Source organism: Rheinheimera nanhaiensis E407-8 (genome assembly GCF_000296695.1).
Lineage (GTDB): Bacteria > Pseudomonadota > Gammaproteobacteria > Enterobacterales > Alteromonadaceae > Alishewanella > Alishewanella nanhaiensis.
Genome location: NZ_BAFK01000024.1, coordinates 1 through 55326, shown reverse-complemented (window position 1 = coordinate 55326; position 55326 = coordinate 1). Strand labels below are relative to the sequence as shown.

At 51.1% G+C, this 55326-nt stretch carries 53 protein-coding genes and 3 tRNA genes; 30 read left to right on the top strand and 26 right to left on the bottom strand.

Annotation, left to right across the window (positions count from 1 at the left end; all coding sequences use genetic code 11):
- Nucleotides 1-199: Ada metal-binding domain-containing protein (locus RNAN_RS16050; RefSeq protein WP_040552354.1), on the bottom strand; the 199-nt coding region annotated here is incomplete at its 3' end.
- A gap of 204 nt (nt 200-403) precedes the next feature.
- Here RNAN_RS16050 and RNAN_RS16045 point away from each other — a divergent pair.
- The 3 genes from RNAN_RS16045 to RNAN_RS16035 all read left to right on the top strand — a co-directional run bounded on the left by RNAN_RS16045 (nt 404) and on the right by RNAN_RS16035 (nt 3222).
- Nucleotides 404-751 carry a HopJ type III effector protein gene (locus RNAN_RS16045; protein ID WP_008223705.1) on the top strand — a complete coding sequence of 116 codons (348 nt, stop codon included), beginning with the start codon at nt 404-406 and terminating at the stop codon, nt 749-751.
- A 125-nt stretch (nt 752-876) separates the two neighbouring features.
- Nucleotides 877-2115, top strand: coding sequence for a DUF819 family protein (locus RNAN_RS16040; RefSeq protein WP_008223703.1), 1239 nt, complete (start codon nt 877-879; stop codon nt 2113-2115).
- Nucleotides 2116-2139: 24 nt separating this feature from the next.
- Complete coding sequence (locus RNAN_RS16035) at nt 2140-3222, top strand: AI-2E family transporter (RefSeq protein WP_008223702.1); 1083 nt, start codon at nt 2140-2142, stop codon at nt 3220-3222.
- A gap of 18 nt (nt 3223-3240) precedes the next feature.
- Here RNAN_RS16035 and RNAN_RS16030 read toward each other — a convergent pair whose 3' ends face one another.
- The 4 genes from RNAN_RS16030 to RNAN_RS16015 form a co-directional block, all read right to left on the bottom strand.
- Nucleotides 3241-4326: an SPM autocatalytic domain-containing protein gene (locus RNAN_RS16030; RefSeq protein WP_040552352.1), complete on the bottom strand. Its 1086-nt coding sequence runs from the start codon at nt 4324-4326 to the stop codon at nt 3241-3243.
- Nucleotides 4327-4439: 113 nt separating this feature from the next.
- Nucleotides 4440-5336, bottom strand: coding sequence for a metallophosphoesterase family protein (locus tag RNAN_RS16025; RefSeq protein ID WP_008223696.1), 897 nt, complete (start codon nt 5334-5336; stop codon nt 4440-4442).
- Nucleotides 5337-5361: 25 nt separating this feature from the next.
- Entirely contained in the window at nt 5362-6384 is a 1023-nt protein-coding gene (locus RNAN_RS16020) for a helix-turn-helix domain-containing protein (RefSeq protein WP_008223694.1), read from the bottom strand.
- Complete coding sequence (locus RNAN_RS16015) at nt 6381-7280, bottom strand: GGDEF domain-containing protein (RefSeq protein ID WP_008223691.1); 900 nt, start codon at nt 7278-7280, stop codon at nt 6381-6383. The genes RNAN_RS16020 and RNAN_RS16015 overlap by 4 nt, the downstream gene beginning before the upstream one ends.
- A gap of 202 nt (nt 7281-7482) precedes the next feature.
- On the opposite strand from RNAN_RS16015, the gene RNAN_RS16010 reads away from it, so the two are divergent.
- A complete protein-coding gene (locus RNAN_RS16010) occupies nt 7483-10248 on the top strand; it encodes a TonB-dependent receptor (RefSeq protein ID WP_008223689.1) in 2766 nt (921 codons plus the stop codon).
- A gap of 14 nt (nt 10249-10262) precedes the next feature.
- Complete coding sequence (locus tag RNAN_RS16005; RefSeq protein WP_008223687.1) at nt 10263-12185, top strand: phytase; 1923 nt, start codon at nt 10263-10265, stop codon at nt 12183-12185.
- Nucleotides 12186-12249: 64 nt separating this feature from the next.
- Here RNAN_RS16005 and RNAN_RS16000 read toward each other — a convergent pair whose 3' ends face one another.
- Nucleotides 12250-12633 carry a response regulator gene (locus tag RNAN_RS16000; RefSeq protein WP_008223685.1) on the bottom strand — a complete coding sequence of 128 codons (384 nt, stop codon included), beginning with the start codon at nt 12631-12633 and terminating at the stop codon, nt 12250-12252.
- A gap of 226 nt (nt 12634-12859) precedes the next feature.
- Here RNAN_RS16000 and RNAN_RS15995 point away from each other — a divergent pair, with 226 nt between their 5' ends.
- Nucleotides 12860-14413, top strand: coding sequence for a methyl-accepting chemotaxis protein (locus RNAN_RS15995; protein WP_008223681.1), 1554 nt, complete (start codon nt 12860-12862; stop codon nt 14411-14413).
- Nucleotides 14414-14477: 64 nt separating this feature from the next.
- Here RNAN_RS15995 and RNAN_RS15990 read toward each other — a convergent pair whose 3' ends face one another.
- The 3 genes from RNAN_RS15990 to RNAN_RS15980 form a co-directional block, all read right to left on the bottom strand.
- Nucleotides 14478-16025, bottom strand: coding sequence for a methyl-accepting chemotaxis protein (locus tag RNAN_RS15990; protein WP_237739940.1), 1548 nt, complete (start codon nt 16023-16025; stop codon nt 14478-14480).
- A gap of 217 nt (nt 16026-16242) precedes the next feature.
- On the bottom strand, nt 16243-16437 hold the full coding sequence (locus RNAN_RS15985) for a hypothetical protein (RefSeq protein ID WP_008223676.1): 195 nt from the start codon (nt 16435-16437) through the stop codon (nt 16243-16245).
- Between the two features lie 153 nt (nt 16438-16590).
- Nucleotides 16591-17244: a DUF2726 domain-containing protein gene (locus RNAN_RS15980; protein WP_008223675.1), complete on the bottom strand. Its 654-nt coding sequence runs from the start codon at nt 17242-17244 to the stop codon at nt 16591-16593.
- 248 nt (nt 17245-17492) lie between these two features.
- Here RNAN_RS15980 and aceB point away from each other — a divergent pair, with 248 nt between their 5' ends.
- Nucleotides 17493-19097 carry a malate synthase A gene (gene aceB, locus RNAN_RS15975; protein ID WP_008223673.1) on the top strand — a complete coding sequence of 535 codons (1605 nt, stop codon included), beginning with the start codon at nt 17493-17495 and terminating at the stop codon, nt 19095-19097.
- Nucleotides 19098-19296: 199 nt separating this feature from the next.
- Here aceB and RNAN_RS15970 read toward each other — a convergent pair whose 3' ends face one another.
- Nucleotides 19297-20235: a LysR family transcriptional regulator gene (locus RNAN_RS15970; protein ID WP_008223671.1), complete on the bottom strand. Its 939-nt coding sequence runs from the start codon at nt 20233-20235 to the stop codon at nt 19297-19299.
- Nucleotides 20236-20463: 228 nt separating this feature from the next.
- Here RNAN_RS15970 and RNAN_RS15965 point away from each other — a divergent pair, with 228 nt between their 5' ends.
- Both RNAN_RS15965 and RNAN_RS15960 read left to right on the top strand, forming a co-directional pair.
- Nucleotides 20464-22059 carry an isocitrate lyase gene (locus tag RNAN_RS15965; protein ID WP_008223669.1) on the top strand — a complete coding sequence of 532 codons (1596 nt, stop codon included), beginning with the start codon at nt 20464-20466 and terminating at the stop codon, nt 22057-22059.
- 163 nt (nt 22060-22222) lie between these two features.
- The gene (locus RNAN_RS15960; RefSeq protein WP_008223667.1) at nt 22223-23851 is read left to right on the top strand and encodes an HNH endonuclease signature motif containing protein; all 1629 of its coding nucleotides are present in this window, start codon (nt 22223-22225) and stop codon (nt 23849-23851) included.
- Nucleotides 23852-23901: 50 nt separating this feature from the next.
- On the opposite strand, the gene RNAN_RS15955 is transcribed toward RNAN_RS15960, so the two are convergent.
- Entirely contained in the window at nt 23902-26664 is a 2763-nt protein-coding gene (locus tag RNAN_RS15955) for a hybrid sensor histidine kinase/response regulator (protein WP_008223665.1), read from the bottom strand.
- 229 nt (nt 26665-26893) lie between these two features.
- Here RNAN_RS15955 and RNAN_RS15950 point away from each other — a divergent pair.
- From RNAN_RS15950 to RNAN_RS15915, 8 genes are all read left to right on the top strand, one after another.
- Nucleotides 26894-26969: transfer RNA gene (locus RNAN_RS15950), tRNA-Phe, on the top strand.
- Nucleotides 26970-27032: 63 nt separating this feature from the next.
- Nucleotides 27033-27108: transfer RNA gene (locus tag RNAN_RS15945), tRNA-Thr, on the top strand.
- Nucleotides 27109-27127: 19 nt separating this feature from the next.
- Nucleotides 27128-27203: transfer RNA gene (locus tag RNAN_RS15940), tRNA-Phe, on the top strand.
- A gap of 159 nt (nt 27204-27362) precedes the next feature.
- Nucleotides 27363-29531, top strand: coding sequence for a prolyl oligopeptidase family serine peptidase (locus RNAN_RS15935; protein WP_008223663.1), 2169 nt, complete (start codon nt 27363-27365; stop codon nt 29529-29531).
- Nucleotides 29532-29733: 202 nt separating this feature from the next.
- Nucleotides 29734-30948: a phosphopentomutase gene (locus tag RNAN_RS15930; protein WP_008223662.1), complete on the top strand. Its 1215-nt coding sequence runs from the start codon at nt 29734-29736 to the stop codon at nt 30946-30948.
- A 41-nt stretch (nt 30949-30989) separates the two neighbouring features.
- Nucleotides 30990-31691, top strand: a complete 702-nt coding sequence (gene deoD / locus RNAN_RS15925; RefSeq protein ID WP_008223661.1) for a purine-nucleoside phosphorylase — start codon at nt 30990-30992, stop codon at nt 31689-31691.
- A gap of 63 nt (nt 31692-31754) precedes the next feature.
- Nucleotides 31755-32225: a xanthine phosphoribosyltransferase gene (gene gpt, locus RNAN_RS15920; protein WP_008223659.1), complete on the top strand. Its 471-nt coding sequence runs from the start codon at nt 31755-31757 to the stop codon at nt 32223-32225.
- 49 nt (nt 32226-32274) lie between these two features.
- Nucleotides 32275-32841, top strand: coding sequence for a nucleoside deaminase (locus RNAN_RS15915; protein WP_008223658.1), 567 nt, complete (start codon nt 32275-32277; stop codon nt 32839-32841).
- A 104-nt stretch (nt 32842-32945) separates the two neighbouring features.
- Here RNAN_RS15915 and RNAN_RS15910 read toward each other — a convergent pair whose 3' ends face one another.
- From RNAN_RS15910 to queF, 7 genes are all read right to left on the bottom strand, one after another.
- On the bottom strand, nt 32946-33164 hold the full coding sequence (locus RNAN_RS15910; protein ID WP_008223657.1) for a VF530 family protein: 219 nt from the start codon (nt 33162-33164) through the stop codon (nt 32946-32948).
- Between the two features lie 82 nt (nt 33165-33246).
- On the bottom strand, nt 33247-34254 hold the full coding sequence (locus tag RNAN_RS15905; protein ID WP_008223656.1) for an isocitrate dehydrogenase: 1008 nt from the start codon (nt 34252-34254) through the stop codon (nt 33247-33249).
- Between the two features lie 189 nt (nt 34255-34443).
- Nucleotides 34444-34884 (bottom strand): DUF3192 domain-containing protein, encoded by a 441-nt coding sequence (locus tag RNAN_RS15900; RefSeq protein WP_008223655.1) that lies wholly within the window; start codon nt 34882-34884, stop codon nt 34444-34446.
- Complete coding sequence (gene xni, locus RNAN_RS15895) at nt 34871-35680, bottom strand: flap endonuclease Xni (protein WP_008223654.1); 810 nt, start codon at nt 35678-35680, stop codon at nt 34871-34873. The genes RNAN_RS15900 and xni overlap by 14 nt, the downstream gene beginning before the upstream one ends.
- Nucleotides 35680-37038, bottom strand: a complete 1359-nt coding sequence (ppnN, locus tag RNAN_RS15890) for a nucleotide 5'-monophosphate nucleosidase PpnN (protein ID WP_008223653.1) — start codon at nt 37036-37038, stop codon at nt 35680-35682. The genes xni and ppnN overlap by 1 nt, the downstream gene beginning before the upstream one ends.
- Before the next feature lie 33 nt (nt 37039-37071).
- Nucleotides 37072-38631 (bottom strand): GGDEF domain-containing protein, encoded by a 1560-nt coding sequence (locus RNAN_RS15885; RefSeq protein WP_148275766.1) that lies wholly within the window; start codon nt 38629-38631, stop codon nt 37072-37074.
- A 477-nt stretch (nt 38632-39108) separates the two neighbouring features.
- On the bottom strand, nt 39109-39966 hold the full coding sequence (queF, locus tag RNAN_RS15880; RefSeq protein WP_008223646.1) for an NADPH-dependent 7-cyano-7-deazaguanine reductase QueF: 858 nt from the start codon (nt 39964-39966) through the stop codon (nt 39109-39111).
- A gap of 58 nt (nt 39967-40024) precedes the next feature.
- On the opposite strand from queF, the gene syd reads away from it, so the two are divergent.
- Nucleotides 40025-40576: a SecY-interacting protein gene (gene syd / locus RNAN_RS15875; RefSeq protein ID WP_008223643.1), complete on the top strand. Its 552-nt coding sequence runs from the start codon at nt 40025-40027 to the stop codon at nt 40574-40576.
- Here syd and RNAN_RS15870 read toward each other — a convergent pair.
- Both RNAN_RS15870 and RNAN_RS15865 read right to left on the bottom strand, forming a co-directional pair.
- Nucleotides 40543-41340: a DUF2310 family Zn-ribbon-containing protein gene (locus RNAN_RS15870; protein ID WP_008223641.1), complete on the bottom strand. Its 798-nt coding sequence runs from the start codon at nt 41338-41340 to the stop codon at nt 40543-40545. The genes syd and RNAN_RS15870 overlap by 34 nt on opposite strands.
- A gap of 2 nt (nt 41341-41342) precedes the next feature.
- Entirely contained in the window at nt 41343-41633 is a 291-nt protein-coding gene (locus tag RNAN_RS15865) for a hypothetical protein (protein WP_008223639.1), read from the bottom strand.
- 175 nt (nt 41634-41808) lie between these two features.
- On the opposite strand from RNAN_RS15865, the gene RNAN_RS15860 reads away from it, so the two are divergent.
- A complete protein-coding gene (locus RNAN_RS15860) occupies nt 41809-42168 on the top strand; it encodes a DUF3192 domain-containing protein (protein ID WP_040552357.1) in 360 nt (119 codons plus the stop codon).
- Nucleotides 42169-42208: 40 nt separating this feature from the next.
- On the opposite strand, the gene RNAN_RS15855 is transcribed toward RNAN_RS15860, so the two are convergent.
- On the bottom strand, nt 42209-42436 hold the full coding sequence (locus RNAN_RS15855) for a DUF2789 domain-containing protein (RefSeq protein ID WP_008223635.1): 228 nt from the start codon (nt 42434-42436) through the stop codon (nt 42209-42211).
- Between the two features lie 139 nt (nt 42437-42575).
- Here RNAN_RS15855 and RNAN_RS15850 point away from each other — a divergent pair, with 139 nt between their 5' ends.
- Together RNAN_RS15850 and RNAN_RS15845 are read left to right on the top strand one after the other, a co-directional pair.
- Nucleotides 42576-43223, top strand: coding sequence for a hypothetical protein (locus RNAN_RS15850; RefSeq protein WP_008223633.1), 648 nt, complete (start codon nt 42576-42578; stop codon nt 43221-43223).
- A 41-nt stretch (nt 43224-43264) separates the two neighbouring features.
- Nucleotides 43265-43582, top strand: coding sequence for an Mpo1-like protein (locus tag RNAN_RS15845; protein ID WP_008223632.1), 318 nt, complete (start codon nt 43265-43267; stop codon nt 43580-43582).
- On the opposite strand, the gene RNAN_RS15840 is transcribed toward RNAN_RS15845, so the two are convergent.
- Nucleotides 43575-43874 carry a DUF3301 domain-containing protein gene (locus tag RNAN_RS15840; protein ID WP_008223628.1) on the bottom strand — a complete coding sequence of 100 codons (300 nt, stop codon included), beginning with the start codon at nt 43872-43874 and terminating at the stop codon, nt 43575-43577. The genes RNAN_RS15845 and RNAN_RS15840 overlap by 8 nt on opposite strands.
- Before the next feature lie 111 nt (nt 43875-43985).
- Between RNAN_RS15840 and RNAN_RS15835 the strand changes: the two genes are divergently transcribed.
- From RNAN_RS15835 to RNAN_RS15825, 3 genes are read left to right on the top strand one after another with little or no spacing between them, the layout of a single operon-like run.
- Nucleotides 43986-44306: a YqcC family protein gene (locus RNAN_RS15835; protein WP_008223626.1), complete on the top strand. Its 321-nt coding sequence runs from the start codon at nt 43986-43988 to the stop codon at nt 44304-44306.
- Nucleotides 44303-45115 (top strand): tRNA pseudouridine(65) synthase TruC, encoded by an 813-nt coding sequence (gene truC / locus RNAN_RS15830; RefSeq protein WP_008223624.1) that lies wholly within the window; start codon nt 44303-44305, stop codon nt 45113-45115. Before RNAN_RS15835 ends, truC begins: the two co-directional genes overlap by 4 nt.
- Complete coding sequence (locus tag RNAN_RS15825; RefSeq protein ID WP_008223623.1) at nt 45097-45546, top strand: flavodoxin; 450 nt, start codon at nt 45097-45099, stop codon at nt 45544-45546. Before truC ends, RNAN_RS15825 begins: the two co-directional genes overlap by 19 nt.
- Here the strand turns inward: RNAN_RS15825 and cysZ are convergent.
- Nucleotides 45543-46304 carry a sulfate transporter CysZ gene (cysZ, locus tag RNAN_RS15820; RefSeq protein WP_008223621.1) on the bottom strand — a complete coding sequence of 254 codons (762 nt, stop codon included), beginning with the start codon at nt 46302-46304 and terminating at the stop codon, nt 45543-45545. The two genes, RNAN_RS15825 and cysZ, sit on opposite strands and share 4 nt — an antisense overlap.
- Nucleotides 46305-46509: 205 nt before the next feature.
- Here cysZ and RNAN_RS15815 point away from each other — a divergent pair, with 205 nt between their 5' ends.
- A complete protein-coding gene (locus RNAN_RS15815) occupies nt 46510-46704 on the top strand; it encodes a hypothetical protein (protein ID WP_008223619.1) in 195 nt (64 codons plus the stop codon).
- A gap of 64 nt (nt 46705-46768) precedes the next feature.
- Here RNAN_RS15815 and dapD read toward each other — a convergent pair whose 3' ends face one another.
- From dapD to map, 3 genes are read right to left on the bottom strand one after another with little or no spacing between them, the layout of a single operon-like run.
- Nucleotides 46769-47593: a 2,3,4,5-tetrahydropyridine-2,6-dicarboxylate N-succinyltransferase gene (dapD, locus tag RNAN_RS15810; protein WP_008223617.1), complete on the bottom strand. Its 825-nt coding sequence runs from the start codon at nt 47591-47593 to the stop codon at nt 46769-46771.
- An 8-nt stretch (nt 47594-47601) separates the two neighbouring features.
- Entirely contained in the window at nt 47602-50226 is a 2625-nt protein-coding gene (glnD, locus tag RNAN_RS15805) for a bifunctional uridylyltransferase/uridylyl-removing protein GlnD (protein WP_008223616.1), read from the bottom strand.
- Between the two features lie 17 nt (nt 50227-50243).
- Nucleotides 50244-51032 (bottom strand): type I methionyl aminopeptidase, encoded by a 789-nt coding sequence (map, locus tag RNAN_RS15800; protein WP_008223615.1) that lies wholly within the window; start codon nt 51030-51032, stop codon nt 50244-50246.
- Nucleotides 51033-51335: 303 nt separating this feature from the next.
- Here map and rpsB point away from each other — a divergent pair, with 303 nt between their 5' ends.
- The 5 genes from rpsB to uppS form a co-directional block, all read left to right on the top strand.
- A complete protein-coding gene (gene rpsB, locus RNAN_RS15795) occupies nt 51336-52064 on the top strand; it encodes a 30S ribosomal protein S2 (RefSeq protein ID WP_008223614.1) in 729 nt (242 codons plus the stop codon).
- 108 nt (nt 52065-52172) lie between these two features.
- Nucleotides 52173-53045, top strand: coding sequence for a translation elongation factor Ts (gene tsf, locus RNAN_RS15790; protein WP_008223613.1), 873 nt, complete (start codon nt 52173-52175; stop codon nt 53043-53045).
- 120 nt (nt 53046-53165) lie between these two features.
- Nucleotides 53166-53906: a UMP kinase gene (gene pyrH / locus RNAN_RS15785; RefSeq protein WP_008223612.1), complete on the top strand. Its 741-nt coding sequence runs from the start codon at nt 53166-53168 to the stop codon at nt 53904-53906.
- A 59-nt stretch (nt 53907-53965) separates the two neighbouring features.
- Nucleotides 53966-54523 (top strand): ribosome recycling factor, encoded by a 558-nt coding sequence (frr, locus tag RNAN_RS15780; protein ID WP_008223610.1) that lies wholly within the window; start codon nt 53966-53968, stop codon nt 54521-54523.
- 133 nt (nt 54524-54656) lie between these two features.
- The coding region (gene uppS / locus RNAN_RS15775; protein WP_052027308.1) for a polyprenyl diphosphate synthase at nt 54657-55326 on the top strand (670 nt) is incomplete at its 3' end.

Genomic DNA, 55326 nt, shown 5'->3' with positions numbered 1-55326 from the left:
AGCGCAGGCAGGGCCGAAAGCCGGCTGCACTGGCCGCACCCGCTGAGGCAAAGTAGCTGACATGCCGCTCGGCCGGCGGACGGGCCGGACAAATGGGCCGGCAGTAAATGCCAGTGCTGTGCACAGCGGTAAAAAACACGCCATCGTAACGGGCATCGCGTGCCAGGCGGGCCTGATGGCAAAGATCGGCGGCTAACATCAACATACCTTGTGGTAACGGGGATAGGCAGAAGTATAACAGCCTGCTTAAATGACAATAGCCGGATCCGGTACTGAATGCAGGATTGATACTGCGGGTTTATTTTGTGTTCCACAATATTGCGGCTTTTGTCGTATTGCGAAGCAGCAAGTTAACGCTTAGGATCGATAAGCCAGTGAGGCAACCGGGTAACAAGGAATCACCATGTTAGAAGCATTTTTTATTCAATTAAGTATTGAGCCGCAAAGTATCAGTTTTGAGCAGAGCATTGCCTTAATAGATACGTTGTATCAGTTTAACCCAACCGCCTTCACCAACGGTGAGCTGCACAATGCTGCCGGTGAAAACAATGGTTCTTGTAAAATTCTGGCCTTTGGCTTACTGCACCAGTTATCGGCCGCGCAAACGCTGTTTTTATTCGGCGACTACTACCGTAAGGTGCTCGACACGCCCAAAGGCACTGATCATCAGAATATCCGCAACTTTATCCGCACTGGCTGGGACGGTGTGGCTTTTAGCCAGCAGCCACTGACTGCCAGGCCTGTGCCCTAAGCTGGCGCGCTGAGTTGCCCGTCTAGCTTGACGCGCTTAGCGTAGCCGGCTTTGCTCTGCCGCTGTGCTGTGGTATTTTGCTGTGGCGATAACACCATAACAATAACCACAGTTTAAGGTTCCCTATGCAACAAAGCAGTGTACTTATCACCAATGATGCGGTGGTATTGGGCTTAATGGCCGTTATTTTGGGCGCAGTGTTTTATACCAGCCACAGTGATCATCCGTTTTTCAAAAAGTTTTATACCTATGTGCCAGCCTTGTTGCTGTGTTACTTCATCCCGTCGTTATTTAATACTTTTGGCATTATTGATGGTGAGGGCTCGTCACTGTACAAAATGGCGTCGCGCTATTTACTGCCGGCCAGTTTAGTGCTTTTAACGCTTAGTGTTGATTTTAAAGCTATTTTAGGCCTTGGCCCTAAGGCGCTGATTATGTTTTTAACCGGTACCGCCGGCATTATTATCGGTGGACCAATAGCGCTGTTAACGATGGGGTATATTTTTCCGGAGCAGCTTGGCGGCGATATCTGGCGCGGCATGACCACCATTGCCGGCAGCTGGATTGGCGGCGGTGCTAATCAGGCGGCGATGAAAGAAGTATTTGCCGTTGACGGCAGTATTTTCTCGGTGATGATCACGGTGGATGTGCTGGTAGCGAATGTCTGGATGGCGGTGCTGCTGTTTATTGCCAGCCGGGCGGAGTTTTTCGACCGTAAAAACGGCGCCGATACCAGCGGTATTGTTAACCTGAGGCAGAAAATTGAGCAATATGAAGCCGAAAACGCCCGTATCCCTAAATTAAACGACATTATGCTGATTGTCGCTGTGGCCTTTGGTGTTACGGGCTTATCACACCTGCTGGCCGACATTATTGCACCCTGGATTGAACGGGTGGCTCCCGGACTTGCCATGTACAGCTTAACCAGCACCTTTTTCTGGCTGGTGGTAATTGCTACCACCATCGGCTTACTGATGTCGGCCACTAAAGTGCGTAAGCTTGAAGCGGTAGGTGCCTCTAAAGTCGGTTCAGCGTTTTTGTACATTCTGGTGGCGACCATTGGCATGCATATGGATGTCACTGCTATTTTAGATTATCCGCTGATGTTTTTAGTCGGTATTGTCTGGATGCTGGTGCATGCAGCACTGCTGTTAATTGTGGCCAAACTGATTAAAGCGCCAATGTTTTATATGGCGGTGGGCAGCCAGGCTAATGTCGGCGGCGCCGCGTCAGCGCCTGTGGTGGCAGCAGCGTTTCACCCGTCACTGGCGCCGGTTGGCGTACTGCTGGCGGTACTAGGCTATGGCCTGGGTACTTATGGCGCCTATATTTGTGGGTTAATTTTACAGCAGGTTGCGCCCTAAGCGGGCTGACAAGGAGTGAATAAGATGCAGGGATTTAAGACCGAGTCACGCCATTATGTGTTAATTGCTGCGCTGCTGTTGGCGCTCTATGCCAGTTACATGCTGGTAGCGCCTTATATCGGCGCTATCGTATTAGCTTTTGTGCTATCGCTGCTGTGCTTTCCGGTACATCAGTATATTGAACAGAAGCTGCCCGGCCGGCCGAATCTGGTCGCCACCATCTCCTGCTTATTGCTGGTGGTGGTGATATTAGTACCAGCTTCCTTGGTATTTATGGCGATAGTGCAGCAAGGTATTGCTTTTACCAAGCAAAGCTACAGCTGGCTGAATGACGGTGGTGCCGCGCAGCTGTTGCAGCATCCGTTGCTGCAAAGCGCGCTGGAGAAATTAAACAGGATTTTGCCCACCGAGCAAATCAGTGGCGAGAGCATCGTCAAGCAGTTAACCGAATTTGCTTCGGGTTTTGGTAAAGAGCTGCTGAACCTCAGCACCAAGCTGGTGGGCGATGTTACCGGCTTGCTGTTCAGCTTCCTGCTGATGCTGTTTATTCTGTTTTTCTTACTACGCGATCACGACAAAGTGGTGAATACCCTGCACTGGATCTTGCCGCTGTCACGCTCACAGGAAGAAGCCTTGTTAGATGAGGCAAAAAAAGTGGCGCGCTCGGCGGTGATGGGCTCGTTTTTAACTGCTATTGCGCAGGGCATTGTCGGTGGTATTGCCATGGCAATTGTCGGCTTACCCGGCTTGTTTTGGGGCACCATGATGGCGTTCGCCTCTTTTATTCCGGTAGTTGGCACGGCGCTCATTTGGGTGCCGGCCAGTTTGTATTTACTGCTGACAGGTGACTGGCCCTGGGCTTTGTTTATGGCACTGTGGGGCGCGATAGTGGTGGGCTCTATAGATAACTTTTTACGGCCTTTGCTGATGCAGGGCAGCGCCGGCATGAATACGCTGCTGATTTTCCTGTCGTTAATTGGTGGTATTCAGTTATTTGGCTTAATCGGTGTTATTTACGGCCCGATTATTTTTGCCCTGACACTGGTGCTGTTAAAGCTCTATACCATAGAGTTTCAGGATTTTCTGGAAAAGCAGGATAAAAGTTAGCTTTTATCCTGCTTGAGCTTACACCACCAAATCAATCTGTTGCACTAACACCGGTTTGGCGTCTGCTGTAAAGGCCAGGCCGCTGCGCTGAATTTCACCGGTTTTATGCTGCTGTTTATCCAACAGTGGCATAGGTGTAGCCGCCGAGCTTATAGAAAACGCTCCCAGTTTAGTGTCATTCATGCTTAGCAGCTGTTCATTGGGCCGCCATAAGTACAGGTACTGCCAGATGTCGTCGCCCGGATCGATAAAGCCATTGCCGTTATCATCAAACTTAGCCAGCTCAGCAAAGCCCTGGCCAGTTTGCGGGCCAAACAGTTCTGCGCCATTGTTAATCTGCTGGTCTTGGTTGCGATCTGCCGCCAGATAGTACTGCTGCGCCGCCAATTGCGGCAGTTTTACTTTGTTGCCGTTACTGTTCAAATCGAACAACATATTTTGTTCGGTTAACTGCACCGGGCTGCCGGTCAGGCTGACGACCAAAGGGTCTTGCAGCGGTTGCTCGGTGTAACTGTAACGGGCCCAGCTTACTGCCATGCTAAAGTCGAAGGCAAAGCTGATGCTGCTGCCATCAGTAAGTTGCAACTCGCCACTAAAGCTGGCTTGTACCGCCTGGTAGCCAAACTCCCACTGTTCAGTTGCCAGGCGCTGCTGCTCATTTTGCTGTGCTGTGCCGGTACTTAGCCAAATAGACTGCTGTGACATTGAGGCAGAAAAACTGGCGCTGGTGATGTCCTTAGCAGAAAATTCAGCGACCAGTGGCTTGTCGAGCCAGTCACCCGTGTGGCTGCTTAGCTGTGCCAAAATACGCTTAACCATGCCGACGGTTTGATAGGCATTAAAGATCTGATCATCGTCGTTTGGCTGCCCGCTCTGCTCGTCTGTTGCAGGTTGGACAGCAGGCAGAACAGCTGGCGGCGCAGCAGTTAACAGCGGGCTTGCCGGTTTACCTGCAGCTGCGGTTGTCTCAGCTGTTGCCGTCCGGGCAGGCCTGAGTAAAGCGGGTTCAGTAGGGCGATTGCTTAGTAACTGCTGTTTGCGACTATAAGCAAGCTGTTTTTGTTCGGCAACCGCAAACTGTTGCGAAGCAGATGTAATATTCATCTTCGGCTCCACAAAGGTATTTCAGTTAAACGGTTATCGGTAAAAGTTGGTTAAAACTTAAGCAATATTCTCAGCCTGAACATTAAGCCGCTGATCAGGCTGAAATTTAAGTTTTACTGATGCTCGCCGCTGAGGCTGAACTGATAACGGTGGCGTGTCAGTGGCGTTAGTACACCGGTTTGGTAGGTATCGACCTGCATCAGGTTGTCATTATGCAGCGTAAATAGCCGGAACATGGCGGTATGTTGCGTGTCATCGGGTATTTTAGTGCGCTCCAGTGCCGGTATATGCAGGTAATGCACCTTGCCCAGTTGTTTAGAATGGTTACTGCGGTCCATATCCATGTGTAAGTCGCCGGAAATTACCGCCGCTAAATTAGGTTGGGCAATTACTTCAGCAAAACCGGGGTGATGAATGCCTTTGTCGGCGTTTTCCGGGTACACACCGGCTTGGGCACCATGCACTACCAGCAACACAGGTTTATGGGCCAGTTGTTGTAGCTGGCTTAACATCCAGGCGATGCCGCTATCATTAAAATCACGGCCGTGATCAGGCGAGGCCAATACCAGTGCTACGCGGTCAAACTCCAGTACATAGCTGGGCGCATCCAGCGTGATTTTGCCTTGGTTCCACAGATTGGCAAACTGCATAAAACGCTCAACGCTGCTGCCGTGCTCTTCATTACCCATAATCGGATAAAACGGCAGGCTAAGCTGTTGTAGCACCGGCGTGGCATTTTCGTATTGCACTAAAGTGCCTTTATGGGCAATGTCACCAACGCCAATCACAAAGTCTAATCGCTGCTGCATTGCCAGCTGGTTAATATCAGCAACTGCTGCCGCCATATTGGGAAACTGCGGCTCAGGTTTAGGTTCAGCATCACCCAGTACGGCAAAGCTCAGCAGTACGTCATCTGCATCATGCTGCGCTGTTGCAGCATCGTGTGGCGAGCAGGCAGGCAATATCATGCTAAACAGCAGGATCAGGCTAAAACGGTAGAGACGTTGCATTTAAAGTCCTTGTAAAAATTTAAGGTTAGTGGGTATTAAACAGGTCTTTAAAGCTGCTGGGGATCACACCTGTCCAGCGTTTAAAAGCCCGACGAAAATTGTGCTCGTCCGAGTACCCCAGTCTGGATGCCAACTGGCGGTTGGAATATTGGCCTTGCTGCAGCAAGTGTCTGGCGGCATCCCGGCGCACACTGTCGACTAAGGCAGCAAAATGTGTCTGGTGCTGACTAAGCTGGCGTTTCAGGCTGCTACTGCTTAGCCCCAGCATAGCGGCCACCTGCTCCTGGCTGAGCAGTTGTGGTAAGGCGCGTTGCTGCAGCCGGCAGATAAGCTCCGGCAGCGCCCGTTGCTTATCAAGCATACGATTGAGCTGGCGGCAACTACGAATTTTGGCACTGAGTTGCTCGACATTAGCGTCTGCAAAGGGCTGCTGCCACAGCGAAAATGGGATGCAAAGACTGTCAGCAGCCTGATTAAAACTGACCTCTACGCCAAAAAATTGTTGCTGCATGGCGGACGCATCATGCTGCAATTGCAAGCTAATACCGTTAACCGTCCCCAGTTGCTGTTTTATCAGGTTTAAAATTAACGCGAACAGCAGGCCTAACATAAAGCCATCTTGGTTTGCCAGCCCCATTGCCGGCTTTATCTCAATAACTATTCCGTGTTGTTGCCGGTAAAGCCTGGCATAGAAACAGGGAAACAGCTGGTGACGAAAATAGTAAAGCTGCGACAGTGCCTGGCGCAGGTTTTGCGCATAGTGCAGGCTCTGGCACAGGGAAATATAGCGGCTGTTAAGCAGCGCATTACCCAGCAGATAAGGCAGTTCCGGGCTGTTTAACTGCTGCTGGCAGTTTTTCAGCAGGGTTAGCCAATCGCTGTAGTGCAACCTGCCAAGTGGTTTATGTAAGTCTTGCTCAAAAATGCCGGTGCCACTTAGCAGCTTATGCAGCAGTGCACCGCGCCGCTGTGCCAGCGCCAGCAGCTCGCTGCAGCCATGCTGCAATAGCAGAATTTTATCCTGATAACCAAAATGGCGCTGGCTCATAACTCAGGCCGCAACTTCAATGCACTGCCGGCTTTGGCCTGTTTGATGGCAATATCAGTCTGTTGCAGTGCCGCTTGAGCGCTGTGTTGCTGCACCGTCATGCCGGCTACCGTGAGCTGCGGCGCGTCACCCGCTGATACCAACTGCGTTATTTGCTGGCGTAAATGCTGCGCCATGATTTGAGCCTGCTGCGGCGTGGTGTTTGGTAACACTGCAACAAAGCGATCGCCAGCGTAGCGGCAGATCACATCACTGTGTCTAAGCTGGCTGCTGAGTAATTCACTTAACCGGCTAAGGTAGGTATCTCCCGCGGCAATGCCATGATGGCGGTTAAACCCGGCAAAATCATCAATATCCAATACCAGCAAACACAGCGTTCTGTGTTGGCTTAAGTGCAATTCAATTTCACGTTGTAGCACCGCATGTAAATAGTCGGCACCATACAATTGGGTGAGCGGATCGATCAATTGATGATCGCGCAAAAACAGCTCGCGGCCACGCAACTGACGGTTAATCGCCCGTTGTTCCCGATGCCAGCCCACCAGGCCATAAGTCAGTACTAACATACCGACCGGCGCCGGTAGCGATTCCAGCCAGCTCATCAGGCGGAACTGCTCCGGATAGCGGATAAACTCATCGAGCAGATCAAGAAAATAGGAAAACACCAGCAGCAGGCTGCCGTAATACAGCCACTCGGTAACGCGCCCGGCAGGGCGGCTGCTGATAATCAACCCCAGCCAGCCACAGGCCACCAGCAAGGTGGTGCCCTCACCGAGAATATCTAACGCATCAAATTCGCTGCTGTGTTTAGCTGCGCCGGTATTGAGCGCCAGCAGCAAGCCGCAGAGCAGCAAAATAAGGCTGAGCAGTATTTTATAACGATGTTGTCGCCACATTGTCAGGTTATCCCGGCAAATAAAACTCATTTTCCGGCGGCCGTATGACAACGGCATGACAGTTGACGGCCGTTGTAGCAGGGCGCTGCACTGCTAAGACCCGGGTCAGTACAGCGCAAGCCCTGTTGTTAACAAACGGCATTTTGTCACAGAAGCACGGCAGACTTTGCTGCAACTATTCGCCGTGATCTGAGAGCAACCGATGAAACCGACCAAGCATACACTTTCTTCACCCAGTCTTATTGCCTGTGCTGTTGGCCTGGCTTTTGCCAGCCTGGCGGCGCCGGTGCTGGCCGATGCCGATGTGCAGGGGCGCATTACCGATAACCGCAGCAATTTGCTGCAGGGCGCTGAAGTTATCATTCCTGAGCTGAAACTGCGGCGTACCACAGCCGCAGATGGCCGCTTTTGGTTTAATCAGCTGCCCAGCGGCACTTATACCCTGCTGGTAAATTATCTCGGCGCTATGCCGGATACGCGGGTGCTGGTAGTGGGCGACAGCGCACAGCAACTGGGCGATATTAAATTACTGTCGGCCACCGACAGCATTGAACATATTGAAGTGGTAGGCCAGTCCGGTGCAGTCAGTAAAGCGCTAAACCGCCAGCGCAATGCTGCCGGCATTGTGACCGTGGCCAGTACCGATGAGCTGGGGCAGTTCCCTGACAGTAACGTCAGCGAAGCATTGCAGCGGCTGGCAGGTTTATCGGTAGAGCGCGATCAGGGCGAGGGCCGTTTTGTCCGGGTGCGCGGTTTAGCGCCGGATTATAACGCAGTAACCTATAACGGTACCCAGTTGGCGGCGCCAGAGGCCGGCCGCAGGGCGGTGGCGCTGGATGTGATCCCATCTGATTTACTCGAGTCGGTTGAAGTAAGCAAAACCATCACGCCGGATATGCCGGCCGGCTCTTTAGGCGGTACGGTTGAGATAAAAAGTTTGTCGGCGTTTGATCGCAGTAATGACTTTTACTCTTTTACTGCTGAAGCGGGTTATAACGAACAGCAAAGCAAAACCAGCCCGAAACTGTCCGGTGTGTTTAGCAAAATTCTCGACGTCGGTGGTGAGACCGACAGTTTAGGTGTCGCCATAGCGGCCAGCTATGCTGAGCGTAAATTTGGCTCTGAAAACGTCGAAACCGGCGGCAGCTGGGATTTCGACGACGGCTTAGAAGAGTTTGAACTGCGCGATTATAGCATCAGCCGCGAGCGCATCGGCCTGGCGCTGAACCTGGATTACCGGCCCGGTAACCACAACGAGTATTATCTGCGTACGCTGTACAGCGAATTTAGCGATGATGAAACCCGCCAGGGCTTAGTGGTTGAACTGGCCGCGCCGCAGTTTGCCGCTGCAGAGGGGGAAGCAGAGATAATCCGCTCGTTAAAGCAGCGCAAAGAAACCCAGACCATCAGTGCTGTGGTGCTGGGCACCCGGCAACAGCATGGCAACTGGCAATGGCAGCTGGAAGCCGGCGCCAGTAAAGCCGATGAAGACACGCCCTTTAATATCGGCGCTGCCGATTTTGAGCAGGCATTTGCTGACGGCGTTGGCTTTAGTGGCAGTAACATTTTACGTTTAACGGCGCCGGACGAGGCCCGCCTGGCCGACGGTTATGAACTTAACGAAGTGGAAATGGGCGACACCTATGCCAAAGAAACCGAGCGTAATATCCGCTTTGATATCAGCCGCGAGCTTATACAGGCAGCGGGCAGTTTAACGCTGAAAACCGGCGCGAAATTCAGCCAGCGCGAGAAAAGCGCCGCTGAAGATGTCTGGTTGTTTGAAGACTTTGCAGATTTAGGCATTAGCGCGCTAAGCCTGAGCGATTATGCCGGCGGCAGCATCGATTACAGCCTGAGTACTATGGGCCCGGCGATTAACAGCAGCAGTATTTATCAGTTGGTGAATGCGCTTAACCGCGATGACTTTATTGACGAGGTGGAGTCACAAATTAATGATTACCAGGTAGATGAAGATATTAGCGCTGCTTATCTGATGGCGCAGTGGGAGCGCGATAACTGGCAGTTAATTGGCGGGGTGCGGTTTGAACACGAGCAGCGTGACGCCAGCGGTAGCCGCTATGATGCAATAGAGGAGGTGTTTAGCAGCAATACCGCCAGCCGCTCGGAAAGTTATTGGTTACCGGCGCTGGTAGGCCGCTATAACTTCTCTGAGCAAACTATCGTTAGGGCGGCGTTTAGCACCGGCCTGGTGCGGCCTAACTTTGAGCAGTTGTCACCGGCGTTTATTCTGGAGGAAGACGACGATGAGCTGGAGGCGGCCTTTGGTAACCCAGAGCTGAAAGCGCTGACCAGTAATAACCTGGATCTGGGTATTGAGCACTACGCCGATAAATTAGGCGTGGTATCGGCGATGCTGTTTTACAAGCAGATAGACAACTTTATCTATGAAGCCGATTTAGCCGGTCGTGGCGATTACAACAACTTTGCCAAAGCCGAAACCTTTGTTAACGGCGGCAAAGCCGATTTATATGGCCTGGAGCTAAACGCCATTCATCAGCTGTCGGGTTTCGGTAACTGGTTAGATAACCTGCTGCTATCCGCTAACCTGACCTTAACCGATTCTGCCGCTGATATTGAATGGTTTGATGATGGCAGCCTGTTAAGCCGCGAAGTGGCGCTGCCGAGCCAGTCAGATAAAACCGCCAACCTGAGCCTAGGCTATGAAACCGATGTGATCAGCCTGCGTCTGGCGGCTAACTATAAGTCTAAGTATCTGGCAGAAGTGGGAGATATTACCGACAGCGCCTATGATGTGTATGCCGACGACCATTTGCAGCTGGATTTTACCGCTAAATGGACCTTTGCCCGCGGTATGCAGCTGTACTTTAATGTGGTTAACCTGAACGACGAGCCTTACTACGCTTACACCGGCCGCAAACCCTATAACTTCCAGTATGAGCAGTACGGCCGCACTTTTGTGCTGGGCGTGCAGCTCACTAACTGGTAAGCAAGGATAGCACTATGTTAAGCAATAAAAATATGTTTAAACTCAGCATGCTCAGTCTGGTATTGGCCGCGTTGTTAAGTGGCTGTCAGGCCGATACAGCAGCGCAGGCAACGCCGGCGGTACAGGCACTGGATGTTAATGCCAGCCATTATCATAAGGTGCAGCTGGCCGGGCAGGATTATCAGCTGTTTACCACAAGCACGGCCTTGCAGATCCGCCAGGGCAACCGCGAGCTGGCGCAGCAAGCCGGCCGGTTTAGCCGCCTGGTGCTACAGCCGCTTGATACGGAAGCGCTGTTATTGGCGGCGATGGATGTAAACAGTAATAGTTTGTTTTTATGGCGTTTTTCGCCAAAGCAAACGCCCAGCCTGCAACTGCTGCAACGCCGGCTGATCAGTAGCCGGGTGGTGGACGATCTGTGTTTTTATCACAGCACAGAAAACCAGCAGCTCAGCCTGTTTTTAATGGGGGGCCGCGGTGGCGCTGATCAGTTGTTGCTGCAACAACAGCAACAATGGCTGGCGCAGCCACTGGTGATCCGCGAGCTGAATATCCCTTATGACAGCACTGCCTGTAGCGTAGACCAGCAAAGCGGCGCTCTGTATATTGCTGAAGCAGACCGCGCGATCTGGCGCTATCAGGCCGAGCCGGAAGCCGACGAAGGCCGCAGTTTAGTGCAGGTGAATAAACCTTTTGGTCAGCTGCAAGGCGAGGTTAAAGCGCTGCAGCTACTTGGCGATGGCAGCGTGCTGGCACTGGAGGAACAGCCGGCGCGGCTGCTGTATTTAAGCGCTAACGGCGAGCTGCTAACCACAGCTGCTGTACCGGCACTGGCCGAAGCCAGTGGTTTGGCAGTACAGCAGCAGGCTGAAAGCGTAACGGCTTTTATCAGCAGCGAACAGGCAGACGCCGTGCAGCAGCTGACCCTGTCGGTGCCAGCGCCGGCTACTGCTGTGCGCAGCGCCAAAGCCGCCATGGTGCAACTGATGCCAACTCTGCAGACTGAAGCTGCCAGTCAGCGTGGTGATGTGATAGACGACCCGGCAGTGTGGCATCACCCGTCAGCGCCGGCACGCAGTCTGATCCTGGCAACGGATAAACGCGCCGGGCTGGATGTGTATAACATGCAGGGTCAGCGCGTACAGCAGCTTAGTGTGGGCCGGTTAAATAACGTGGATGTACGTTACGGTTTAACTTGGCAAGGTGCTCAGCATGATATTGCTGTCGCCAGTTTGCGTGATGACAACAGCCTGCAGCTGTTTGCGATTGATAACAGTGGCAAACTGCATAATGCCGGTAAGGTTGCTACCAATATGGTTGATATTTATGGCCTTTGTATGTACCAGAGCGGCAAAACCGGCCAGCAGTTTGTGTTTGTTAACGATAAATCAGGCTTAATCCAGCAGTACCGTATTGATACTAACGGCCACGCCTGGCAGGGCAGCCTGGTGCGCAGTTTGCAGGTGCCGTCGCAGCCCGAGGGCTGTGTCGCCGATGATCAAAGCGGTGTACTGTTTGTCGGTGAAGAAGATGCCGGTATCTGGCGCTTTGCTGCCGAGCCGGATGCGGCTGTAGCTGGTGAGCAAATCATACTGGTCGACGGCGAAACCCTGGTTGATGATGTGGAAGGGTTAGCACTGGCAACGCACGGCGACAATCAATATGTGATTGCGTCCAGCCAGGGCAACGACAGCTATGTGGTTTATGATGCGGTAGCACCTTACGCACTGCGCCTGCGCTTTCGCATTACCACGAATCCGCAGCTGGCCATAGATGGCAGCTCGGAAACCGATGGCCTGGAAGTCACCACCCGCTCATTAGGGCCGGGTTTTGAGCAAGGGGCACTGATAGTACAGGATGGCCGTAACCGCATGCCGGAGCAGGGGCAAAACCTGAAGCTGGTACCCTGGGCGGATATTTTGCCGCATTTAAACTAGCTATAGTGACCAAGGCCGCCTGTATCGCGGCCCTGGTCATGGCGTTGCCAGGTTTGCACCTGTGTTAGTTCAGCTTTGCCGCCAGGCAGCGCTCAACAATATTCTTAATTTTCTGTGGCGAAAACGGCTTGGCAATAAAGCCGCTGGCGCCGGCAGCAATACTTTTTTGCACGTTATCCACAGAATTGTGTGCGGTCACCATCACAACATGGGTTCTGTCTGATTCAGTTTTGATTTGTGCTAGCAACTGCTGACCATTGATGTCCGGCAGTTCGATATCGAGAAAGACTAAATCGTGTTGATGCTGGTTAAACACCGACAAACCACGGCTACCATCTGCCGCCTCATGCACTTGCGAAATACCCAGATGCATCAGGGTTTGGCGCAGGTATTCACGCACCGTGTAGGCATCATCAATTATCAGGATCGAACATTGTTGTTGGGTCATTGCAGCTCCGTTGCTAATGCTGGCTTTAACCAGTGTAGTGCAGATTCAGGCACCCGGTAGTAAACAGGGTTGCGAAGTTTAGGTTTTCTGGCTGAATTTAACCTGAATCGCGCCCGCGCTGATCAATCAGGTAATGTTACTATTTTGTATTCGCCTTGTTGCGTTACTACAGGTTGTTGCTATTTTTACTACTTAGGTCAGCGCCAGATAGCAAGGAGCCATAATAATGCGCCGTAATACGCCGGTTACAACAACAGAACGTACCTTCCCTCCAGAGCAAAAGTTAATTTCCAGTACAGATTTAAACGGCACTATACGGCATTGTAATGATGCTTTTGTTGCTATCAGTGGTTTTAGTAAAGAAGAGCTGCTTGGCCAGCCGCATAATATTGTGCGTCACCCTGATATGCCACCGCTGGCGTACAAAATTATGTGGGAGCATTTAAAAGCCGGTAAACCCTGGATGGGGCTGGTGAAAAACCGTAGCAAAAATGGTGATTACTACTGGGTAGATGCCTATGTCACCCCGGTGACAGAAAAAGGCAAGGTGGTAGGCTATGAATCGGTTCGCTCTTGCCCATCACGAACTGATATAAAGCGGGCAGAAAAACTCTATGCGGCTATTAATGCCGGTAAATTTAATGCCCGGCATTTTCACTTGCATTATCACATGGTGGCGCTGGCTGTGGCGTTGTTGCTTAGCTGGCTGCTTTACAGCCAGGATTTTGCCGCTATTGCGATGGCACTGTTGACGGTATCTGCCATTGGGCTGTACTTCTGGACTGCCTTTAGTAAAAAAAATGCGCTTAGCAGCATCAAAACACTGCTGGCCAACGCCTTTAGCCATGAGCTGGCAGTACAAACCTTTACCGATGATGAGCCCGATTTAGGCGAGCTAAAAGTGGCGGTAATGAGCTCAAAAGCCCATTTGGGTGCAGTGCTTACCCGAATGGAAGATGCGGCAAAAAGCGTATCCAGACAGTCTGATTCTGGCCTGGCACTGGCGAAATCGTCGATGCAATTGATCCAGCGCCAGCAACAGGAAACTGAGCAAACTGCCACTGCCATGCACGAAATGACCACCACCATCGCTGAGGTGTCAAAGCACGTACAGGAAACGGCACAGCAGGCCGAGCAATCCAACGAGCTGGCGCTACGCAGCCGCCAGACGGCGGCAGTGACCCGTAAAGCCATTGAAGATTTGCGCCATACGGTAACTAACATCAGTGATTCAGTCACTCAGGTGTCAGAGCAAACCAAAAAGATTGCTAGCGTAGCGCAGATGATTGAACAAATTGCTGAGCAAACTAACCTGCTGGCACTTAATGCCGCGATAGAGGCAGCGCGCGCCGGTGAGCAGGGCCGCGGCTTTGCTGTAGTGGCGGATGAAGTACGCAATTTGGCCCGGCGCACACAGGAGTCGACTAAAGAGATACATCAGATCATCGCCGATCTGACCAGCCGGGCCGATAATGCCGTGCGGGTGGCACAAGATGGCACCAGTGGCGCTGAGGCCGGCTTGGGCCGGGTAAAAGAAACTGAGCAGATGTTAAATGGTATTTCCGATGCGGTAGGCAGTATCGCCAATATGTCGATTCAAATGGCTGCGGCGGTAGAGCAACAGGCCAACGTGGCCGAAGAGGTCAACCAGCAGGTGGTGAATATTTCCAGCCTGGCCAGCAACAGCCTGACGGAAGCGGCCAATTCAGCTGACAGTATTAAAAAGCTGCAGCAAATTTCGAACGAGCTGCACGAGCTGGTCGTGCGTTTTGCCCGTTAAGCTTAAATTTTGACAATACCCCGACCCTTGATGGGCGGGGTATTTTTGGCATTACAAGTTGTTGTCAGGCCACTTTAAATTGTGCAGCCAATTGCTGCAGCTCGGTGCCTAAGCGGCTTAAGTCAGTGCTGGCCTCTGCTGTCTGCTCACTGGCAGTCGCCGACTGCTCTGCCACATCGCGGATGCTGTAAATACTGCGGTTAATTTGCTCGGCCACAGTACTTTGCTGCAGTGCGGCAGCGGCGATTTGCTGGTTCATTTGCTGAATGCTACTGACGGCTTCACTGATCGCTTTAATCGCGTCACCGGCGTCGTCCGCACTTTCTAACGTATTATCTGCAAGGCCAGAACTCTTATGCATATTACTGACGGCATCTTCGGCTTTTTGCTGCAAGGTGCTGATAAGTTGCTCAATTTGTCCGGTTGACTCTTGCGTACGAAATGCCAGGGCGCGCACTTCTTCAGCTACGACAGAAAACCCCCGGCCCGCCTCGCCGGCGCGCGCTGCTTCAATTGCGGCATTGAGTGCCAGCAGGTTAGTTTGGTCGGCAATACTTTTTATTACATCCAGCACCGAGCCAATGTTATTACTTTGCTCTTTAAGCTCGCTAATGGCTTTGGCTGAGGTCGCTACTTCATGCGCCAGCGCTTTAATTTGCTGCATGGTTTTTTGTACCACCTGCTCACCCACACTGGCCTGTTGTGCGGACTCCGTCGCAGCACCTGAGGCATCTTCGGCACTTTTTGCAACTTCCTGTACTGTGGCTGACATTTCATTCATCGCGGTGGCCACTTGCTCGGTTTCCTCTTTTTGCTGGTTAACACCGGCTGAGTTTTGTACCGAAATGGCGGCCATTTCTTCCGTTGCCGTTGCCAGTTGTGTAATACCCGCCGTCAGGTTGTTAATTAATGTGCGCAAGTTGACGCTCATGCGCTGCATCGCCGCCATAAGCTGGCCGGGCTCGTCTAAGCGATCTACAGGTAAATCCTCGGTCAGATCGCCTGCCGCAATTTTTTCTGCGACCTGAACCACTTGCTGCAGGGGGGATACCACCATCTGGGTGATGACAACAGCCGCAGCGATACCGATAGCAACAGCCAGCACCGCAGCGACAATAATGATCTGCTCCAGGCTATTGGCTTCGGTTTGAAGTGTATCTAACTGATTTGCAACAGATTGAGTACCGGCGTCATCGGCAGCGCGTGCCACACTAGTCATACGCTCTTCAATTGCAAATGCCTCAGTGCGGTTATTTACCATATCTACATTCGACAGTTGCTGCAGTTGTTGCTGATACAGCTCAAGATTGCGCAGCAGCTCATTCATTAAGGCCGCGCTTTCTGCGGTAGTGAATTGCGCCAGGCTTTTTTCGCCCAGCTGCTTGGCCTGGTTCGCAATTGCCATGGCCTGGTCATAATATTGACGCTCATTTCGCAGCATAAAGTTTTTTTCCTGCTGCCGCGCTTCGCTGATTAACAGGTTTGTTTCGCTCACATCGGCCACCAGCTGAAAGCGCGTGGTCAGGCTTTGCAGCGCGTTATAACTTAGCACTGATATCAGCAGTAAAATGAGTAGCACTAAGCCAAAACCGGTAAGGAGTTTTTTTCGCACGGTTAAATTTTGTATAAAAGTAGAGTTGTGGAACATGGCAAGCCCTCAGTTATCTTAGGTAAGTGGCAGCATCCTTTGCCTGTAAGGCTCCATGAAAAAATTGGAAACTTAAGCATACACCCCGACTGCCCAAGCGCAAGTGTTTGATCTAAATTGATGATATATAAATAAAAAGGCCAGCGTGTGCTGGCCTTTGGTTTTCGTGCTTTAATATCAGCTATACGGTGATATTAATGTTTTGTCCCAGGTTGCTAACAGGGGATGAAGCCTGTACCTGCTCAACCGACTGCATAGCACTTTGTACCAGCATGGTTGCCATTTTCGCTTCCTGGTTTTGCTGCTTCTGGGCCATTACTGCACCCAACACCTCATAGCCGTAGCCTGAACCTGCAGCGCCAACGGATTGACTCATAGTTACCTCCTATGCCAATTCCTCAGAACTGTAACGGCAGGGGGGGTAATTACTTTAGCCGTTTTTTTATTTTTTCTGGTCGATAAAAAATGCCGCCTGTTGCAGCAGGCGGCATTCCAACTTAGCGCGGAGTGACTCATTTCTCCATGTGCGTTAAGAAGCCCGTATCAGCGCGGTTTGCTGCGCTTTAATCTGAGAGTGTGACAAGGCTGGCACCGGCAAGGTATTGCCGCTGGCCGTTGCCGGTTTTAGTGAACGTAGTGGCCGGGTCGGGCCCTTTTTCACTAAACCTTTAAACTGAGGTTCGGCTTTGGTAACGGCTTTACCTAAGCGGGCAGCGAGTGCTGCCTGAATATCGGCTGCAGTATAACCGGCTTTTATTTTCATGCGAAGATAGGGCACGCCGACAGCGTCCAGCGCGCCGTTAACAAACCAGTCGGGTACCGCTTTATGTCCGTCTTTGCTGCTGTTATTCACCAGATCCAGCACGGCAATGACGCTAAAGTCGTTAGGGTCGCACAAGACAAAGTCCAGATACTTGGCATTAAGTTTGACTAAGGTACTGGCGCGGGCTTTGTCACTGATGCCGCTTTTAAGCTCCATCAAGTCAGCCAGCTTTACCCGGTTTAAAATTTTATAGTCGTTGCCAACGGCTTTTTCTAACAGCTGCATAAAAGAGCGTTCTACCGGGCTGAATAAGCTGTTTTTTTTCTGCAATGGAAAGGGGTTACCACTGTCAATAAAGCGGCTGGCGACCAACGCTACCACGACGACTAACAGTAAAATTAACAGCAGGACAAATTCCATGCTTACCTCCGACAGAAAATTGACAAGCTGTCTGACACAGCCTCACACTTGGTATGTTTAAGCATAAGGTGTGCCAATGTTTCTTGGTTTTGTTCGGGTGCTGTATTTATGTAAGAAATGGCAGGCATTGGCTGCATTGATGTATTTTATAATTGAAAAGCGCTTATAGTTAGGTATCCCGTTTCCGTCAATACAGGCGCAGCCGCTGTGTGTCTTGGCGGGGCGCTAAGCATGATAAGGACACTATTATGACAGCAAGCATTAGCCGTGCCGGCTTAACCATTAACGCACCCTTGAACGGCGATTACGACAGCATTTTAACCGAGCAAGCCTGTGCGTTGCTGGTAGAGCTGACGCGCGAGTTTAGGCCCAGATTACAGCAGTTACTGGCAGAGCGGCAGGCCACGCAGCAGCGCTACGACAATGGCGCCTTGCCGGACTTCTTGCCACACACCGCTAATATCCGCCAGTCCGACTGGCAGGTGGCGCCAATACCGGCTGATTTACAAGACCGGCGGGTAGAAATTACCGGCCCGGTCGACCGCAAAATGATCATTAATGCGTTAAACGCTGACGTTAAAGTGTTTATGGCCGACTTTGAAGACTCACAGGCACCCAGTTGGGCCGGCGTGATTGAAGGCCAAATCAACCTGCGTGATGCCAACCTGGGTACGATCAGCTATACCGATGAACAAACGGGTAAACACTATGCGTTAACGGATAACCCGGCGCTGTTGATTGCCCGGGTACGTGGCCTGCACTTGTGGGAAAAACATTTGCTGGTGGATGGTGAGCAAATTCCTGGTTCGTTGGTCGATTTTGCGCTGTATTTTCTGCACAACTACCAAACCCGTTTAGCTAAGGGTACCGGTGTGTATTACTATGTGCCTAAGCTGCAAAGCCATTTAGAAGCCAAATGGTGGGACGATGTATTCCGCTATACCGAGCAGAAATTTGCTCAGCCAATTGGCACAGTGCGCGCCACTGTGCTGATTGAAACCCTGCCCGCCGTGTTTGAGATGGACGAAATCCTCTACATGCTGCGCGATCATATCGTCGCGCTTAACTGTGGCCGTTGGGATTACATCTTTAGTTATATCAAAACGTTAAATAACCACCCGGACAGAGTGCTGCCAGACCGGCAGGTGGTTACCATGAAACAACCCTTTTTAAATGCCTATTCGCGTTTGTTGATTAAAACCTGTCATAAGCGTGGTGCGCTGGCGATGGGCGGTATGGCGGCCTTTATTCCGGCCAAAGATGCGGCGCAAAACGCGGCTATTCTGGCCAAAGTAACGGCAGATAAAGAACTTGAAGCCAGTAATGGCCATGATGGTACCTGGGTGGCGCACCCGGGGCTGGCAGCAACCGCCAATGCGGTGTTTGACAAATACCTGGCGGGTGGTAAGAAAAACCAGCTGGATGTAAGCCGCAGTGATGATGCTGAAATTACTGCAGCGCAGCTGCTTGAACCCTGCGATGGCGAGCGTACAGAAGAGGGTATGCGCACCAACATTCGGGTGGCGCTGCAATATATTGCCGCCTGGATCAGTGGTAAAGGCTGCGTGCCAATTTATGGGCTGATGGAAGACGCAGCCACTGCCGAGATATCCCGCACCTCGATTTGGCAATGGATTAAACATGGTAAAAGCTTGTCTAACGGCAAGCTGATTACCAAAGCGTTATTTGCTTCTATGTTAGAGCAAGAGGCAAAAGTGGTGCGGGCAGAAGTAGGTGAAACGCTGTGGGCAGAGCAAAATTTTGCCAGGGCGCAAACTTTACTGCTTGAAATCACGACTTCTGATCAGCTGGTAGATTTCCTGACCCTGCCAGCCTATCAGTTACTTGATTAAACCTGAGTAAACCAAGCCAAAGGCGCTGACTTGCTGACAGCGCCTTTTTTATGGCTTCAAAGTTGATATATCCTAAGCAAGCAGAAAGGCTTCGGCTGCAACTCCCGCTTTGGCTCGCCACAGCAACTCGCTCGCGCTTGCGCGCTCACTCAGACACTCTGTGTCGACCAAATCGGGATTCCAGCCTTCGTTGGAGGGGTCAGTTCAACTCATCGGCGGTTTCAACAATCAGCCGGCGAAACCAGATATGGCTGGCATCCTGGTGCAGCAGCGGGCTCCAGATCATTTTAAGTTCAATGGACGGTATGGCAAAGGGCGGGTCCATAATGGCCATGCTGCTATCATTTTCGTACAACTTAGCGGCGCGGCTGGGCAGGGTAGCAATTAAATCTATGCCGACGGCTAAATGCATGGCCACATGATAGTTACGGGTAAACACGGAGATATTGCGCTGCTTGCCCAGTTTGGCCAGCGCTTCGTCTACCCAGCCCAGTTTCTGCACGTCTTTTGGGTCCATACCGACGCCGACACCAAAACCGGTTTTACTTACCCAGATATGCTGTGCTTTTAAATAGCTGTCCAGGTTGAAGTTTTTCAGTACCGGATTTTGCGCATTAATCAGGCAAGAGAAGCTATCGCGCCAGACAGTTTTTTGGTGGAACGACTGCGGCAGCTGATCAAAACGGTTAATCGCCATATCAACTTTGCCATTTTCCACGTCGTGAAAGGTCACATCGGACGGTGTCATAATGTCCAGGCTGGTATGGGGTGCCAGCACGCGCATTTTTTTCAGCAGCGCCGGTATCAGGGTCGAGGCGGCATAATCGCTGGCCATAATACGAAACACGCGCTGGCTGTTTAGCGGTTCAAAGTCTTTATTCGGCTGCAGCGTTTCTTCCAGTGTTAATAACACACCACGCACCACCGGCGCCAACTCACGGGCGCGCTCGGTCGGTACCATACCGTCAGAGGTGCGCACTAAAATCGGGTCATTCAGTAAATCGCGTAGCCGTTTTAAGCCGTTACTCATGGCCGGCTGGGTAATATTTAACTGGTTAGCGGCGCGGGTGACGTTTTTCTCCCGCAGCAGTACATCCAGGTACACCAGCAGGTTTAAATCCATCTTGTTAATATTCATCGTTTAAATAACCCAAGCCTTAATCATCACTGACCTGAATCATAGCATTAGCGCTTGGGCCAGCGTCAAGCCAACTTTAGTATTAATCATATGAATGGTCAGCATCACAAAAATCACCTTTATGAATTATTAAAATGAAACCTATAGTGTAAGGCAACAGGTCAGCATTCAGCCTGGGAACAGTCAGCGTCCGGCAAGCCGGGCAACAAGCAACAAGAGGATACTGCTATGTCAGCTTACCAAGATGCCATTCAACACCTTACCCAGTTACGCCAGCAACAGGGCGATGCCTGGGCCGCAATAAACCCTGAGTCAGCTGCGCGGATGAAGCTGCAAAACCGCTTTAATACCGGGTTAGATATTGCCAAATACACTGCCAAACTAATGCGTGCTGATATGGCCGCTTATGATGCTGACAGCAGCCAGTACACGCAATCTTTAGGTTGCTGGCATGGTTTTGTTGGCCAGCAAAAGCTGATTGCCATTAAAAAACATTTCGGCACTACTAAGCGCAAGTACCTGTACTTGTCCGGTTGGATGATAGCAGCGCTGCGCTCTGAGTTTGGCCCACTGCCAGATCAGTCAATGCATGAGAAAACAGCGGTACCGGCGTTAATCGAAGAGCTGTACACCTTTTTAAAGCAAGCCGACGCCCGTGAATTGGGTGGCTTATTCCGTGAACTGGACGCTGCCAACGCAGCCGGTGATACGGCCAAAGCTGCAGCGGTGCAAAGCAAAATTGATAATTTTGAAACCCATGTGGTACCAATTATTGCTGATATTGATGCCGGCTTTGGTAACGAAGAAGCCACTTATTTATTAGCGAAGAAAATGATTGAAGCCGGTGCCTGTGCCATTCAAATTGAAAACCAGGTGTCAGATGAAAAACAGTGCGGTCACCAGGATGGCAAAGTGACAGTACCGCATGCCGACTTTTTAGCCAAAATTAACGCTGTGCGTTACGCCTTTTTAGAGCTGGGCGTGGATGATGGCATTATTGTGGCCCGTACCGATTCATTAGGCGCCGGTTTAACCAAGCAAATTGCGGTTACCAAAACACCGGGCGATCTGGGCGATAAGTACAACAGCTTCTTAGATGGTGATTACATCAGCAGTGCTGATGATATTGCTAACGGCGATGTGGTGGTAAAAGCCAATGGTAAACTGTTAAAGCCAAAACGTTTAGCCAGTGGTTTGTTCCAGTTTAAACAAGGCAGTGGCGTAGACCGGGTAGTGCTGGATTGTATTACCTCACTGCAGCACGGTGCCGATTTACTGTGGATTGAAACCGAAAAGCCGCACATTGGCCAGATCAAAGAAATGGTTGACCGTATCCGCGAAGTGGTGCCTGGCGCTAAGCTGGTGTACAACAACAGCCCAAGCTTCAACTGGACACTGAATTTCCGTCAGCAGGTGTTTGATGCCTGGAAAGCGGCCGGTAAAGACATTTCCGCCTATGATCGGGCCCAGCTGATGAGCGCCGACTATGATACGACAGAGCTGGCACAAGAGGCTGATAACCGTATCCGTACCTTCCAGGCCGATGCGGCCCGTGAAGCCGGTATCTTCCATCACCTGATCACCTTACCCACTTACCATACGGCAGCACTGTCTACTGACAACCTGGCCAAAGAGTACTTTGGTGCCGCCGGTATGCTGGGCTACGTTGAAGGCGTGCAGCGCAAAGAAATCCGCCAGGGCATTGCCTGTGTTAAGCACCAGAATATGTCTGGCTCTGACATCGGTGATGATCACAAAGAGTATTTCTCTGGTGAAGCGGCATTAAAAGCCGGTGGTGCCCATAACACCATGAACCAGTTCTAACCCCTTACGCTACGTGGTCAGGTAACTGACAGTTGGGCAGCTTCGGCTGCCCTTTTTTTTAATAAAAAATTCATATCTGCGCTATTTTTATCCAATTAATTTGCTTTAGTGTAGTGATGCTGTCGGCGGTGGCGCCGGCGGCATTTAGCCAAGGACAACCAGAATGAAAAAAATAACAATGAAAAACTTATCCCTTGCACTGGCATTATTTAGCTGTATCACTGGCGCCGCTCAGGCAACAGTACTTAATGGTGGCTTTGAGCAATGGAGCGGCAACCAGCCGGCCAGTTGGAGCCTGATTGACAGTGGCATTGCGCTGAGCCCGTCTACCACAATAAAGCTTGTTGGCGATAAAGCGGCTGCGATAACGGTTAACACCGGTGACCAGGCCAATACTGATATCCGCCAGTCGGTTAATGTCAGCGCCGGTCAAACGTATAACTTCAGCACAGCGGTATATCATACTGAAGGCCATGTGCGCGCCCGGCTGTATGTAAATGGCTATCAGGGCTACTCTAACGAAAACCTGATCGGGCAATGGCAGACGTTAAGCTACAGTTATACCGCAACCAGCAATACCCATATTGAGGTGGGGCTGCGGTTTTATGACGTTAGTGGTTTTGATGGCAGCGAGTTGGTGTATGTTGATGACTTTCAGCCAACCACCACGCCGGTTGAACCGCCGCCTGCAGGTTGCGCGGCAACAACAGCAACCTTTTCTTTAACCACAGACAGTTATGCCAGTGAAACCAGCTGGCAGCTGACAGATGACGATAACCAACAGCCCTATGCCAGTGGCAGCCTGAGTAACAACACCTTGTACACCGAGCAGTGGTGCCTGACTGATGGTGCATACAGCTTCCGCATTGATGACAGTTACGGTGATGGGATTTGTTGTAGTTATGGTAATGGTAGCTATAGCCTGAGCATTAATGGCGTCGAAGTGTTTACCGGCGGTAATTTTAGCTATCAACAAACACATACCTTTACCGTGGGCAGTAGTGGTGGTGACGGTACCGATCTGGATGCCTACTACGCTGAGGCGGCCGGGTTAACCGGCTACACATTAAAAACTGCTTTGCATAATATTATTAAAAGCCATACGGCGCAGGGTTACAGTGCCTTGTGGACGTTTTTTACCGTCAACGAACTGGATAATTATTATGAGCAAGACGGCACTATTTTGGATATTTACTCTGAAAACCCGGCGGCAACTGACGCTTATGTATATGCCGCTGGTGTAGATCAGTGTGGCACCTACAACAGTGAGGCAGATTGCTACAACCGTGAGCATTCGTTTCCACGCAGCTGGTTTGGCGGTGCAGTAGAGCCGATGAACTCGGATGTGCATCATATCTTCGCCACAGATGGCTTTGTTAACTCAAAACGTAGCAGTTATCCATACGGTAAAGTGGGCAGCGCCAGTTACACCTCTGCAAACGGTTCTAAGCTTGGCACGGCGTTAAGCGGCAGTGGCTATAACGGTACTGTATTTGAGCCCATCGACGAGTTTAAAGGTGATATTGCCCGGGCGTATTTTTATATGGCGACCCGTTATCAGGATCAGCTAATGGGCTGGCAAAGCAACAGCACTGAAGCCAATGCCGCCTTGAACGGCACCAGTACTCAGGTATTTGAAAGCTGGTTATTGCAGCTGTTAAAGCAATGGCACCAGTTGGACCCGGTAAGCCAGAAAGAGCGTGACCGTAACGATGCGGCCTATCAATATCAGGGTAACCGTAACCCCTTTGTTGACCATCCGCAGTTTGTCAGCGCCATCTGGGGCAATTAAGCATGTGAGACGCCAGCCAAATGCTGGCGTTGTTTTACAAAGGATATCGCTTAATACCGCTGCTTCACGTAACTAACCACGTCCTGATATTTTTCCTGCATCAGGCGAATATGCTCGTTAATCACCGGCCAGTCGCTTTCTTCGGCGGCTTTCTCCAGCTTTAACGCTTGCTCGGCCAAACTTAGAGCACCGATGCTCTTGGCAACCGCTTTAAACTGATGTGCTACCGAGCGCACACCACTGCGCTCTTGTGCAGTAACATGCTGTGCCAGGGTTTGCAGTAAGTCGGCAGCGTGTTTAACAAAGTAATTCAAATGCTCCTCATGTTTGGCCGGATCATTGCCAAGGAAATTGGCGATGGTGGTAAAGCAAATCGGCGAATTATGCTGGCCGTTATCGCTGGCGGCTGTTGGCAGCGGTTTTTGCGCTGTAGGGTGGGGTAACCAGCGTGACAACATGGTTTGCAGTGTGGCAAGTTCTATCGGTTTGGTGATATAGCCATCCATACCAATGCTGAGGCATTTTTGCTCTTCGCCTTTTAACGCATTAGCGGTAACGGCAATAATGCGGGTAAACTCAGCACCCTCGCTAATATGCAAGCTTTCTTTGCGAATGGCACTGGCTAAATCGTAGCCGCTCATATTGGGCATATGCAAATCGGTCAGCAGCAGTGGGTAATGGTAGCGGCGCCACTTTTCCAGCGCGATGACACCATCATCTGCCACTTCAACGGCATAGCCCAGTGCATTGAGCTGGTCGACAATCACGCGTTGGTTCATCAGGTTGTCTTCTGCCAGCAGCACCAGGCGCCGCTCTTTACGGGCCTGTTCTATCGACGGTGCTGCGGCTACCGCCACTTTTTCGCCGGCATATACCGGTTTAGCTTTGCGTTTGGCAGCAATTAGCACAGCATCGTACAAGTGGCTGCGACAAATAGGCGAACTATGCAGGTAATAGACCCGGTCGTTACTGCGCTCAGACAGCTCTACCTGATTGGTGATCACCACAAACTGCACCTGGGCCATGCTGTCCAGTTGTTGTAACTGGTCAATCTGGTTGGCGGAGATTTGCTCATAAGTGGCGTCCAGCACCCACACTGCGGCTTGCTTTGGTGGCAAAGGCCGCATCTGTTTGGCGCGCTGCAACAGACTATCAAACTGGCTCTCGCTCTCCAATTCAGCGCCGGTGTGGTTAAAGTAAGCCTGCAAGTGCATCTGATTGTGCTCATCGCTGCTAAACAGGCACAGGTGAATATCCCGCAGCAGCTCTTTGTCCAGATAGTGAATTTCATCTGAGCGGCGCATCGGAATGCGCACGGTAAACTCAGTGCCTTTATCTACCTGGCTGCTGACATTGATATCGCCATACATCAGCGTGGTTAAGCGCTGACAGATTGATAACCCCAGACCGGTGCCGCCAAACTTACGGGTAATGGAGCCCTCAGCCTGGTTAAATGGCTGAAACACATAGCTTATCTGGCGCTGTGTCATGCCTTTACCATTGTCGATAATGCTGAACTGGATTTGGCTGAAATCCATGTTTTCTTCCAGCAGCTCGGCTTTAATGATCACTAAACCGGTTTTTTCCGGTGTGGTCTGGGTAAATTTAATCGCATTACCGGCCAGATTGTACAGAATTTGCCGCAGCCGCACCGGATCGCCAATCAGGCCATCGGGAATGCGTGGGTCGATAAACAGCTTAAGGTCAATTTGCCGCTGATGGGCAACCGACACCAAAATACGGCCCACCGCTTCAATGATTTCGACCAGCGACAGCGGTATGGTTTCCAGTTCTAACTTGCCGGCTTCTATTTTGGAGAAATCGAGAATATCGTCCAAAATGCGCAGCAACGAGAAGGACGATTCGCGTACGGTGTCAGTCATTCTGAATTGAGAGGTAGATAGCTGGGTTTTGCGCAGCAGATCGATAGTGCCGATAATGCCGTTCATCGGAGTGCGAATTTCATGGCTCATGGTAGCCAAAAAGGTAGATTTGGCTTCGTTGGCTTTCTCAGCGGTCAGCTTGGCGGTTTCCAGTGCATCAGTGCGCTCTTTAATGCGCGCTTCTACTTCCTGCTTCAGCGTTTTAATGTTTTGCTCAGACTCTGCCAGGCCCTGCTGCGCCTCATCAATACGGCGGAACAACTGGTTAATACAGCTGGCCAGCTCGCCATAACTGTCTTTCGCGTGGCTGTCCAGACTGGTATTAAACTGCGCTTTCTCCAACGCCTGGCGGGTTCCCTGTAACAGCGGTTTAATGCGGCGGCTAAAAAAGCCGGCAATGCCCATGGCAAATAACCCGCTAAGTACCAGTGCCAGCAGCAGGCTAATGCCAAAGGCTGCGGCATAAGGCCACCAGGGTTTAACCTGCAGTTGCTGTACATACACCAGCAGCGCGGCTTGCTGCCCCGGCACGCTAATCACCTGTTGCACCACCAAATGCTGGTCTTGCTGAATGCCTTGCGCCTGCCATAACGGCTGCGGCACAAACCCCTGCACATTATTGGTATTGGCAATAAGCTCAGTCGTGCCATCAGCGGTTTGCCGATACAGATACAAAGCGCGGTTGGCATCGCCATTCCGGGTTTGCAATAACACCTGCTCGGCTGCGCTAATATCATTGTTTTGCAACAAAGGGAGCAGCGCGCGTGACACCAGACGGGTGTCGGCCGTTAACCGGTCCAGCTGCGCAGCGCCCAAGCCTGGTTCTGGCTGGTTAAGTAAAGTAAACATGGCGGCCTGTGCTACCAGCGCAATGACTGATAACAGCGTCAGGGGTTTAAAAATGGCTTTACTAAAAGAAGTCTGTTCCATGCGCTATCCAATTCGTGGCTGCGTATCACTGCCGTCGCTGTGTTTTGCCCGCTATTTTAACAACTTTTCGCAATTAACATAGCGGCGTATTTTATGCTTACTGCTGGCGGTTGTTTTGCCGCTAAGCGGGTTAAATGGCACTTTTGCTCAACTAATAAGCTAACGCACCTGAGCCGTTAAAATATCTGTTGACTTAACATGGCAAAATCCGTTTAATACGACCCGCGTTGCCCAGATAGCTCAGTCGGTAGAGCAGCGGATTGAAAATCCGCGTGTCGGTGGTTCGATTCCGCCTCTGGGCACCATAAGTTTCGGTGCTAAGTTGTTGTAACCTATCAGACTTCAACAGCTTTTTCCACGTTGTCGCAGCCGCTTTAGCTCAGTTGGTAGAGCAACTGACTTGTAATCAGTAGGTCATCCGTTCGACTCGGATAAGCGGCACCATTTAGCGTCACTCAGTTTTGCCCAGATAGCTCAGTCGGTAGAGCAGCGGATTGAAAATCCGCGTGTCGGTGGTTCGATTCCGCCTCTGGGCACCATAATGTAAAACGCCAGCCTCGTGCTGGCGTTTTGCTTTTTCGCCTGCCGCATTTTTCAGACCAATAGCAGGGAAAACCTGCCGGGCAGAAATAGGCAAATTGCGGCATCTTTGTTAAGCTCAGGCCCGACATAACAACAATAATCCGAGGTCCTCTGCGATGAAACATCTGTTAAGTATTGTTGCTGTGTCTTTGCTGGCCGCTTGTGGCGGTGCACCAGAGACAGACAGTAATAACCAGGCAAATAACACCACCACTATGACGCAAGAAAAGAACGCCCCTATAAGCTACCCGCAAACGGCAAAAGGTGAGGTAGTGGACACTTACTTCGGCCAACAGGTTGCCGACCCTTACCGCTGGCTGGAAGATGATCGCAGCAGCGAAACCGAAGCCTGGGTTAAAGCGCAAAACCAGGTGACTTTTGATTATCTGGCACAAATTCCTTACCGCGGCGTGATCCGTGACAAGCTACAGCAATCATGGAACTTCGAACGGGTAGGCGCACCTTTTAAAGAAGGCAAATATCGATACTTCTACCGTAACGACGGCTTGCAAAACCAGTTTGTGCTGTATCGGTTAAAAGACGATGGCAGCAGTGAAGTGTTTTTAGACCCCAATACTTTCAGCCCGGATGGCACCACCTCGATGGCAGACATCAGCTTTTCCCGCGATGGCAGCCTGGCGGCTTACGCTATTTCTGAAGGTGGCAGTGACTGGCGTAAAGTGATTGTTATTGATGTGGAAACCAAGCAGCAAATTGGCGATACGCTGGTCGATATCAAATTCAGTGGTATCAGCTGGGTGGGTAATGACGGTTTCTTCTACTCAAGCTATGACAAGCCTGATGGCAGTGAGCTCTCTGCCATGACAGATCAGCATAAGCTGTATTACCACAAGCTGGGCACACCGCAGTCGGCCGATCAGGTGGTGTTTGGCGCCACTGAGGCTGAAAAACACCGCTATGTCGGCGCCACAGTAACCGATGATGACCGTTATTTACTGGTCTCAGCGGCGGTGTCTACCTCTGGCAACAAGTTGTTTGTTAAAGATCTGACTAAAGCCGACAGCAGCTTTGTCACCGTGGTGGACGATACCAGCTCTGATGTCGACTTACTGGATGCTGTGGGTGATAAATTGCTGTTGATTACCAACCGCGATGCACCCAACCGCAAAGTGGTGGTGGCCGATGCCGCCAAACCGCAGCCAGAGCACTGGCAAACCCTGATTGCTGAAACTGAACATGTGCTGCGCGCCAGCACGGCGGCAGGCGCTATTTTTGCTAACTACATTGTTGATGCCGTGGCGCAGGTGAAGCAGTTTGATTATGACGGCAAACTGGTACGCGAAATAAGCCTGCCGGGTGTGGGCAGCGTAGGCGGTTTTAGCGGCAAGAAAGATGACAGCGAGGTGTATTACAGCTTTGCCAATTACACTACGCCCAGCAGCATCTATCAATTTGCCCCGCAGACGGGGGAATCAAGCCTGTTTAATCAGCCGAAAACCCAGTTTGACCCGGCCAATTACACCTCTGAGCAGGTGTTTTACACCTCAAAAGACGGCACCCGGGTACCGATGATCATCAGCTACCGCAAAGATGTGAAACGCAACGGCGCAAACCCGGCCATTTTGTATGGCTATGGTGGCTTTAACATTAGCCTGACACCGTCTTTCAGCGTAGCCAATGCCGTGTGGATGGATTTAGGTGGTGTCTATGCGGTGGCCAATATCCGCGGCGGGGGGGAATACGGCAAAGCCTGGCACGCTGCCGGTACCCAGCTGAATAAGCAAAACGTGTTTGACGATTTTATTGCGGCGGCAGAGTATCTGCAAAAACAAGGCTACACCAGTAAAGATAAGTTAGCGCTGCGCGGTGGTTCAAACGGTGGCTTGCTGGTGGGGGCGGTAATGACCCAGCGGCCAGAGTTGTTCAAAGTGGCGATTCCGGCGGTGGGTGTACTGGATATGCTGCGTTACCACACCTTCACGGCGGGGGCCGGTTGGGCCTATGACTACGGCACCAGTGAGCAAAGCCCGGAGATGTTTAACTACTTACTGGGTTACTCACCGGTACATAATGTGAAGCAGGGCGTCACTTATCCGGCCACCATGATTACTACTGCCGATCATGATGACAGGGTAGTACCGGCGCACTCCTTTAAGTTTGCCGCTGAGCTGCAAGCCAAAGACAGTGGTGTAAACCCGCAGCTGATCCGTATTGATGTTAAAGCCGGCCACGGCGCAGGTATGCCGGTATCAATGCAAATTGACCAGGCTGCCGATGTGTTCAGCTTTGCGCTTTACAACATGGGTTACACTCAGCTGCCATAAGCGCTCTGTTAAACAATGAGCGTTATGCCGCTAACACACCCGCCAATTGGCGGGTGTGTTGTTTCTGTCAGGACAGTTGTAAAGTCATCGCCTTCGTTTTACACTGCGTGCCCTTTTTTAAAATGTCGTCGCCGGTTGCGGCGGTGTTGTAACAGCCGTTATGCTGTTAACAGACAAAGAATTCCAGTGTAGGAGCAGGACTATGGCAAAAAAAGCGGTGATCCTGGTATTAGACAGTTTTGGTATTGGTTATGCGCCCGATGCCGCCAAGTTTGGTGATGTTGGCGCTAACACCTTTGGCAGTATTGCTAAAGCCTTTAAAGCGGCGAAAGGCCGTCAGTTAGCGCTACCCAACCTGGCTGGTTTAGGTTTGGTAAAAGCTGCTAAAGCTGCAGCACAAGGTGTTGCAGCTGACGTGCAGGACGCGCAGCAGGTTGTTGGCGCCTATGGCTATGCCCGTGAGCTCAGTAGCGGCAAAGATACGCCCAGCGGCCACTGGGAAATTGCCGGTGTGCCGGTATTGTTTGACTGGGGCTACTTTCACGACAAAACCGACAGCTTTCCGCCGGCATTAATTGACGAGCTGTGCCGGCGCACCGGTGTGCCGGGTATTTTAGGCAATTGCCATGCCTCGGGGACCGATATTCTGGTGAAGCTTGGCGATGAGCACATTAGCACCGGCAAACCGATTTGTTACACCTCAGCTGACAGCGTGTTTCAGGTGGCGGCGCATGAGCAGCATTTTGGCCTGGAAAAACTGCTGCAGTTTTGTCAGGTAGCGCGTGAGCTGTTAGACGATTACAACATTGGCCGTGTTATTGCCCGGCCTTTTACCGGCGATAGCGCCCAAACCTATGCCCGCACCGGCAACCGCCGCGATTACTCGGTATTACCGCCAGCTCCGACGCTGTTGGATAAACTGACGGCGGCGGGTGGCACTGTAATCAGCATTGGCAAAATTGCCGATATTTATGCGCATCAGGGCATTAGCCAAACCCTTAAAGCCACTGGTCTGCCAGCCCTTGTTGACAGCACGCTGGCACAAATGGCACAGCAGAGCGACAACAGCCTGATCTTTACTAACCTGGTTGATTTTGACCAGAACTTTGGCCATCGGCGCGACCCTATTGGCTATGGTGAAGCGCTGGAGTATTTTGACAGCCGCTTAGCCGAGCTGATGGCAGCCTGCGACCCGGACACCTTATTGCTGCTTACGGCCGACCATGGCTGTGACCCCACCTGGCAGGGTACTGAGCACACGCGGGAATATATTCCGGTGCTGGCCTATAAGCCAGGTATGGCCGCCGCCGATTTGGGCGAGCGCATGAGCTTTGCCGATATAGGCCAGACGTTAGCCGATTACTTTGCGCTGGATGCCATGGCATACGGCGAGTCATTTATTGCACGTCTTAACTAACAGCATCACGAATTAACTAACAGCATATTTAAGAGAATTTTATGGCAACTCCGCATATTAACGCGCCAGAAGGCGCTTTTGCTCCCACAGTACTGATGCCGGGCGACCCGCTGCGCGCCAAGCATATAGCGGAAACCTTTTTAACCGACCCTGTTTGCGTAAACACCGTACGCAATATGTTTGGCTATACCGGTACTTATAAAGGGAAGCCGGTTAGCGTATTGGGCTCGGGCATGGGCGTGCCATCCATGTCTATTTATGCCACTGAGCTGGTAAAGTTTTACGGCGTAAAAAACATTATCCGTATCGGCTCTTGCGGTGCCTTACCGCTGGATGTCAAGGTGCGTGATGTGGTAATTGGTATGGGCGCCAGCACCGACTCCGGCGTAAACCGTAACCGGTTAGGCGGGCTGGATTTTGCCGCTATGGCCAGTTTTGAGTTACTCGAAAAAGCGGTTGCGGCGGCACGGGCGAAAAATATTAACGTCAAAGTCGGTAATGTGTTTACCTCTGATTTGTTTTATAACCCAAGCGAAACCTTGTTTGACACCCTGCAAAAATACGGTGTGCTGGCGGTAGAAATGGAAGCGGCAGGTTTATACGGTGTTGCTGCAGAGTACGGTATTAATGCGCTGGCTATTTTCACGGTCAGCGACCATATCCGTACCGGTGAAGCGTTAAGCGCTGAGTTGCGCCAGACCAGTTTTAACCAGATGGTTGAAGTGGCGCTTGGCTGTTTATAACCAGCGCTGTTTATAAACCGGTACTGTCTGTAACCGCTTTTAATTATTTTGCAGGACAACGTTATGTCATTATCAACCAATAAAATGTTTTACGTGTCGTGGGAGGCCTTTCACCGCGCCACCAAAGAGCTGGCACACCAGCTACTGGGGAAAAACTATACAGCTATTGTCGCGGTAAGCCGCGGCGGTCTGGTACCGGCGGCAATTTTAGCCCGCGAGCTGAATATCCGCGTGGTAGACAGTATCTGTGTCGCCAGCTATGAGCATGACAAGCAAGGCAGCTTACGTATTTTAAAAGATGCCAGTATCGAGGATTCTGAGCAGCTGCTGGTGGTGGATGATTTAGTCGACACCGGCGAAACCGCCAAAGCCCTGCGCGAGCATTTCCCTAAAGCCTGCTTTGTCACTGTGTATGCTAAGCCGCAAGGTAAACCGCTGGTTGATCACTATATTACCGATATTGAGCAGGATACCTGGATCCAACTGCCATGGGATATGGAACTGGCTTACAGTAAGCCGCTGGCCGACAAATAACAGACGATCGGGCCCGCAGCAGCGGGCCTTGTTTTTTTGAGGATTATCAATGACCAAGCATCAGCTAACACTGCACCTGCCAGACTGGATCGACGAGGTGGTGGACTGGGATAAAACCTATCGCAGTGATGAAGAGAAAATGGCCTTGGCGGTAGAGCTGTCCAGGCAGAATGTACTGCGCGGCAGCGGCGGCCCCTTTGGCAGTGCTATTTTTGCCATCGACAGCGGCAAGCTGCTCAGTGTCGGGGTAAACCGGGTCATGCCGCTGCATAACTCGACCGCTCATGGCGAAATGATGGCCATCATGCTGGCCGAACATAAATTGCAAAGCTTTAGTTTATCGGCCGATGGCGTTAAACGTGAACTGTTTACTTCTTGTGAGCCCTGCGCCATGTGCTTAGGCGGCACATTGTGGAGTGGCGTAAAGCGGCTGGTATGCGCCGCCACTGCTGATGATGCGCGCGCTATTGGCTTTGATGAAGGGCCGGTATACGACAGCAGCTACGCTTATTTGCAACAGGCCGGCATTGAGGTAGTGCGGCTGGTGTTACGTGATGAAGCCAAAGCGGTGCTGGATAATTACCTTAGCCGCGGCGGTACTATTTATAATGGCTAAACGATAACGGCTAAACTGCTGGTAACGGTTAACAAGTTATGACGGTTAAACAGGCTAACGGTTAAACAGCAGCACCCGGCAGGGCGGTAAAAGCGGTCTCAGTATTACTGGTACAGCTTTTGGGCGATATACAGCTGTTCTACCTTTGCTCTTGCCCAGGGCGTTTTGCGCAAAAACTTCAGGCTGCTTTTTACCGAGGGGTCTACTTTAAAGCAGTTAATGTCAATCAGTTTTGCCAGCGCCGGCCAGCCAAAATGCGCTACCAGTGCGGTAACTATCTGCTCCAGCGTGACACCGTGTAGCGGGTTGTTCGGTTGTGACATCTTGGTTTCCTTAATCAAGCTTAGTTGCTGCGCGGCAAAAAAAATAGCCACCCTAAGGTGGCTATTTTAGCAAAACTGGCGCTTATAAACGCTCTAACACCGCTGCAGTAAAGTCGGTGGTGCCAAAGCTGCCACCTAAATCCCGCGTAGTACGATCGCCGCTGGCAATAACATCGGCCAGGGCACTGCGGATTTTCTCCGCTTTATCCTGCATACCCAGATATTCCAGCATCTGAATAGAGGCCAGGATCACTGAGCTTGGGTTAGCCAGGTTTTTGCCGGCGATATCAGGGGCACTGCCGTGCACGGCTTCAAAAATGGCACAGTCGGCACCAATGTTGGCGCCAGGCGCCATGCCCAGGCCGCCGACTAAACCGGCACACAGGTCTGATAAAATATCACCAAACAGGTTGGTGGTGACAATAACATCGAACTGTTGCGGGTTCATCACCAGCTGCATACAGGTGTTATCGACAATCATTTCCTGCGCTTCAATATCCGGATAGTTGGCCGCGACTTCACGCGCTGTTTTCAAAAACAGGCCTGACGTTGATTTTAAAATATTGGCCTTGTGCACTATGGTGACTTTTTTGCGCTTTTCGCGCCGCGCCGTTTCAAACGCAAACTCGGCAATACGGCGAGCACCTTCTTTGGTGACAATGCTGGTGGCTTCGGCTACTAAACCGTCAGCTGATACCACCTGACCATGGCCAGAATACATGCCTTCGGTATTTTCGCGGATAGTTATAATGTCGATATTATCGTAACGCGCCTTGGTACCTTTAAACGAAATGACCGGCCGCACGTTGGCGTACAGGTTAAATTTCTTGCGCAGCGTTACGTTAATCGAGGTAAAGCCTTCACCCACCGGCGTAGTTAACGGGCCTTTTAAGGTAATTTTATTGCGGGCAATAGCGTCCAGTGTGGCCTGAGGCAGTAATTCACCGGTTTTTTCCAGCGCGGTTAGGCCGGCATCGACATATTCGTAGTCAAATTCACAACCGGCTTTTTCCAGTACCGCAATGGCGGCTTCAACAATGCTTGGGCCTATGCCGTCGCCTTTAATGACAGTAATTGTTTGCTTGCTCATGGGGATCCTTAGCTGTCGTAATTATGCAAAAAAATGGGCCTCTGGCGGGCCGGAAAACGGCGTGGAATATAGCATTTTTCGGCACATTCCGCCACTTAACCCCAGATTTAGCGCTATTTTCGCCGTTATACCCTGTATAAGTTTGCTGAATGTGGTAATAAAACTACAGTGTTAACAGAAGTACTTATGTTAAGGGGCGCGGCTGACGGCCTGATACTGGGCCGTGGCGTCATCGCCAATAGCCACTAAAAGGCGATTTTTAAACAGTAAGGCAGTGCATTCGTCAGCGGTGGTAATACCATCAGGGGCGCTGCGATGCGTGCGGTAATACAGCAACTGGTAAATCTGGTTATCGACTTTAACCGCTGCGGTAATGTCCGGGCTGCCCAACCGTTCGATAACCTGTTGCTGAGTAAGATTATCAGATAGCTGATAGCTACTGATCACTTTATGGTTAAACACCTCGCGATCTACCCAGCTCATCTGTTCAACGTCATCCGGGTAGTACAGCAGCACCAGTAATGTCAGTAAGGCGTACAGCGCCAGCGCGCCGATAAACACGGCAACTCTGTTGTGTCTAAGCCAGCTTACCAGTGGCTTGGGTTTTATGGTGTTATCAGACAGCGGCATGGTTAAGCCGCATCTGTTGCAGGTTCAGCCCCAGCTGAACATCGGTTTTCAGGCTTAAAATGTGCATAAAGATTTTAATCTGCTCTTTGTGCTGCAATATTTTTTCTTTCAGTTTTTTCGGGCAATCCGGGTGCTCCAGTGCATCGGTTAAGGTAGCGCCCAATGCCATTAAATCGTGTGCGCCTTTGGGGCCAATGCCCGCCACGCCGGGCACATTATTGGTGTTGTCTCCTACCAGGCTCCAGTAACGCACCAGTTGGTGGCTGGGCACGCCGAATTTTTGCTGCACCATAGGCTCGGTCAGGTACTGACGGGCAAAGGTGTCATAAATGTGTACCCCGCTTGAGAGTAGCGGCAAAAAACCTTTGTCGGTTGACACTATGGTCACGGTCTGGCCGTGCTGCGCAGCGCGACTGGCGGCAGAGGCAATCATATCATCGGCTTCAAACTCATCCCGTTGTATGCTGCTGATGCCAAGCTCCAGAGCCTCCAGTTGCAGCTTCGGCAGTGCATCAGCCAAAATCGCCGGCATCGGCTTGCGGTTGGCTTTGTATGGCGGATACAGTGTTTTACGCCAGACACTGTCGCGGCCATCAAACACCAGCAAAGCATGGCTGGGTTTAAGCTCCTGTACCAGACGCTGTAGCGCCTGGCGCAGCATGGCGGCGGTGTTAACAATGATCTGCTGTTTGGTGCTCTCTGCTACTTCATCTGGCAGCGGCAGGTAGGGCCGCTCCTGCACTGCGTATAAGCGGCGGATCAGGTTTAGCGCATCAATTAACAGCAAGTGTGCCATCAGCGAACTACCCGGTAGCAGGGTTCGTACTTGCTGCCAGGCAGCTTCATCCGGCCCTGATCGACAAAGGCCTGTAACAGGGTGTCCATCATTTGCATCAGTTTGGGCTCACCACTTAGCTGGAAGGGGCCATGCTGACGGATAGCTTTAATGCCTTCGTCTTTTACATTGCCTGCCACTATACCGGAAAACGCCCGGCGTAAATTAGCTGCCAGTGTTGCGCTGTCCTGGTTAAGGTGCAAGTCCAGTGCGGCCATATTCTGATGATTCGGGATAAAAGGCTGCTGAAAACCCGGCTCAATCTGTAATGTCCAGTTAAAGTGATAGGCATCGCCCACCGATTTGCGATAGTGGCGCACTTCGGCGGCACCAAGTTTCAGTTTACGTGCCACGGCCGGTGCATCATCAATAATGATATCGAACAGTTTCAGTGCTTGCTGCCCTAATGTTGCCTCGATAAAGCTGGCTATTTCACGGAAATAGGCTTCGCTTTGCTTGGGGCCGGTCAGTATTACCGGCAAGGTTTGCTGCTGATTGTCCTGATGCAGCATAATGCCCAGCAGATACAACAACTCTTCAGCGGTACCGGCGCCACCCGGGAACACGATAATGCCATGAGCAACACGCACGAAGGCTTCCAGCCGTTTTTCGATATCAGGCAGGATCACCAGCTCATTCACTATCGGGTTTGGCGGCTCGGCGGCAATAATACCCGGCTCTGTCAGGCCAAGATAACGGCCGGTAGCGCGGCGCTGTTTGTTGTGGCCAATGGTGGCACCTTTCATTGGGCCTTTCATCGCGCCCGGGCCGCAGCCGGTACAAATGTCCATACCGCGCAGGCCAAGCTCGTAGCCCACTTCTTTGGTGTACTTATATTCCACTTCGTTAATTGAATGGCCACCCCAGCACACAATCATGTTCGGCTCGTTGCGGGCATCAATGACGCGGGCATTGCGCAAAATATCAAATACGGTATGAGTAATATGGGCGCTGTTTTGCAGGTCAAGCCAGCTTTTGTTGCTTTGTAGCCTGCTGTGGTAAAACAAAATATCCCTAAGCACCGCGAATAAATGCTCGTGAATACCTTTAATGATTTGACCGTCGACAAAGGCGCTTTGCGGCGGATTAAACAATTCGATTTTAATACCGCGCTCACGGCTTAGCAGGTTAACGGCGAAATCCTGGTACTGCTCATAAATCTCGGCTGAGCTGTCGGTGTGGCTGCCCACGTTTAACACCGCCAGACAGCAATTACGAAATAGCCGGAAGGCTTCCTGCTGGGTGTTTTGTTTTAAGTGATCAACTTCCAGTTGCGATAGTAAATCCATCGACCCTAGCGGGTTTAGTTGCACATGCATGTGCGCTCCTTAGTTAACTTGATCGGGGATACATCAGCGGCCTTTTTTCAGCACCACCTTATCACGGCCAGCTTTTTTCGCTTCATATAAGGCCTCGTCAGCACGATCAAACGCCGCGCGGCCTGAGTCGGACGCTTGCAATTGAGTGGCGCCAAACGAAATGGAGATAGGCACACTGACATTTTTGAATTTAAACGGAATTTTCTTTATTTCTTCTCTAAGTGCATTTAACGGCAGTTCCAGCGCTGACAATTCGGTTTCCGGGAATAACAGCACAAACTCTTCGCCACCGTAACGGGCAATAAAGTCGGTTTCACGCAGGTTCAGCTTCAGTGTTTTGGCGATCACTTTCAGCGTTTTATCACCGGCGCTATGGCCATAGTTGTCATTAATACTCTTAAAATGGTCGACATCGCCCAGCACCACACACAATGGCTTTTTGTAGCGCTGCCAACGCTGCATTTCAAGCGCGTAACGCTCATCAAAAGCGGCACGGTTGGGTATTTCGGTCAGCGCGTCCTGCAGGCTGCGGAAGTTCTGATCAGAAATGCGCTTTTTAAAGGTTTTCGCATCGCTTTCCAGCTCATCGAGTCGTCGCTCCATGTCACCCAGTGTCAGCAGTAACTGATGGCGCTCTTGCTGTTCAAGCTGATCTTTCTCCCGCAATGAACCGGTAATAACCGACAAACGCTCGCTGACCAGGGTTTTTAGTTGCTCCAGCGAAGTAGCTTTTTGGCTGGCCTGGCCTAAATGCTCAATTTGCTGCTCTATCTGTTGGTTCAGCCGCTGCATTTTTTGCTTTAGTTCAGCGGAGTCATTCAGTGACGACACCACCGCCTGCTGCACGCTGGATAAGGCGTCATTCAGTTTTAGCAGGAAGCTTTCCGCCGATTGCCGTTCGCGGTTAATGCTGGTGATAATAATACTGATGGTTTTCAGGCAGGCTTCCAGCAGGGCATCTATTGGCAATTTATCCAGCAAGCTTAAGCGGATTTTATCCATCTCAGCGGCGCTGTCTTCAGCAAAGGCCAGTTCACTGAGTAAATTAGTCAGCTCAACACTGATTTGCCGGCAAATGTGACTGTAACGGTCTTCGTCGCCGTTATCGTCCTGCGCTAGCTGTTGCTTGGCCTGCAGCGCATGTTGATACAGCTTGGTCAGATCTGTCAGGTGCGGTAAAAATGCATGCACAGTGGCAGAGGGTTGTTCAACTTTACCCAACAGTTCGCGTAATTCGCGCCGCAGTTTATCCGGCAAGCCTTTTTGCTGTTGCAGTAACTTGCCGGCTTCCGTTAAGCCTTGCTGTACTTTGTGCACATCGGTTTGCTGTTTGGCTTCCAACAACTTTAAGTTTTCACTGGTGCCCTCAATAAAAGGCAACAGTTTTTCCAAATCGGTACCACGGTTTAACTCGGTGCGCAGCTTGGCCAGGCGATTATCCAGATCGACATCAACCCCTTTGCAGGCTAACGATAGCCGGGATACAAACAGCGCCAGAATTTTAAACTGTGCTTCATAGGTGTCTTCCAGCGCTTTACGCGCTTTTAGGGCATTACTCAGTTGCTGTTTAGTGTCGTCCTGCAAGGTGATCACCTTAGAGCTCGTGTTAAATCCATGTTTAGACTTAAGTATATCGACAATCGCGCTAAATGCGATCACTGATTAGGCAGAAAAGTGGCCGGGATAAAAAACAGCGGACCAAAAAGGTCCGCCGGGGTAGGGAATATCGTTATAACTGGTTGCTGTTACAGGCTGTTATTTCTTACACAGATAGTAAGGTAACCAGGATGCTTCTTCAGCAGAGGTCAGATATTGCATAATCAGCAGTCCTTGTTGGTACGTCAGTCTGACAGTCCATCTGGCAGACGCTGCATATTTAAGCAAAAAATGCCGGTTTTTGAAAGTGTATTGGTAAGTTTTCTTTTCTACTTTCAGTTTTGATAGGGATGAATTTATCAATGACAATAGTAAATGTTTTTAACTTTTTGATTTAATAGATTTTGTGTGTTTTGGCGGTTTGCGAGGTATTGAAACCGCCGTGAGAAGTTTACCAGTTTGCTAACGAGGTTGTTACTGACGGCTTAAGCGGATGGCCGGTGGGTTGCAGGGCTCGCTGGCACGCCAGGGGTTAATATCCAGACCGCCGCGACGGGTGTAGCGGGCGTACACGGCTAAAAATTCAGGCTGGCAACGCTGCCAGATGTCGGTAAAAATGCGCTCAACGCACTGCTCGTGAAACTCATTATGGCTGCGAAAGCTAATCAGGTAGCGCAGCAGGCTGGCATGGTCTATCGCCGCGCCGCGGTAATGGATAAACACGCTGGCCCAATCTGGCTGCGAGGTAATAAGACAATTTGATTTCAGCAAATGCGAATTCAGCTTTTCTTCTACTTTGTCACCGCCAGGCTGCAATTGCAGTAAAGCGGCATCGTATTGATATTGCGTAATCTCAATATCCAAATCGTCAATACAGCGGCCTGGGATCCAGGTAGGTTGAAACGCCATAATTTCGTTGACGTTATGCAAGCTGACTTTTACCGGCTTACCGGCACAGGCAGATAAATCGCGCTGCAGGTGCTGGTACACCTGACCTAAGTCAGCAAAACGGCTTTGGTTAAAACTGTTTAAATACAGCTTAAATGACTTAGACTCAATCAGGTTAGCCGAGTCAAACGGCACCACAAAAGTCGCCAGTGCTACCATGGGTTTGCCTTTGGCATTAAGCCAGGATAACTCGTAACCGTGCCAGATATCCTGGCCGCAAAACGGCAGCGCCGCAGCATCCAGGCCAATATCGTCACGGCCTAAACTGCGCGGTACCGCCTGCAATAAGCTGGCGTCGTACTGATCGGCATAGGCGGTTACTTTACCCAGGCTTAGCCCGGCGAGCGCATCTGCATGGCCTTTGATCATCTCTGTTGCTGTCATCCCAACTGGTTAGCGTTACAATGGCGCAAGTTTATCATAAAGTTTACAGGAAGGTCGCGTGAGCCTGACCGACATTTACCACGATTTTGTTAAGCGTTGGCAAGACTGGCAAAATAGCCAGCAACAGCCTTTAATGACCTGGGCCGATCCGGCCAGCCCATCGCCATGCCAGCTGGGCGATATTCAGCATAATCAGGTACGGTGGCAGCCAGTAAAACAGGCGCAGCCGGCCAATTTTGCCAATATCGAGCAAGCGCTGGAGCTTGAGCTACACACTGATATTAAAACCTTTTATCAGCTGTATTTCGGTGCCGGTTTAAGTGCACAGCATCCGCGTGGCAAACTGATGTTGCTGATGGTGTGGAATGACGATGATGTGAAACGGCTGCAGGAAAACATCATTGGCCATATCATTATGAAGCGCAGGCTAAAGCAGCGCGAAACGGTGTTTTTTGCCACCACCGAAGATGATGATATTTTGCTGTCGGTATTAAATAGCAGCGGCGAAGTGTACTTAGAGCACGTTGGGCAAGAGGTTAAGGAGAAACTGGCCGATAACCTGGCACAGTTTCTCTGTCAGTTAACGCCTTGCACGTTAGAGGGACTTTGACAGTCCCAGGCGATATTACTCAGTAAACGGCAGCGGTCACATTTAAAGTCGAATAGTTGATGCAGCGGCTGTGCCAGACGCCAGGCCTGGCCGCAGCCGGGGCATGGCTTGTCTGCTTCAGCGGCGCAATCTTGGCTGCTACCGCTATATAGCGCGTAATACACCGGCGTTTGGCTTAGGCGTGCTAAAGTGTTGGCTATTTGCCGCCCCTGGCGGTTTAGCCGGCTGTGCAATTGCTGCAGGCTGCGCTCAGCGCTGTGGCGCAGCACCCGGCTTTGTTGCATCTGAATTTCATCCAATGCCTGATATTGCAGCTGCCAGCGGATCAGCGCTTCATGATCACCCGCGGCGGCGGGTAGCAAATACAGCGGCACCGGCGCGAAGTGCTCGCCACAGCGTAGCGGCGAGCAGGTATCATTAAAGCGGCTATACACAATGTAGTAAGGCGCAGATGCACAGGGATCAGTGTGGTTTGACATCAGATCCATGCCAAGTACGCTAAGTTGCGGGTAGCCAAGGCCGGCAGCGGCCAACTGCTGCAGGGCGGCCAAACCACGCGGGCTGTGATACTGCTGTTTTAACGCCTCCGTTGCCGGCAGCACTATCCGGCTGACAAAACAGTCCTGCTGCCAGGCGGTAGGAAACTCCCGGCCCAGCAGCTGGCCGTTAAATATCAGCGCTTCCATATAGCGGCGTATCGCCGCTTCTGCCTGGTCAAAGTCGGTATCAGCAATGACTTTAAACTTCAGCTCAGCCAGATACATGGCTAGGGTTCCAGCTTACTGAGCAACAAATCCAGTTTGGCTTCAATACGCGCCAGGCGGCTGCTGATATCGTCAGCCTCCGCCTGGCTGGCGGGTAAGCTATCAGGCACTGTATTTGCCGGTGCGATGCTGGCGTAAACCGGGTTGCTGCGCCAGTGCTGATAAGCGGCGAACAGCTGCTGAGGGGCCACACGGCCAGCTAAACGGGTACGAAACAGCGCCAGACTGGGCGTTTTACCTTCCTGTTGTAACTCGCTGGCCACCTGTTGTAACAGCTGTTGAATATCGTTCATGTTATTTGCCTTATTGACTAACTAGTGGCGAAATTTACCACCCTTTAGTCGTTAGTTATAGTGGTGTGTTTATAAGTTATTGTTTTTAATCTTGTAAATTGGTGGCATGTTGTTTGCTGTGATACCGCAGGCTGCAACAGCCGTGGTGTATTACAACAAAAAAAGGAAACCTATTATGTTAGCAAAGGTGGTTATGGCTGCTGCTCTGGCAGTAAGTTTATCAGGCTGTGTGGTCGCTGTCGGTGGTAATCATGAGTTTGATGATGACAGTAGTTGGAAGAAAACGCAGCGGCAAAATCAGCAGAAAATTAATAACCTGACGCTGGATATGAGCGCAGAGCAGATCCGTACTTTGCTTGGCTCGCCAGATTTTACCGAGTCGTTTAGTAAAGATGGTGAGAGTGTGCAGGTACTGTTTTACCGCACCCATCATGTCAAAAGTGATGGTAAAACTACCAAGGATGAATGCACACCGCTTATTTTTAAACAAAACCGTTTAACCGGCTGGGGCGACAAAGCCTATCAGTATTTGTAACTCCGCTTGGGCCCCGGCAAGCTGATGCCGGGGCTTGCTGTTAATGCAGCAGTGCATTTAATTCATCAATCACCTCACACCAGTCGGCATCCTGTTTTAAGGATTCGCGTAAAAAACTGGCCTGAGCACTATTCCAGAACGGTGCATCCTGAATGGCCATGCCAGCCGCTAATTTGTGCTGGTGAATAAAACGGCTGATATCCTGGTCACTACTGTCTAAGCCGAGTTGGGCAAATAAACTGTTAAGCGTTGGGGTTGTGCTGTGCATAAGGTTCTCCTGTTTGCCAGTGCTTAATAAAGCTTAGCGTTGTTTCACCATTTTGCTTAAGTGGCCAGCTTGGCAAGTTATGACCTTGCTGCTATTGTGGATAAAAAAACAACAATAGCGCGCTTAACAGGGAGTCAACATGCTGGCAGATATCAACACGCTGGAGCTGGAACGGTTAAAAGCGGTTTTACTCAGTGCCGATGAGTTAAAGCTGGCCGCATCACTGTTATACCAATCGTACTTTGATGACCCTCTGTTTATGGAAATCTTCCGTGCCGATAAAGCGGATTACGAACAGCGGCTACGCGCCGCTATCCGAGAGGAGCTTACCACCTTTTGGCAGGCTGGCCAGCCGATGATTGGCCTGTTTAACGGCGAGCAATTACTTGGGGTGGCTTGTGTGATTAACCCTGACTCTGGCATTGGCGCCAGCCGGCTGTGGCACTGGCGGTTAAAAATGCTGCTCACAGCCGGTTATGTGTCTACCCGGCAGTTGTTAGAGAAAGAGCAAAAAATTCATGCTGCTATGCCCGCTGAGCATTATCATATGCTGGCCTTTATTGCCGTGGCACCCAGGCACCAGCATTTGGGGCTGGGGCATTACCTTATTCATGCGGTTGATTCACTGGTTGATAAAGATCCCCGTTCAGCCGGCATCGGCGTTTTTGTTACGCTGGAGAAATACAAAGCCTTTTTTGCCGGCGATCATTATCAGCCGGTGACTGAGCTGGCATTTAACACCGTAAGTGGCACCCTGATGTTCCGGCCGCGGCAAACCGCGTCCTAAGCGCGGCCACTGACACAACATAACCTAAGCAGAGGGTGCGAATGCGTAAATTCAGTAGTTTCGCCGAGTTTTATCCCTACTATCTGGCCGAGCATCGGCATCCGCTGTGCCGGGCACTGCATTATTGCGGCAGCCTGCTGGTGATTGCCGTGCTCTGTTATGCCCTGATAACCCGGCAATGGCAGCTGTTATGGCTGTTGCCGCTTATTGGTTATGGTTTTGCCTGGATAGGGCACTTTGCGTTTGAGCATAACAAACCAGCCACCTTTAAATATCCGCTGTACAGCCTGGCGGCTGACTGGGTGATGTTAAAAGATTTCTTAACCGGCCAGTTAAAACATAAGCTGCCGGTTAATTAATGCGATAGGCCGGTAGCTGAAAGCCGGCCAGACGCATCCCACTTAGCAACAGCTCGGCCTGATAGCGGCTTTCGCCATCACCGCTAAAATCGACCTGGTATTGGGTGATAAACCTAAGCCGGCCATTGATTTTGCGAAAGCTGTGGCCCATGCGGCCGCAGTCTAGTAGTTGTAGTTGCTGCTGCTGGCATAGTTGGCGTGCCACCACGATAGCCCGCTCATCCTGTTTACGCTGTAACCAAAACAGATAGCAGACTGTGCCCAGTAGCAGCAGTAATAAAATTGAACCCATAACACTCTCCCGTCACAATGTAGCGATCATGCTGACTAGCCGCCTTTTTTACAAGGGCTGGCTGGTATTTTCGCTTGTGTTACACTAGGCGCTGCCTGTAAGAGAAGTGATATGACCGAACAGATCCAGCCATTATTGAATGCACTTGCAAGCGAGCTGAAACAGCTTGAGCTGTGGTCGGCTCAGCCACCGGATACGCAGGCGCTGGCGAGCCGCTTACCATTTTGTATTGATACGCTGCGCTTTGAGCAGTGGCTGCAGTTTATTTTCATCCCCAAAATGCAGCTGCTGTTAGACTCTGCTTCACCGCTGCCCAGTAAGATTGCATTATTGCCGATGGCAGAGCAGATTTTTAACCAGAGTGATACGCGTTTTAACCGCTTGCTTAGCATTATTTCGGCGTTGGACAGCTGCTTGACGGAGGCGCGATGAGCGCAGCAGTACCTTTTCAGTTAGACGCGCCGCTGAAGGTGTTGTATCAGGACGAGCATCTGGTGGCGATAGATAAACCCAGTGGCATGCTGGTGCACCGTTCTTTTCTGGATAAACACGAAACCGTGTTTGTGATGCAAACGCTGCGCGATCAGATAGGCCAGCATGTATTTCCGGTACACCGGCTGGACCGGCCTACCTCAGGTGTGCTGCTGTTTGCCTTGTCCAGCGACGTGGCGCGCATACTTAGTCAGCAGCAGGAGCTTAAGCTGTGGCGCAAGTTCTATCTGGCGGTGGTGCGCGGTTTTATGGCTGACGGCGGTGAGCTGGATTACCCGTTAAAAGAGCAACTGGATGATATCGCTGATAAGTTCGCCCGCACTGATAAGGCGCCACAGCAGGCGGTGACCCGTTATCAGCCATTGGCACGGGTAGAGCTGCCAATACCGGTGAGTAAATATCCGGCAGCACGTTACAGCTTAGTGGCACTGCAGCCATTAACCGGGCGTAAACACCAGTTACGCCGCCATCTTGCACATTTACGCCAACCGATAGTGGGCGACACCAGCCACGGCGATGGTAAGCACAATGCGTTGTTTAAACAGCATTTTAATTGCCAGCGCTTGCTGCTATTGGCGAAACAGCTGCAGCTGCCCCATCCGTTAACCGGCGAAACTTTGTCTATCAGCGCCGGTCTGAACGAACTTGAAAGCCTGTTTAGCCAGTTTGGCTGGCCAACAGATGAGGCTTATTATCAGCAGCAATTTGCTGAACTTTTTGCGGAGGAGAAATGGCAAAAATCGCAGTAATGGTAGGCAGTGTGTACGGTGGCGCACAATATGTTGCCGAGGAAGCAACGTCGCTGCTTGGCACTATGGGGCATCAGAGCAGGCTGTTTGCCGAGCCTAAACTGGATGATGTGCTTAGCTTTAATGCCGATATCTGGCTGGTAATAAGCTCGACCACGGGGCAGGGCGACATTCCCGATAACCTGTTGCCATTCTATCTGGATGTGCAAAGCCGCTTTCCGCTGTTAACCGGCAAACACTTTGCGGTGATAGCGCTGGGCGATAGCAGCTACGACACCTTTTGTGGCGCCGGTGAGCAGCTACGTGCGCTGCTGCTGGAAATTCAGGGCACCGAGCTTTCACCTATGCTGCGTATTGACGCCGGTGAAACTTTAGAGCCAGAAACGATTGCCTTGCCCTGGCTGAAACAGCAGTTTAGTGCGCTGAGTTAACAGTATTTATCCAGCTTATTGTAGGCTTTGGCGCCTGGCATCTTAAGCGCCGGATCATTCAGTGCTGCCAGCTTATCTACCCACATGGCAGTGGCACCGCATACCGCTACGGGCATCACAAACAGGTTAAACAGCGGGATCATGCAGGCAATATTGACGGTAATGCCAAAGGCAAAGCTGTTGCCTGGCTGGTTACGTAGCTGCTGGCGCATGGTGCGAAAGGCTATTTTGTGGTTGTCGTAAGGGTAGTCGGCATACTGAATCGCCAGCAACCAGCTGGTAAACAAGAACCACAGTATCGGGCCTACAACCGGCAGAAATAAAAACAGGATAAATAAAATAATGGCGCGTGGCAGCGCGTACAGCAGTTTTTGCCATTCCCGCCCCAGCATGCGTGGCACGTCTCTGATAAAGCCGGCCATACCTGCGTCGGGAAGCTTTTTGCCGGTTAAATGCGCTTCGACTTTTTCACTTAGCAGGCCATTAAAGGGCGCAGCAATAAAGTTGGCCACCATGGTAAAGCTGTACGCCAGACCAATCACCAGCGTCATCACACCCAGCGGGATCAGTAAATATTCCAGCCAATGCAGCCAGGCGGGCAGGTACTGCTGCACGGCCGCCACCATAGCATTAACCTGGTTAAGCAGCAGGTAAAACGCGAACGAAAACAACAGCAGATTAATGCTAAGCGGCACCAGCACAAAACGCTTTAAACCTTTGGTGTGGATCAAAGTTAAGCCACGAAAAAAATAGTACATTACACCCTCGCTAACAGCGTGCGCTGAACAATAAGCGCAGTATAAAGCCTTTGGCTGCGCAGCCAGGGAGTTGTTGGCCGTTTTTTCGTAACAGAATATAACGCTGTTACACAGTGCTGGCATAACACCAGGCACTTTATGCTAGAATAGCGGCAGTTTTTACCGCAGCGCGGTGCAACCGTTTAACGTTTACTAAGGGTGAGATATGGCGATGTTAGCTTCGGCGCTGGTATTTGGATTAACCACTTTATGTTTGCTGGCAGGCTTAACCTGTCTGATTTCGGCCCTGCTGGTGCCTGCAACAGAGGGAGCCGAGAAACAATTTGAAAAACGGCTTGAGTACGGCATGTTTGCTGCTGTGGGCTTGGTCAGCTTTGCGGTGATGCTGTATATCGGTTAACGTTGTAACAGCCTAATTTAAAAAACGGCAGGGGTTACCTGCCGTTTTGCTTTATGACAGGAAATTATTCCACGCTGCGTAGCAAGGCGTTAATACCTACTTTGGCGCGGGTTTGCGCATCTACTTTCTTTACAATAATGGCAGCGTACAAGCTGTGGCTGCCATCTTTACTGGGGATTGAGCCCGGCACGACGACGGCACCGGCTGGCACGCGGCCATAGCTGATTTCACCGGTTTCCCGGTCGTAAATGCGTGTGCTCTGGCTGATATAAACGCCCATCGACAGCACGGCACCTTCTTCCACGATGACGCCTTCTACCACTTCCGAGCGGGCGCCGATAAAGCAGTTATCTTCAATAATGGTTGGGTTGGCTTGCAGTGGCTCTAGTACGCCGCCGATGCCGACACCGCCAGATAAGTGCACGTTTTTACCAATTTGCGCGCAGCTGCCCACGGTAGCCCAGGTGTCTACCATAGTGCCTTCACCCACATAGGCGCCGATATTAACGTAAGAGGGCATCAGCACCACGTTTTTGGCGACATAGCTGCCGCGGCGCACTGCAGCGGGCGGTACTACGCGCACGCCGTCGCTGCGGAACTGTGCATCAGTGTAGTTGGCATATTTCATCGGCACTTTGTCAAAGAAGCGGTTTTCTGCACCGTCCATCACCTGGTTATCGTTAATGCGAAACGACAACAACACGGCTTTTTTCAGCCACTGGTGTACCACCCATTCACCGGCAATTTTCTCGGCGACCCGGGCACTGCCGTTATCCAGCATGCTGATCACGCTGTCTACTGCTTGTTTTATCTCTGCCGACACCGTGCTGGGGGTAATGTCGGCACGCTGTTCAAATGCCTGCTCAATAATGCTTTTTAACTCTGACATTGTCTTGGTTAGCCTTCTGTTTGCTGTGAAAGTTGCTCGATCAGTGCGCGTTTCAGTGCGCTTTGCTGCTCACTGGACAGTGCCTGATCGTCGCTATTTGAAATCATAAAAAAGTCTTCAGCCCGCTCGCCGATGGTGGTGATTTTTGCGGCATGAATGTTCACGTCGCAGCGCTGAAACACCTCGCCGATATTGGCCAACAGGCCAGGCGTATCCAGCGCCGCCAACTCTATCATGGTGCGTTTGCTGGTGTTACCGGGTAAAAATACCACCTTGGGCGGCACATTAAACTGGCGCATCTGGCGCGATAACTTGGTTTTTTGCCGCGATAGATCCGGTTTACCGGCAATATACAGCTCCAGCGCGCGCTTAATGCTTTGCTGGCGCGATGGGGAGTTCACCGCTTCGCCGTTTTGTTCCAGAATCACAAAGGTGTCCATCGCATAACCGTCTTTGTTGGTCATGATTTGGGCATCAAAAATATTCACTTTTTTGCTGTCCAGTGCCGCCACTAAGCGGGCAAACAATTTCGGCTGATCTTTAGTGTAAATAAACACCTGGGTGCCGCCGCGAATAGGGGCTTTACTGATCAACACCAGCGGTTCGTCCGGGTTTTTATGCCGCAAAATATGCTCGCAATGCCAGACTATTTGCCGGGCGCTATAGCGGGCAAAGTAATCGGCTTTAATGCGGCTCCACAGCTGCAATATTTCTGTCTCGCTAAAGGTTTGCTTTAGCAGCAGCGGCATGGCTTCGCTTTGGTTTTCGCGAATAAGATCGCGCAAGTCCATCGGCTTTTCCAGGCCGCGACGAAAAGCTTTTTGTGTGGCTAAAAATAGCTCACGCAGCAGTGAGCCTTTCCAGTCATTCCATAAGTTGTCATTGGTAGCGCGAATATCGGCCAACGTTAAGCAGTACAGGTAATTGAGCCGGGTTTCGTCACGTACCTTTTCGGCAAACTCCGCCACCACGGCCGGGTCGTGAATGTCACGGCGCTGTGCGGTGACAGACATCAGTAGATGATGCTCGACCAGCCAGGCGATTAACTTGCTGTCAAAGTCGCTAAGCTTATGCAGTTTGGCAAATTCTCGCACGTCCATGGCGCCAAGCTCAGAGTGGTCACCGCCGCGCCCTTTGGCAATATCATGAAAAATGCCGGCCAAATACAACAGCTCGGGCTTTTCCATTTTACGCACTATATCGCTGCAAAGCGGAAATTCGCTGTCGTGTTCACTTAGCGTGTACTTATACAGGTTTTTCAGTAAACGGTGGGTGTGCTCGTCCACGGTGTAGGCATGGAATAAATCAAACTGCATCTGGCCGACAATGTTACGCCACTGCGGTAAGTAAGCCGCCAGTACACCATAACGGTGCATCAGGGTAATGGCTTTATCCATACCGCGTGGGTGGCGGATAATGGCTAGAAACAGCTGGCGGCAGGCCTCGTAATCTTGCAAATCGCCCATTAAACGGCGGCGTACCTGGCGGATCAGCCGCATGGTAGCAGAGTGCACGCCGGTGATGTTGGAGTTATTAGCGATGTGCCAAAACAGCCGCAGCAAGTTGTCGCGCCGGGCAAACACGGCATTGTCACGGGCGCAGATCAAATGGCCTTTTAGCTCAAAGTAATCATCCAGAACAAGGGTTTTTACCTTTTCTTTATGGTTTAAAATGCTGCCATCAAAGTGCTGTAGCAACATTTCATTGAGTTCGCTAACCCGCTGCACGGTGCGAAAAAAACGCTTCATCATGCGCTCGACCGAGGCTTTACCGTCAGCACCAAAGCCAAGCCGCTCGGCCACAGCCGGCTGATAGTCAAACAGAATACGGTTTTCGTTGCGACCCGCTTCCAAATGCAGTGCAAAGCGCATTTGCCACAGATAAGCCTCACACTCCATCAGTTCCTGATATTCGTCTTCAGTAAGGTACTGATACGCCACCAGTTCGCGCATGGTGCGGGTTTGAAAGTGGCGTTTGGCTACCCAGCCAATAGTTTGAATATCGCGCAATCCGCCGGGGTTGGCTTTTAAATTGGGCTCCAGATTATACGCAGTACCATGATACTGGGCATGCCGTTGTTGCTGCTCGTGGCGTTTAGCCTGAAAAAACGCCTGGCTGGTCCAGAAGCTGTCTTTACTCACTTCCAGTTGCAACTGTTCAAACAGCGGCTTATTACCGGTCAGCAGGCGCATCTCCAGTAAATTGGTGGCAATGGTAATGTCGTCTTTGCCCAGTTTTACCGACTCTTTTACCGTTCTAACGCTGTGGCCCACTTCCAGGCGCAGGTCCCACAGTAAGGTAATAAACTGACCAATAGCGTCTTGCTGTGCGGCTGATAACCGGCCTTCAGCCAAAATAAGCAAGTCAATGTCGGAGCAGGGGTGCAGCTCGCCACGACCATAGCCGCCAACGGCAATTAAACTGAGGTCTTTGCTTTTATGCAGCTCCAGGTTGTGCCACAGCTGCACCAGCACCTCGTCGATAAAGCCGGCGCGGGCTTTTACCAGGCTGTTTACCGGGTGCTGGGCAAAGCTTTTGCTTAGCCAGTCGTTAAAATCGGCGAAGTGCTTTTTGTAGCTGTCCAGGCTGTAACTGTCGGGAAGGGCTTTGCTAAAGATTACCGCCTGGCTCATGCTGGTCTCCGCTGGGGCTATTCTGCAGTTAAAATGCGCTCGATAGTGTCATCCTGGCGCAGGGTTAAAATTTCACAGCCGGTATCGGTAACTAAAATAGTGTGTTCAAACTGCGCGGATAAACTGCGATCTTTGGTGACAACTGTCCAGCCATCGGCCAGCAGTTTGCTGTGACGGCCACCGGCGTTAATCATCGGCTCTATGGTTAGGCACATGCCGGTCTTGAGCACTTCGCCGGTACCGGGTTTGCCGTAATGCAGCACCTGCGGGTCTTCATGAAACACAGCGCCGATGCCATGACCGCAGTATTCGCGCACCACTGAATAGCTATGTGCTTCGGCATGTTGCTGAATAACATGGCCAATATCGCCTAAACGTACGCCGTTTTTCACTTTTTTCAGTGCCAGGTACATACACTCCTGGGTAACCCGAATCAGCCGCTCGGCCATAATGCTGGGCTTGCCCACCACAAACATCTTAGAGGTATCGCCGTGGTAGCCATCTTTAATTACCGTGATATCGATATTGATAATATCGCCGTCTTTCAGTTTTTTATCAGATGGTATGCCGTGACAAATCACCTGATTCACCGAGGTGCAGATGGATTTAGGAAAGCCATGGTAATTCAGTGGTGCCGGTATCGCCTGCTGCTCGTTAACAATATAGTTGTGGCAGATGGTGTTAAGCTCGTCGGTGGTGACGCCGGCTTTTACATAAGGCTCAATCATTTCCAGCACCTGCGCGGCAAGACGGCCTGCCACGCGCATTTTTTCAATTTCGGCCGGAGTTTTGATAGTCGCTGTCATGCTGTCTCTCTGTTTGGGGCGGGGCCAACGCCGGGCGCCGCTGCTGCAAAAATACACATTTCATTGTGTTTATAGGGTGTCTATGGTATAAAGCGCGCCGCAAATTAGCAAATCGCATTCGCGTATAAGGCAGAAGCTTTTGCTCTTTACCGCGTTTTAGCGTGCTTAATTGGCGTAATTAAACAAAACACACATGTATCGACACATATTCCGGGGTGCTTTGCCCTGCACTGAACCACAGTCAGGCCAGAGTCGGCGTATGGGATACATGGAGGCTTAACCCCTTATACAGGAAATTAAATCATGGCAAAAGTTTCTATGCGCGACATGCTCCAGGCGGGCGTGCACTTCGGTCACCAAACCCGTTACTGGAACCCAAAAATGAAGCCGTTCATTTTCGGCGCGCGTAACAAAGTTCATATCATCAACCTGGAACAAACTGTTCCTATGATGAACGACGCTCTGGCATTCATTCAGCAAGTAGCAGCGAAAAAGGGCAAGATCCTGTTCGTTGGTACTAAGCGTGCCGCTTCTGAAGCCATTAAAGAAGCTGCAGTTAAGTCTGATCAGTTCTACGTAAACCACCGCTGGTTAGGTGGTATGCTGACTAACTGGAAAACCGTTCGTCAGTCAATCAAGCGTTTAAAAGATCTGGAAGCGCAAAGCCAGGACGGTACTTTCGATAAGCTGACCAAGAAAGAAGCTTTAGACCGTACCCGTGAAATGGACAAGCTGGAAAAGAGCTTAGGTGGTATTAAAGACATGGGCGGTTTACCGGACGTGCTGTTCGTGATCGACGCTGACCATGAACATATCGCTATCAAAGAAGCGAACAACCTGGGTATTCCGGTTGTGGCTATCGTTGATACTAACTCTGATCCAAAAGGTGTTGACTATGTAGTACCAGGTAACGATGACGCTATCCGCGCTATCCAGTTATACCTGGGTGCTGTTGGTCAGGCCATCCTGGAAGGTCGTGACAAAAACATCGAAGTTCAGGCAGAAGCCGAAGCCTTCGTTGAAGCAGAGTAATTTCATTGTCACAGGTGCCGGCTAAGCTGGCGCCTGTGCAGTGCAACATTGCGACAGGGGCCAGACGGCCCCTGTTTGTCCAACCAGAATGAATACGAGGAAGCTCCCATGGCTGTAACTGCCGCTTTAGTAAAAGAACTTCGCGAGCGCACTGGCGCTGGCATGATGGATTGTAAAAAAGCACTGGAAGAGACTGCAGGTGATATCGAAGCTGCAATCGACGCCATGCGTAAAAGTGGTTTAGCCAAAGCTGCCAAGAAAGCTGGCCGTATCGCCGCTGAAGGTACTATTATCACTCGTGTAGCAAACGGTTACGGTATTGCTATCGAGTTCAACTGTGAAACAGACTTCGTAGCGCGTGATGCCAGCTTCCTGGCGTTTGCTAACGCTGTGGCTGATTTAGCCCACGCTAACAAACTGTTCACGGCAGAAGCTATTTTAGCCGCTGACTTAAACGGCACTTCAGTAGAAGACACCCGTGCTACTTTGGTTGCTAAAATCGGTGAAAACATCAACGTACGCCGCGCTGCGGTAGTTGAAGGTGCGGTTATCGGTTCTTACGTGCACTCAGGCCGTATCGGTGTATTAGCGGTGCTGGAAGGCGGTAACGAAGAGATCGCCAAAGACGTAGCGATGCACGTTGCAGCAAACAACCCAGGCTATGTAAATCCGGAAGACGTGTCTGCCGAAGTGGTAGAACGTGAGCGTCAAATCCAGGTTGAAATTGCGGTTAACTCTGGTAAGCCACAAGAAATCGCTGAGAAGATGGTTGCCGGCCGTATGACCAAGTTCACTGGCGAAGTGAGCTTAACCGGTCAGCCGTTCGTGAAAGATCCGTCTATCACTACCGGTGACTTCCTGAAACAAAACGGTGCCAAAGCCATTTCTTTCATTCGTTTAGAAGTGGGCGAAGGTATCGAGAAGAAAGAAGAAGACTTCGCGGCTGAAGTAGCCGCCCAGATCGCGGCAGCGAAGAAGTAATTTATTCTTCTGCCTAACGGCAAAAACCGCTAGAATAACCGCGGCCTTCGGTTTACCCACCGGGCCGCGGTTTTTTTTACCCGCTAAATCGTCAACGCCAGCCAGCACTAAGAGGATGTCATGAGCACAAATCCAAAACCAACCTATCGCAGGATCTTATTAAAACTCAGTGGTGAAGCCCTGATGGGTGATGAAGGCTTTGGCATCGACCCCAAAGTGCTGGATCGGATGGCACAGGAAATTAAAGAGCTGGTGGAGCTGGGCGTACAGGTAGGCATCGTCATCGGTGGCGGTAACATTTTCCGCGGTGAAGGCTTAGCCAAAGCCGGTATGAACCGCGTAGTAGGCGACCATATGGGCATGCTGGCCACGGTAATGAACGGCCTGGCCATGCGCGACGCGCTGCACCGCGCCTATGTAAACGCCCGTATGATGAGCGCCATTCCTCTTAACGGTGTGTGTGACAACTACAGCTGGGCAGAAGCAATCAGCCTGCTGAAATCGGGCCGGGTGGTGATTTTCTCTGCCGGTACCGGTAACCCGTTTTTCACCACTGATTCGGCAGCCTGCTTACGCGGCATTGAAATTGAAGCCGATGCGGTGTTAAAAGCCACTAAAGTAGACGGCGTCTATTCGGCCGATCCGGTAAAAGATCCCACCGCCACGCTGTATCATCAGTTAACCTATAATGAAGTGCTGGATAAAGAGCTAAAAGTGATGGATTTAGCCGCTTTTACGCTGGCACGTGACCACAACCTGCAAATCCGCGTGTTTAATATGAACACTGCCGGCGCCTTAAAGCGCGTCATTATGGGCGAGCAGGAAGGCACGGTCATCGACCACGCCGAGAATTTACAGTAAACTAGCCGGCCTGCTTAAGCCCGGCTTAGTGATAAGACGAAGAAAAAAGGATACCCAAGGTGATTAACGACATTATTAAAGACAGCAAAGTACGGATGGAAAAAAGCGTAGAAGCGCTGAAAGTCCAACTCAGTAAAGTACGTACCGGCCGTGCTCACCCCAGTTTATTAGACGGCATTATGGTGTCTTACTATGGTGCTGACACCCCGCTGCGTCAGGTGGGTAACGTGTCTATTGAAGATGCGCGCACACTGGCTATTACCGTATTTGATAAAAGCCTGACCGCGGCAGTAGAAAAAGCCATTATGGCGTCAGATTTAGGTTTAAACCCGATGTCTGCCGGTACCATTATCCGTGTACCGCTGCCACCGCTGACAGAAGAGCGGCGTAAGAGCCTGGTAAAACTGGTACGCGGCGAAGCAGAAAATGGCCGTGTTGCGGTGCGTAATATTCGCCGTGACGCTAATGCGGATTTAAAAACGCTGCAAAAAGACAAAGCTATCAGTGAAGATGATGAGCGCCGCGCCACGGAAGAAATTCAGAAGATCACCGACAGCTTCGTGAAAAAAATTGACGAAGTACTGGCAGAAAAAGAAAAGGAACTGATGGAAGTTTAAAACCGACTTCTGTTAACCTTTTGGGCGTCGTGACGCTTAAGCATTACGGCGCCTTTTTCTATGCGAATGATATGATTGTGTGATAGCCACCATCGGCTAAAACCCTAAGATGTATAAGGACAGGTTGCACTTTATGACTGCAGATGCGCAGCTTAACGCGCAAACATTGCCACAGCATGTGGCAATTATCATGGATGGTAATGGCCGCTGGGCCCAGCGCCAGGGTAAACCCCGGGTATGGGGCCATAAAAAAGGTGTAGAAGCGGTGCGGCGCAGCGTGAGTTTCTGCCGTGAGCTGGGCATAAAATCACTGACCTTATTTGCCTTTAGCAGTGAAAACTGGCGCCGGCCAGAAGAGGAAGTGTCAACCCTGATGCAGCTGTTTTTGATGGTGCTGCAAAGTGAAGTAAAAACGCTGCATAAGCATAATGTCAGGTTAAAAATTGTTGGCGATTTATCGGCTTTTAGTGACAAGCTGCGCGACAGTATCAGTAAAGCGGAGCAGCTTACCGCCGCGAACACTGCCCTGACACTGAATATTGCTGCTAATTACGGTGGCCGCTGGGACATGGTGAATGCGGCCCGCCAACTGGCCGCTCAGGTTGCGCAGGGACAGTTAACGCCGGAGCAAATAGACGAAAGCCTGTTTGCGCAACAGGTGCAGATGCATGACCAACCCGAGCTGGATTTATTGATCCGCACCGGGGGCGATTTGCGCATCAGTAATTTTTTATTATGGCAGGCTGCTTACGCGGAGCTGTGGTTTACCGAGACCTTATGGCCGGATTTTGACCAGCAGGTGT

Bases quoted from the DNA above. Each gene is read 5' to 3' on its own strand.
- RNAN_RS15995 (WP_008223681.1), top strand. From the start codon at position 12,860: ATGCGCCGTAATACGCCGGTTACAACAACAGAACGTACCTTCCCTCCA.
- RNAN_RS15835 (WP_008223626.1), top strand. From the start codon at position 43,986: ATGACCGAACAGATCCAGCCATTATTGAATGCACTTGCAAGCGAGCTG.
- RNAN_RS15955 (WP_008223665.1), bottom strand. From the start codon at position 26,664: ATGGAACAGACTTCTTTTAGTAAAGCCATTTTTAAACCCCTGACGCTG.
- RNAN_RS15935 (WP_008223663.1), top strand. From the start codon at position 27,363: ATGAAACATCTGTTAAGTATTGTTGCTGTGTCTTTGCTGGCCGCTTGT.
- RNAN_RS16020 (WP_008223694.1), bottom strand. From the start codon at position 6,384: ATGAGCCAGCGCCATTTTGGTTATCAGGATAAAATTCTGCTATTGCAG.
- dapD (WP_008223617.1), bottom strand. From the start codon at position 47,593: ATGTCAGAGTTAAAAAGCATTATTGAGCAGGCATTTGAACAGCGTGCC.
- xni (WP_008223654.1), bottom strand. From the start codon at position 35,680: ATGGCACACTTGCTGTTAATTGATGCGCTAAACCTGATCCGCCGCTTA.
- RNAN_RS15850 (WP_008223633.1), top strand. From the start codon at position 42,576: ATGCTGGCAGATATCAACACGCTGGAGCTGGAACGGTTAAAAGCGGTT.
- deoD (WP_008223661.1), top strand. From the start codon at position 30,990: ATGGCAACTCCGCATATTAACGCGCCAGAAGGCGCTTTTGCTCCCACA.
- RNAN_RS15865 (WP_008223639.1), bottom strand. From the start codon at position 41,633: ATGAACGATATTCAACAGCTGTTACAACAGGTGGCCAGCGAGTTACAA.
- RNAN_RS16005 (WP_008223687.1), top strand. From the start codon at position 10,263: ATGTTAAGCAATAAAAATATGTTTAAACTCAGCATGCTCAGTCTGGTA.
- map (WP_008223615.1), bottom strand. From the start codon at position 51,032: ATGACAGCGACTATCAAAACTCCGGCCGAAATTGAAAAAATGCGCGTG.
- RNAN_RS15910 (WP_008223657.1), bottom strand. From the start codon at position 33,164: ATGTCACAACCGAACAACCCGCTACACGGTGTCACGCTGGAGCAGATA.
- RNAN_RS15965 (WP_008223669.1), top strand. From the start codon at position 20,464: ATGTCAGCTTACCAAGATGCCATTCAACACCTTACCCAGTTACGCCAG.
- RNAN_RS15900 (WP_008223655.1), bottom strand. From the start codon at position 34,884: ATGCCGCTGTCTGATAACACCATAAAACCCAAGCCACTGGTAAGCTGG.
- RNAN_RS15960 (WP_008223667.1), top strand. From the start codon at position 22,223: ATGAAAAAAATAACAATGAAAAACTTATCCCTTGCACTGGCATTATTT.
- RNAN_RS15985 (WP_008223676.1), bottom strand. From the start codon at position 16,437: ATGAGTCAATCCGTTGGCGCTGCAGGTTCAGGCTACGGCTATGAGGTG.
- pyrH (WP_008223612.1), top strand. From the start codon at position 53,166: ATGAGCACAAATCCAAAACCAACCTATCGCAGGATCTTATTAAAACTC.
- RNAN_RS16000 (WP_008223685.1), bottom strand. From the start codon at position 12,633: ATGACCCAACAACAATGTTCGATCCTGATAATTGATGATGCCTACACG.
- RNAN_RS16015 (WP_008223691.1), bottom strand. From the start codon at position 7,280: ATGTGGCGACAACATCGTTATAAAATACTGCTCAGCCTTATTTTGCTG.
- gpt (WP_008223659.1), top strand. From the start codon at position 31,755: ATGTCATTATCAACCAATAAAATGTTTTACGTGTCGTGGGAGGCCTTT.
- RNAN_RS15980 (WP_008223675.1), bottom strand. From the start codon at position 17,244: ATGGAATTTGTCCTGCTGTTAATTTTACTGTTAGTCGTCGTGGTAGCG.
- RNAN_RS15815 (WP_008223619.1), top strand. From the start codon at position 46,510: ATGGCGATGTTAGCTTCGGCGCTGGTATTTGGATTAACCACTTTATGT.
- RNAN_RS15860 (WP_040552357.1), top strand. From the start codon at position 41,809: ATGTTAGCAAAGGTGGTTATGGCTGCTGCTCTGGCAGTAAGTTTATCA.
- RNAN_RS15870 (WP_008223641.1), bottom strand. From the start codon at position 41,340: ATGTATCTGGCTGAGCTGAAGTTTAAAGTCATTGCTGATACCGACTTT.
- RNAN_RS16040 (WP_008223703.1), top strand. From the start codon at position 877: ATGCAACAAAGCAGTGTACTTATCACCAATGATGCGGTGGTATTGGGC.
- RNAN_RS16045 (WP_008223705.1), top strand. From the start codon at position 404: ATGTTAGAAGCATTTTTTATTCAATTAAGTATTGAGCCGCAAAGTATC.
- cysZ (WP_008223621.1), bottom strand. From the start codon at position 46,304: ATGTACTATTTTTTTCGTGGCTTAACTTTGATCCACACCAAAGGTTTA.
- truC (WP_008223624.1), top strand. From the start codon at position 44,303: ATGAGCGCAGCAGTACCTTTTCAGTTAGACGCGCCGCTGAAGGTGTTG.
- RNAN_RS15970 (WP_008223671.1), bottom strand. From the start codon at position 20,235: ATGAATATTAACAAGATGGATTTAAACCTGCTGGTGTACCTGGATGTA.
- rpsB (WP_008223614.1), top strand. From the start codon at position 51,336: ATGGCAAAAGTTTCTATGCGCGACATGCTCCAGGCGGGCGTGCACTTC.
- aceB (WP_008223673.1), top strand. From the start codon at position 17,493: ATGACAGCAAGCATTAGCCGTGCCGGCTTAACCATTAACGCACCCTTG.
- RNAN_RS15855 (WP_008223635.1), bottom strand. From the start codon at position 42,436: ATGCACAGCACAACCCCAACGCTTAACAGTTTATTTGCCCAACTCGGC.
- RNAN_RS15930 (WP_008223662.1), top strand. From the start codon at position 29,734: ATGGCAAAAAAAGCGGTGATCCTGGTATTAGACAGTTTTGGTATTGGT.
- tsf (WP_008223613.1), top strand. From the start codon at position 52,173: ATGGCTGTAACTGCCGCTTTAGTAAAAGAACTTCGCGAGCGCACTGGC.
- RNAN_RS16010 (WP_008223689.1), top strand. From the start codon at position 7,483: ATGAAACCGACCAAGCATACACTTTCTTCACCCAGTCTTATTGCCTGT.
- queF (WP_008223646.1), bottom strand. From the start codon at position 39,966: ATGACAGCAACAGAGATGATCAAAGGCCATGCAGATGCGCTCGCCGGG.
- glnD (WP_008223616.1), bottom strand. From the start codon at position 50,226: ATGAGCCAGGCGGTAATCTTTAGCAAAGCCCTTCCCGACAGTTACAGC.
- RNAN_RS15825 (WP_008223623.1), top strand. From the start codon at position 45,097: ATGGCAAAAATCGCAGTAATGGTAGGCAGTGTGTACGGTGGCGCACAA.
- RNAN_RS16025 (WP_008223696.1), bottom strand. From the start codon at position 5,336: ATGCAACGTCTCTACCGTTTTAGCCTGATCCTGCTGTTTAGCATGATA.
- RNAN_RS15840 (WP_008223628.1), bottom strand. From the start codon at position 43,874: ATGGGTTCAATTTTATTACTGCTGCTACTGGGCACAGTCTGCTATCTG.
- ppnN (WP_008223653.1), bottom strand. From the start codon at position 37,038: ATGCATGTGCAACTAAACCCGCTAGGGTCGATGGATTTACTATCGCAA.
- RNAN_RS15845 (WP_008223632.1), top strand. From the start codon at position 43,265: ATGCGTAAATTCAGTAGTTTCGCCGAGTTTTATCCCTACTATCTGGCC.
- RNAN_RS16035 (WP_008223702.1), top strand. From the start codon at position 2,140: ATGCAGGGATTTAAGACCGAGTCACGCCATTATGTGTTAATTGCTGCG.
- RNAN_RS15905 (WP_008223656.1), bottom strand. From the start codon at position 34,254: ATGAGCAAGCAAACAATTACTGTCATTAAAGGCGACGGCATAGGCCCA.
- RNAN_RS16030 (WP_040552352.1), bottom strand. From the start codon at position 4,326: ATGAATATTACATCTGCTTCGCAACAGTTTGCGGTTGCCGAACAAAAA.
- RNAN_RS15915 (WP_008223658.1), top strand. From the start codon at position 32,275: ATGACCAAGCATCAGCTAACACTGCACCTGCCAGACTGGATCGACGAG.